Origin of the sequence: Pseudomonas sp. PA-1-3F (assembly GCF_021609665.1) — a bacterium.
GTDB lineage: Bacteria > Pseudomonadota > Gammaproteobacteria > Pseudomonadales > Pseudomonadaceae > Aquipseudomonas > Aquipseudomonas paracarnis.
Genome location: NZ_WJZD01000046.1, coordinates 1 through 40547, shown reverse-complemented (window position 1 = coordinate 40547; position 40547 = coordinate 1). Strand labels below are relative to the sequence as shown.

35 protein-coding genes are annotated in these 40547 nt (G+C 61.3%); 11 read left to right on the top strand and 24 right to left on the bottom strand.

Going from position 1 to position 40547, the window contains the following annotated elements:
* Window positions 1-87 precede the first annotated feature (87 nt).
* The gene (locus tag GIV26_RS24580; RefSeq protein ID WP_014719028.1) at window positions 88-1308 is read left to right on the top strand and encodes a putative DNA modification/repair radical SAM protein; all 1221 of its coding nucleotides are present in this window, start codon (window positions 88-90) and stop codon (window positions 1306-1308) included.
* Window positions 1305-2186, top strand: coding sequence for a TIGR03915 family putative DNA repair protein (locus tag GIV26_RS24575; protein WP_054917426.1), 882 nt, complete (start codon window positions 1305-1307; stop codon window positions 2184-2186). Before GIV26_RS24580 ends, GIV26_RS24575 begins: the two co-directional genes overlap by 4 nt.
* 126 nt (window positions 2187-2312) lie before the next feature.
* On the opposite strand, the gene GIV26_RS24570 is transcribed toward GIV26_RS24575, so the two are convergent.
* The 7 genes from GIV26_RS24570 to ctlX form a co-directional block, all read right to left on the bottom strand.
* Complete coding sequence (locus GIV26_RS24570; RefSeq protein ID WP_014719026.1) at window positions 2313-2810, bottom strand: Lrp/AsnC family transcriptional regulator; 498 nt, start codon at window positions 2808-2810, stop codon at window positions 2313-2315.
* Window positions 2811-2814: 4 nt separating this feature from the next.
* Complete coding sequence (locus tag GIV26_RS24565; protein ID WP_003192318.1) at window positions 2815-3645, bottom strand: ABC transporter ATP-binding protein; 831 nt, start codon at window positions 3643-3645, stop codon at window positions 2815-2817.
* 3 nt (window positions 3646-3648) lie between these two features.
* Window positions 3649-4362 carry an ABC transporter permease gene (locus tag GIV26_RS24560; RefSeq protein WP_014719024.1) on the bottom strand — a complete coding sequence of 238 codons (714 nt, stop codon included), beginning with the start codon at window positions 4360-4362 and terminating at the stop codon, window positions 3649-3651.
* Window positions 4359-5060 carry an ABC transporter permease gene (locus GIV26_RS24555; RefSeq protein WP_014719023.1) on the bottom strand — a complete coding sequence of 234 codons (702 nt, stop codon included), beginning with the start codon at window positions 5058-5060 and terminating at the stop codon, window positions 4359-4361. The genes GIV26_RS24560 and GIV26_RS24555 overlap by 4 nt, the downstream gene beginning before the upstream one ends.
* A 178-nt stretch (window positions 5061-5238) precedes the next feature.
* Window positions 5239-6018, bottom strand: coding sequence for an ABC transporter substrate-binding protein (locus GIV26_RS24550; protein WP_032896457.1), 780 nt, complete (start codon window positions 6016-6018; stop codon window positions 5239-5241).
* 227 nt (window positions 6019-6245) lie between these two features.
* On the bottom strand, window positions 6246-7292 hold the full coding sequence (locus tag GIV26_RS24545; RefSeq protein WP_236282563.1) for an ornithine cyclodeaminase: 1047 nt from the start codon (window positions 7290-7292) through the stop codon (window positions 6246-6248).
* 11 nt (window positions 7293-7303) lie between these two features.
* Window positions 7304-8230: a citrulline utilization hydrolase CtlX gene (gene ctlX, locus GIV26_RS24540; RefSeq protein ID WP_236282561.1), complete on the bottom strand. Its 927-nt coding sequence runs from the start codon at window positions 8228-8230 to the stop codon at window positions 7304-7306.
* Between the two features lie 223 nt (window positions 8231-8453).
* Between ctlX and GIV26_RS24535 the strand changes: the two genes are divergently transcribed.
* Window positions 8454-9347, top strand: coding sequence for a GNAT family acetyltransferase (locus GIV26_RS24535; protein WP_236282559.1), 894 nt, complete (start codon window positions 8454-8456; stop codon window positions 9345-9347).
* Between the two features lie 243 nt (window positions 9348-9590).
* Here the strand turns inward: GIV26_RS24535 and GIV26_RS24530 are convergent, their stop codons facing one another.
* The 5 genes from GIV26_RS24530 to GIV26_RS24505 all read right to left on the bottom strand — a co-directional run bounded on the left by GIV26_RS24530 (window position 9591) and on the right by GIV26_RS24505 (window position 15749).
* Window positions 9591-10610, bottom strand: a complete 1020-nt coding sequence (locus tag GIV26_RS24530; RefSeq protein ID WP_003192309.1) for a branched-chain amino acid aminotransferase — start codon at window positions 10608-10610, stop codon at window positions 9591-9593.
* 193 nt (window positions 10611-10803) lie between these two features.
* The gene (lpdA, locus tag GIV26_RS24520) at window positions 10804-12183 is read right to left on the bottom strand and encodes a dihydrolipoyl dehydrogenase (RefSeq protein WP_181125296.1); all 1380 of its coding nucleotides are present in this window, start codon (window positions 12181-12183) and stop codon (window positions 10804-10806) included.
* A 4-nt stretch (window positions 12184-12187) separates the two neighbouring features.
* The gene (locus GIV26_RS24515; protein WP_054898242.1) at window positions 12188-13453 is read right to left on the bottom strand and encodes a dihydrolipoamide acetyltransferase family protein; all 1266 of its coding nucleotides are present in this window, start codon (window positions 13451-13453) and stop codon (window positions 12188-12190) included.
* Window positions 13454-14512, bottom strand: coding sequence for an alpha-ketoacid dehydrogenase subunit beta (locus GIV26_RS24510; RefSeq protein ID WP_005789444.1), 1059 nt, complete (start codon window positions 14510-14512; stop codon window positions 13454-13456).
* Between the two features lies 1 nt (window position 14513).
* Entirely contained in the window at window positions 14514-15749 is a 1236-nt protein-coding gene (locus tag GIV26_RS24505; RefSeq protein ID WP_054898243.1) for a 3-methyl-2-oxobutanoate dehydrogenase (2-methylpropanoyl-transferring) subunit alpha, read from the bottom strand.
* A gap of 195 nt (window positions 15750-15944) precedes the next feature.
* Between GIV26_RS24505 and bkdR the strand changes: the two genes are divergently transcribed.
* On the top strand, window positions 15945-16433 hold the full coding sequence (gene bkdR, locus GIV26_RS24500; protein WP_003174877.1) for a Bkd operon transcriptional regulator BkdR: 489 nt from the start codon (window positions 15945-15947) through the stop codon (window positions 16431-16433).
* Window positions 16434-16580: 147 nt separating this feature from the next.
* Here bkdR and GIV26_RS24495 read toward each other — a convergent pair whose 3' ends face one another.
* Complete coding sequence (locus GIV26_RS24495; protein WP_034127970.1) at window positions 16581-17444, bottom strand: MBL fold metallo-hydrolase; 864 nt, start codon at window positions 17442-17444, stop codon at window positions 16581-16583.
* A gap of 94 nt (window positions 17445-17538) precedes the next feature.
* On the opposite strand from GIV26_RS24495, the gene GIV26_RS24490 reads away from it, so the two are divergent.
* The 6 genes from GIV26_RS24490 (at window position 17539) to GIV26_RS24465 (ending at window position 28351) form a co-directional block, all read left to right on the top strand.
* Window positions 17539-17874 carry an ArsR/SmtB family transcription factor gene (locus GIV26_RS24490; protein WP_003174875.1) on the top strand — a complete coding sequence of 112 codons (336 nt, stop codon included), beginning with the start codon at window positions 17539-17541 and terminating at the stop codon, window positions 17872-17874.
* Window positions 17875-17925: 51 nt separating this feature from the next.
* Window positions 17926-19170 carry an NAD(P)/FAD-dependent oxidoreductase gene (locus tag GIV26_RS24485; RefSeq protein WP_054898245.1) on the top strand — a complete coding sequence of 415 codons (1245 nt, stop codon included), beginning with the start codon at window positions 17926-17928 and terminating at the stop codon, window positions 19168-19170.
* The gene (locus tag GIV26_RS24480) at window positions 19171-19977 is read left to right on the top strand and encodes a sulfite exporter TauE/SafE family protein (RefSeq protein WP_034127968.1); all 807 of its coding nucleotides are present in this window, start codon (window positions 19171-19173) and stop codon (window positions 19975-19977) included.
* A gap of 137 nt (window positions 19978-20114) precedes the next feature.
* Entirely contained in the window at window positions 20115-25388 is a 5274-nt protein-coding gene (locus GIV26_RS24475) for an SET domain-containing protein-lysine N-methyltransferase (RefSeq protein WP_236282557.1), read from the top strand.
* A 177-nt stretch (window positions 25389-25565) separates the two neighbouring features.
* Window positions 25566-27209, top strand: coding sequence for an MFS transporter (locus GIV26_RS24470; protein ID WP_034127966.1), 1644 nt, complete (start codon window positions 25566-25568; stop codon window positions 27207-27209).
* Window positions 27206-28351, top strand: coding sequence for an HlyD family secretion protein (locus tag GIV26_RS24465; protein WP_034127965.1), 1146 nt, complete (start codon window positions 27206-27208; stop codon window positions 28349-28351). The genes GIV26_RS24470 and GIV26_RS24465 overlap by 4 nt, the downstream gene beginning before the upstream one ends.
* A gap of 121 nt (window positions 28352-28472) precedes the next feature.
* Here the strand turns inward: GIV26_RS24465 and GIV26_RS24460 are convergent, their stop codons facing one another.
* From GIV26_RS24460 to copC, 9 genes are all read right to left on the bottom strand, one after another.
* Complete coding sequence (locus GIV26_RS24460) at window positions 28473-29333, bottom strand: aldose 1-epimerase (protein WP_236282555.1); 861 nt, start codon at window positions 29331-29333, stop codon at window positions 28473-28475.
* A gap of 145 nt (window positions 29334-29478) precedes the next feature.
* A complete protein-coding gene (locus GIV26_RS24455) occupies window positions 29479-30759 on the bottom strand; it encodes a TRAP transporter large permease (protein ID WP_032903436.1) in 1281 nt (426 codons plus the stop codon).
* A 1-nt stretch (window position 30760) separates the two neighbouring features.
* Window positions 30761-31288 carry a TRAP transporter small permease gene (locus tag GIV26_RS24450; protein WP_236282553.1) on the bottom strand — a complete coding sequence of 176 codons (528 nt, stop codon included), beginning with the start codon at window positions 31286-31288 and terminating at the stop codon, window positions 30761-30763.
* Between the two features lie 65 nt (window positions 31289-31353).
* Window positions 31354-32316 (bottom strand): TRAP transporter substrate-binding protein, encoded by a 963-nt coding sequence (locus tag GIV26_RS24445; protein WP_003192291.1) that lies wholly within the window; start codon window positions 32314-32316, stop codon window positions 31354-31356.
* A 45-nt stretch (window positions 32317-32361) separates the two neighbouring features.
* A complete protein-coding gene (locus GIV26_RS24440; protein WP_054917394.1) occupies window positions 32362-33237 on the bottom strand; it encodes an SMP-30/gluconolactonase/LRE family protein in 876 nt (291 codons plus the stop codon).
* A 26-nt stretch (window positions 33238-33263) separates the two neighbouring features.
* Window positions 33264-34082 carry an NAD-dependent epimerase/dehydratase family protein gene (locus GIV26_RS24435; RefSeq protein WP_236282551.1) on the bottom strand — a complete coding sequence of 273 codons (819 nt, stop codon included), beginning with the start codon at window positions 34080-34082 and terminating at the stop codon, window positions 33264-33266.
* Between the two features lie 230 nt (window positions 34083-34312).
* A complete protein-coding gene (locus GIV26_RS24430; protein ID WP_236282549.1) occupies window positions 34313-35575 on the bottom strand; it encodes an OprD family porin in 1263 nt (420 codons plus the stop codon).
* A 276-nt stretch (window positions 35576-35851) separates the two neighbouring features.
* Window positions 35852-36709: a copper homeostasis membrane protein CopD gene (copD, locus tag GIV26_RS24425; protein ID WP_057974956.1), complete on the bottom strand. Its 858-nt coding sequence runs from the start codon at window positions 36707-36709 to the stop codon at window positions 35852-35854.
* Window positions 36710-36712: 3 nt separating this feature from the next.
* Window positions 36713-37078 carry a copper homeostasis periplasmic binding protein CopC gene (gene copC / locus GIV26_RS24420; RefSeq protein ID WP_034127959.1) on the bottom strand — a complete coding sequence of 122 codons (366 nt, stop codon included), beginning with the start codon at window positions 37076-37078 and terminating at the stop codon, window positions 36713-36715.
* A gap of 116 nt (window positions 37079-37194) precedes the next feature.
* On the opposite strand from copC, the gene GIV26_RS24415 reads away from it, so the two are divergent.
* Entirely contained in the window at window positions 37195-37815 is a 621-nt protein-coding gene (locus tag GIV26_RS24415; RefSeq protein ID WP_014719000.1) for a TetR/AcrR family transcriptional regulator, read from the top strand.
* A gap of 124 nt (window positions 37816-37939) precedes the next feature.
* On the opposite strand, the gene preA is transcribed toward GIV26_RS24415, so the two are convergent.
* Together preA and GIV26_RS24405 are read right to left on the bottom strand one after the other, a co-directional pair.
* On the bottom strand, window positions 37940-39214 hold the full coding sequence (gene preA / locus GIV26_RS24410) for an NAD-dependent dihydropyrimidine dehydrogenase subunit PreA (RefSeq protein ID WP_236282547.1): 1275 nt from the start codon (window positions 39212-39214) through the stop codon (window positions 37940-37942).
* A partial coding sequence (locus GIV26_RS24405; RefSeq protein ID WP_236282537.1) for an NAD(P)-dependent oxidoreductase occupies window positions 39214-40547 on the bottom strand: 1334 nt, incomplete at its 5' end. The genes GIV26_RS24405 and preA, both read right to left, overlap by 1 nt.

Genomic DNA, 40547 nt, shown 5'->3' with positions numbered 1-40547 from the left:
CGCCACAAGAGCTCGCTCCTACAGACGGCACTTGTGACAAAGTGTGGCTATTGGTACTGTACAAAAAACCAGTATCGGTAGCCCTCCATGCAGTTGATCGAAAAACTCAGCATCCTCGCCGACGCCGCCAAGTACGACGCGTCCTGCGCCAGCAGTGGCGCGCCCAAGCGCAGTTCCGAGGGCAAGGCGGGGCTGGGTTCCACCAATGGCATGGGCATCTGCCACAGCTACACGCCCGATGGCCGTTGCGTGTCGTTGCTCAAGGTGTTGCTCACCAACTTCTGCCTCTACGACTGCCAATACTGCGTCAACCGCCGCTCCAGCGACGTGCCCCGTGCGCGCTTCAGCCCGGAGGAGGTGGTCACCCTGACCCTGGATTTCTACAAGCGCAATTGCGTCAGTGGGCTGTTCCTCAGTTCCGGCATCATCCGTTCGTCGGACTACACCATGGAGCAACTGGTGCGGGTCGCCAAACTGCTGCGCGAAGAGCATGACTTTCGCGGTTATATCCACCTCAAGACCATCCCCGATGCCGACCCGGCCCTGATCGCCGAGGCTGGCCGTTATGCCGATCGCCTCAGCGTAAATATCGAACTGCCCACCGACGCCAGCCTGCAAACCCTGGCGCCCGAGAAGCAGATCGGCTCGATCAAGCAGGCCATGCAGACCATCTACACCGGCGAACAGACGGTGCTCAACGAACCCCGCGCGCCACGTTTCGCTCCGGCCGGGCAGAGCACGCAGATGATCGTCGGTGCCGACGACACCGACGACAGCACCATCCTGCACGGTGCCGAGGCGTTGTACGGTAATTTCAAGCTGCGCCGCGTGTATTACTCGGCGTTCAGCCCCATCCCCAACAGCCCGAAAAGCGTACCCCTGGCCGCGCCGCCCTTGATGCGCGAGCACCGCTTGTACCAGGCTGATTTCCTGCTGCGCAGCTACGGTTTCAGCGCCAATGAGCTGTTCGCCGGCCCCGGTGACCTGGCACTGGATATCGACCCCAAGCTGGCCTGGGCCCTGGAGCATCGCGAGGTGTTCCCCCTGGACCTGAACCGCGCCGAGCCGACCCTGATCGCACGTATCCCCGGCATCGGCCTGCGCACCACCCAGCGCCTGGTCGACCTGCGCCGTGAACGCAAGATCCGCTTCGAAGACCTGGCGCGCATGCGCTGCGTGCTGGCCAAGGCCAAGCCGTTTTTCATCACCAGCGACTACCACCCGCAGCAGGCCGACAGCACCAGTGTGTTGTTGCGCGAACAATTGCGTGACCGTCCGCAGCCGCAACAGATGGGGCTGTGGGGATGATCAGCCTGGAGTGCGACAACCTGTTCAGCACCTGGCGCGAACAGGCCCGCTGGTTGCTCAGCCATCAGGTCGACCCCAGCCAGGTCAGTTGGGGCGAGGTGCAGGCGGCGGACCTGTTCGCTACCGATGAACTGATCCCACCAGGGATGGGGCCGTTTCAGGCGCGCATACCCAAGGCGTTGTTGCAATTGTTGGAGTCCGCTGCCTGTTATCACGGTGATCAGCGCTGGAGCCTGTTGTATGAAGTGCTGTGGCGGGTCAGCCATGGTGATCGCACGGCCATGCTCGCGGGTGACAAGCTGGGCAGCGAATTGCAGCGGCGCATCAAGCAAGTCAGCCGGGAAGCCCACCACTTGCATGCGTTTGTGCGCTTCATCGCGCTGCCGGACGGGGCCGGGCCGGAACTGCCGGAGTACGTGGCCTGGCATGAGCCGGCCCATGACATTCTCAAGAGCGCCAGCGAGCATTTTATCGGGCGCATGGGCCGCCATCGCTGGATGATCGCCACGCCCCTGGACGGGGTGTATTACGACGGCGAGCAATTGATTCATCAGCGCCAGTGCCCCGAGGCCTGGCAGCAACTGGCGCAGAATGTTGAAGATCCCCACAGTGCGATGTGGTTGACCTACTACAGCCACATCTTCAACCCGGCGCGGCTGAATCCCAAGGTGATGGAAGGGCATTTGCCCAGCCGCTTCTGGAAGAATTTGCCGGAGGGCAAGTTGATCCCGGGGCTGATCAGCGAGGCGCGTACGGGCAAGCAGAAGGATGGGCAGGCGAAGCTGGTGGGTGCCAAGCCAGGCAAAAGAATTGCAAACCCGGTCAATGTGGGAGCTGGCTTGCCTGCGATAGCGGTCGACCCGTCAGATGTGGGGTGACTGATTGATCGTTCCCACGCTCTGCGTGGAATGCCACCCTGGACGCTCCGCGTCTGCTCTTGAAGTTGTGACGCGGAGCGTCATTGGATGCATTCCCACGCAGAGCGTGGGAACGAGCTAGCTGGTTCAGGCCAGTTCGGTCGCGGTGTTCTTGACCACCGCCAACTCCGGATGCGCCACCAGCTTATCAATGTGCAACTCATCATTGTTCAACCAGGTCTCGGTCAGCACCCGGTAATGCTCCATATCCCGGCAGCGCATGCGCAGGCTGTAGTCGAACGGCCCGCTGATCAACTGGCATTCGAATACCTGCGGGCAGGCTTTCACGCAGGCTTCGAAGGCCTTTTGCGCCGAGCGCCCGCTTTGGTTGGACAGGGCCACCAGCACCAGCAGCGACAGCCCCGGTGAGACCATCTGCACATCGATGATCGCCCCATACCCACGGATCACCCCGCGTCGTTCCAGCTTGCGCACCCGTTCCAGGCAGGGCCTGGGGGTGAGGTGCACCAGTGACGAGAGCTTTTCGTAGGTGATACGCCCCTGATGCCTGAGTACGTCGATGATCGCTTCGTCGATGCGATCCAGCGTAGGGGAAGAATGGGGTCCGTGGGCCTTGGTATCCATGAGTTCACTTCAAACGGTTGGAAAGAAATTGCTGCAAGCGTTCGCTGGTGGGATGGTCGAGGATCTCGGCGCCGCCGTGTTCCTCGACTCGGCCCTGATGCAGGAACAGTACTTGGCTGGACACCTGGCGGGCAAAGCCCATTTCGTGGGTGACCATCAGCATGGTACGACCTTCCTCGGCCAACGTCTGTATGACTTTAAGCACTTCTCCTACAAGCTCCGGGTCCAGGGCCGAGGTGGGTTCATCAAACAGGATGATCTCCGGCTCCATCGCCAGCGCTCGCGCAATCGCCACCCGCTGCTGCTGGCCACCGGACAGGAACGCCGGGTATTGGTCCGCCACGCGGCTCGGCAGGCCGACCTTGTCCAGGTACAGCCGCGCACGTTTCTCGGCTTCGGCGGCGCTCACGTTCAGCACCCGGCGCGGGGCCATGGTGATGTTTTCCAGCACGGTCATGTGGCTCCACAGGTTGAAGTGCTGGAACACCATGGCCAGGCGCGTGCGCAGGTTTTGCAGTTGCGCCTGGTGCGGCGCGCGGGTGCCGGCGCGGCCTGGTTGCATTTCGATGCTGATGCCGTCCAGGGTGATCACCCCGGCGTCAGGCTGTTCCAGAAAGTTGATGCACCGCAGCATCGTGCTTTTGCCCGAACCGCTGGCGCCGATCAAGCTGATCACATCGCCCTGGCGTGCGTTGAGGGACACGCCCTTGAGCACTTCGTGTTCGCCGTAGCGTTTATGGATACCTTCGACTTGCAGCTTGATGGCCGCCGTGGCGGTGTTGCCGACGGGTACATCCATTGGATAAGCGGCCAGGGCCTGCGCGGACTGATTCATGGGTTAGCCTCGGGTAGGAACAAGAAAGCGCATCCAGCGACGTTCGGCCAGCCTGAACAGGCCCACCAGTGCAAAGGACAGCAGCATGTAGAGCAGGGCGGCGATGCCGAAGGCCTGGAAGGTCAGGAACGTCTCGGCATTCGCATCGCGGGCGACCTTGAGGATGTCGGCGACGGTGGCGGTGAACGCCAGCGACGTGGCGTGCAGCATCAGGATCATTTCATTGCTGTAGGCCGGCAGGGCGCGACGCAATGCGGCGGGCACGATCACAAACAGGTTCAGCCGCCAGCCGTGCAGGCCATAGGCGCGTGCCGCTTCGATCTCGCCATGGGGAATGTTGCGAATTGCCCCGGCGAAGATTTCCACGGTGTAGGCGCAGGTGTTGAGCACAAACGCCAACAGCGTGCAGTTCAGCGCATTGCGGAAAAACTGGTTGAGCAGGGCGTTGTCCTGCACCACTTCCAGGCTGTACAGCCCGGTGTAGCAAATCAACAGTTGGATATACAGCGGCGTGCCGCGGAACAGGTAGGTGTAGACCTCCACCGGCCAGCGCAGCCAGAAATGCTCTGACACGCGTGCCAGCGCCAGGGGGATCGACAGGCCAAAGCCCAGCACTACCGAAATAATGAACAGCCACAAGGTCATGGCGACACCGGACAGGCCGCTGCCATCGCTGAACAGGTAGGCCAGGCCGTATTGCTGGAACAATTCGATCATCGCGCCATCCCCTTGATGCCCAGGTTATAGCGCCGTTCCAGGCGCTTGAAGATGCGGTTGGAGAGGGTGGTAATCACCAGGTACACCAGGCCCGCGAGGATCAGGAAGTACAGCGGCTCACTCGTGGACTTGCCGGCGTTCTGCGCGGCCTTGACCAGGTCTGACAGGCCGATGATCGACACCAGCGCCGTGGACTTGAGCAGCACCAGCCAGTTATTGCCCAGGCCCGGCAGGGCAAAGCGCATCAGTTGCGGGAACAGCACCAGGTGAAAGCGCTGCCAGCGGCTCAGGCCGTAGGCGGTGGCGGCTTCCAGTTGGCCGGCCGGCACGCTGAGGATCGCACCCCGGAAGTTCTCGGTGAAATACGCGCCGTAGATAAACCCCAGGGTGATCACCCCGGCGGTAAACGGGTCGATTTCAACGTAGTCCCAGCCGAACGCTTCGGTCAGGTCGTTGAGCCATAGTTGCAGGCTGTAGAAGATCAGCAGGATCAGCACCAAGTCCGGCACGCTGCGGATCAACGTGGTGTAGAGCGTGGCCGGCACGCGCAGCCATTTGGCGCTGGAGAGTTTGGCGCCCGCGGCGACCAGGCCAAGGGTAAGGCTCAGGGCCAGGGCGAGGAACGCCAGCTTGAGCGTCATCCAGGCACCCTGGGCCAGCATGGGGCCGTAGCCTTGCAGGTTGAGGAGGTCGTTCATGGGGAAGATCTCGAAGGAGTGCACGGATTTACTGTGGGAGCTGGCTTGTTGTGGCGAGGGAGCTTGCTCCCGTTCGACAGCGCAGCTGGAGCCGGCTTTTTGGGGGCGCTTCGCACCCCAGCGGGAGCAAGCTCCCTCGCCACAACAAGCCCGCTCCCACAGGGGCACGGGTTGCCGGTTACTCGTTGTAGATGTCCTGATCGCCAAAATATTTCTTCTGGATCTGGGCGTAGGTGCCATCGGCCTGGACGGCGGCGATGCCCTTGTTGATCAGCTCACGCAACGCCTGGTCGTTCTTGCGCAGGCCCATGGCGATGTCCAGAGGCAGGGTCGGGTCCTTGAAGGCCGGGCCGGTCTTGAAGTCGGCGCCTTCGGGCTTGGACAGGAAGTTGAGCTGGGCTTCGAGCTTGTCCGTCAGGGTGGCGTCGAGGCGGCCGTTTTGCAGGTCGGCGTAGTTCTGTTCCTGGGACTGGTACGCCTTGATCTGTGCACCGAGCTTGGCCAGGTGCGCGCGGGCATAGGCTTCCTGCAACGAGCCTTGCAGCACGCCAACCTGCTTGCCGTTCAGCGACTCGGGGGTATCACCGAAGGTGGCGTTTTTTCGGGTGATCACCGAGGTGGGGCTGAGGAACAGGCGGTCGGTGAAGTCGATGACTTTCTCGCGGGCCGGGGTCACGGCCATGGAGGACATGATCGCGTCGAACTTGCGCGCACGCAGGGCCGGGATCATGCCGTCGAATTCGTTGTGCACCCAAGTGCATTTCACTTCGAGCTTGGCGCAGATGGCGTTGCCCAGTTCGATATCGAAACCTTGCAAGCTGCCGTCGGCGGCGACGGATTCGAAGGGCGGGTATTCGGGGAACACGCCAAACCGGATTTCTTTCCAGTCCTGGGCGTGGGCAGCAGTGGCGCACAGTGGCAACAGCAACGCAGCGAAGAGTGATCGCAGAGGAGTCATGTGTCGGTCCCTATATTTTGTAATTGATGTCAGGGGCAGTGAATAACTGGGAGCAGAGAATGCTTCATGATGGTGCGTTTTTTGTGTCGTTTACCCCCTGCGCAAAGCGCAAATTGCGCTGTTAAAACAGGCAATGCAGCGGAATCGGCTGTGACACCGGCAAAATCGGCTTTCAACCCACCCGAATCTGGCCTGCCCTGGGCGCAAAGTGGCAAGCCAGAGCGGTTTCAGGCGCGCTTTTTATGCTGTACCACAGGTTGCTGGGCCAGGCGTGCAAACAGGTCTTTCGGGTCGGCCAGGTCTGGCACCAGCTCCAGCTCGCTGCCCACATCCAGGGCCTTGGCCACGTCCAGTACATAGCGCAGGGCCGAGTAGTCTTCGATAGCAAAACCCACCGAGTCGAACAGGGTGATCTGGCGTTCATTCTCGCGGCCCGGCTGTTGGCCGTTGATCACTTGCCACAGCTCGGTGACCGGCGAATCTTCCGGCGTATGCTGGATTTCACCTTCGATGCGGCTTTGCGGTTCGTACTCGACGATCACCCTGGCGCGCTCGACGATGCGGCGGTCCAGCTCGGTCTTGCCCGGGCAGTCACCGCCCACGGCATTGAGGTGCATGCCTGGCTCGATCATCTCGTCAGTCAGGATGGTGGCGTAGGCCTTGTCCGCGGTCACGGTGGTGACGATGTCCGCGCCTTTGACTGCCTCGGCGACGCTGGCGGCCAGGATCACCTTGATCGCCGGAAACGCCTTGAGGTTGGCGGCGAGCTTGGCGGTGGCCTGGGGGTCGATGTCGAACAGGCGGATTTCAGTAATGCCCAGCATGGCGTGGAAGGCCAGTGCCTGGAATTCGCTTTGGCAGCCGTTGCCGATCAGCGCCATGCTGCGGCTGTTGGCGCGGGCCAGGTAGCGGGCGACCAGGGCCGAGGTGGCAGCGGTGCGGATCGCAGTGGTCAGGGTCATTTCCGCCAGCAGCACCGGTTTGCCGGTGTCGACGTCGCCCAAGGCACCGAACGCCATCACGGTGAGCATGCCGGCCAGGGTGTTTTTCGGGTGGCCGTTGACGTACTTGAAGGCGTACAGCGAAGCATCGGACACCGGCATCAGCTCGATCACGCCATCCGGTGAATGGTTGGCCAGGCGCGCGCATTTCTCAAAATCCTGCCAGCGCAGGTAGTCGGCGCGAATGTAGTCGGCCATTTCGGTGATGCAGGTTTGCAGGCCTTTTTGCGAAACCAGGTAGCTGAGGTCGTTGACGTCGATATAACGGGTCATGGCAAGACTCCTTATTGAAATGAGTGGCGGGCCGGCAGATGCACTTCGGCCAGCATGCAACGGGCACTACCGCCGCCGATGCGTTCGATGTTGTCGATATTCACCACCACCGGCCGCGTATGGCGCTCCACATGCTGACGCTGCGCCGGATGCAGGGCGCCCCAGGCACTGGCGGACATCACCAGCAACGGCTGGCCGTCCCGGTCGTGGACTTCCAGCATGTTGCCGGCGAAGGCTTCCAACTGGTCGATGTCCAGGCTGAGGATGTCCTTGCCGGTGTCACGCAGGGAGCGTTCCAGGGCCAGGCGCTCGCTGTCATCGGGCAGGGCCTGCAGGCACACCACCGCGAGGTCGCGGCCAACGCTCATCATCACGTTGCTGTGGTAGATGGGGGCCTGGTGACGGTCCAGGGCGTGGAACACGCAGAGTTGGTAGTCGAGGCGTTCGGCAAACTGGCGTAGGGCCGCGTGGTGGGTGCGCCCCGAATGGCAGGCGTAGCTGATGCGGTGCTGGCGGTCGAGCACCATGCTGCCGGTGCCTTCCAGAAAGATGTTCTGTTGTTCCAGGTGGCTGAGGTCGATGGTGGTGTTGATCGCAAAGCGTTGCTCCAGTACTTGCAGCACGCCCTTGTTGCGCTCCAGTCGGCGGTTCTGGCCTTCCATGGGGTAGAGCACCAGGCTGCCGTCGGCATGGCTGCTCCACCAGTTGTTGGGGAAGATCGAGTCGGGCGTATGAGGCGCCGGCGTGTCCTGCACCACCAGCACCTCCACGCCATGCTGGCGCAGGGTGTCGACATAACCGTCGAACTCCTCCAGCGCTTTGTGCTGTGCACTGAGCGGGTCCAGCGGCGGGCGTTGGAAACGGTTGTTGATCGCGGTATCCGGGTTGAAGGCAAAGCGCGCCGGGCGGATCATCAGGACGGTGTTGGTGGTTTGCATGGGGGCACGGGTCCGTTGGGGATCTTGTGCCGCTATTGTGTGCGTTGCGGGGAAAGGATCCCGGCTGAAACAGCGGGGTGGCTCAGCCAAGAAAGCTGAAAACGGGGGTGGCGCAGCCGAATCGGCTGTCAGATTGAAATACGATCAACCTGTGGGAGCAGGCAAGCCAGCTCCCACATTGATATTGTGGTGATTGTTATCGTTGTGTCAGCCAGGAGGAACCATGTCTACCGCTGTTCGCCTTGCCCAACCTTCAGATGCCGAGGGCATCAGCCAGGTCATCCTGGCTGCGCTGCACAGCAGCAACGCACGTGATTACCCAGCAGATGTGATTGCGCGGGTTGCCAGCAACTTCACCCCCGACGCGGTAATGGCGTTACTCCAGCGGCGTGTGGTGTTGGTGGCGACTCAGGATCAACTGATCGTTGCTACGGCCGCACTGGACGGCAACGTGGTGCGCTCGGTGTTCGTCAACCCGGCGCTGCAAGGGCAGGGCATTGGCCGATTGTTGATGATCGAGATCGAGCTGCGCGCCCGTGAAGCCGGCGTGACGGTGCTGAGCGTGCCGTCCTCGCTGACGGCGCAAGCCTTCTACGCCAAGCTGGGTTTTCACAACGTGCGTGACGTGTACCACGGCAACGAGCGCACGTTGGTGATGGAAAAGGCGCTGTTGTCCCGCCACCCCATCGGGCCGTATCGCGACCGTCAACACCGTGCCCAGGTGATTGAGTTATGGCAGCAGGCGTTTGGCTATGACACCGCGCATAACCTGCCGAGCCTGGCGATTGATAAGAAACTGGCGGTCAATGACTGGTTGTTCTTCGTTGCCACCGACAACAAAGCCGTGATCGGTACCATCCTTGCCGGCTATGACGGGCATCGTGGCTGGTTGTATTCGGTGGCGGTGCATACCGACTATCGGCGCCATGGCCTGGGGTCGTCGCTGGTGCGCTATGCCGAACAGGCGTTGACTGCGCTGGGTTGCATGAAAATCAACCTGCAGATCACCGGCGGCAATGACGTGGTGGTGGGGTTTTATGAGGCGTTGGGGTATGGGGTGGAGCCGAGGATCAGTATGGGCAAGAAGATTGCCGAGAATATTACGCCACGCTCATGAAGGTGCAGAAACCAGTGTGGGAGCTGGCTTGCCTGCGATAGCGATAGGCCTTTGATCGTTCCCACGCTCTGCGTGGGAATGCCGCCTGGGATGCTCCGCGTCCCGCCGGACAACAGGTGACGCGGAGCGTCAGGGGATGCATTGCATTCCCACGCGGAGCGTGGGAACGATCAAGCGGAGCATGGGAACGATCAACCAGCCAGCTCCCACAGGGTTTTGTGGTGTCGCTGGCTTTTGTGGCTGTCAGACCTTGACGATCCAACCCGCTGGCGCTTCCACGTCACCGGTCTGCACACCGGTCAGCTCTTTGTAGAGCTTCTGGGTGATCGGGCCGACTTCGGTCTCGCTGTGGAACACGTGCAGCTTGCCGTTGTACTGGATGCCGCCAATAGGCGAGATCACCGCAGCGGTACCGCAGGCGCCGGCTTCCTTGAATTGGTCCAGCTTGTCGATGAACACTTCGCCTTCTACCACTTCCAGGCCCAGGCGGGTCTGGGCCAGTTCGATCAGCGACAGGCGGGTGATGCCTGGCAATACCGAAGGCGACTTCGGCGTGATGAACTGGTTGTCGTGGGTGATCCCGAAGAAGTTGGCCGAGCCGACTTCTTCGATTTTCGAATGGGTCATCGGGTCCAGGTAGATCGCGTCGGCGAAGCCGGATTTCTTCGCTTCCGAACCCGGCATCAGGCTGGCGGCGTAGTTGCCACCGACCTTGGCGGCACCGGTGCCTTGCGGCGCGGCGCGGTCGTAGCCGGAGATCTGGAAGTTGTGCGGCACCAGGCCGCCCTTGAAGTAGGCACCGACCGGGATGCAGAACACCGAGAAGATGAATTCCGGCGCGGTACGCACGCCGATGTTGTCACCGGTGCCGATCACGAACGGGCGCAGGTACAGCGCGCCGCCACTGCCGTACGGCGGGATGAAGCGCTCGTTGGCCTTGACCACTTGTTTGCAGGCGTCGATGAACGCGTCGGTCGGCACTTGTGGCATCAGCAGGCGGCCACAGCTGCGCTGCATGCGGGCGGCGTTCTGGTCCGGGCGGAACAGGTTGATCGAACCGTCCTTGCAACGGTAGGCCTTCAGACCCTCGAAGCATTGCTGGCCATAATGCAGGGCAGTGGAGCCCTCGCTGATGTGCAGCACATTGTCGTCGGTCAGGGTGCCAGCTTGCCATTCGCCGTTCTTCCAGACCTGGAGAAACCGCTTGTCGGTCTTGATGTAGTCAAAACCCAGCTTGTCCCAATTGATGCTCTCGTTACCCATGACACCCTCTATCTCTGGTCAAGTCGGATTTTTTTCTGGATGGGCGAACAATACTGCATTCACAGGGCTGTTCGCATCCCCTGTAGGAGCGAGCTTGCTCGCGAAGAACGCAAGGACGCCGCGTTTAACTGGGTGGCCCGCGTTATCGTTGGCGATTTTCGCGAGCAAGCTCGCTCCTACAGGGGTTGTGTTTTTACAGGTGCAACGCGTGCCCCAACGCCCGCAACGCCGCTTCCTGCACCGCTTCACCCAGGGTCGGATGGGCATGGATGGTGCCGGCCACATCCTCCAGGCGCGCGCCCATTTCCAGGCTCAGGCCAAACGCAGTGGAGAGTTCCGAAACCCCAGCCCCCACCGCTTGCCAGCCAACAATCAAGTGATTGTCACGCCGCGCCACCACCCGCACGAAGCCGGCTTTGGACTCCAGCGTCATGGCCCGGCCATTGGCGGCAAACGGGAAGCTCGACACAATGCAATCCAGGCCAGCAGCCTTGGCCTCGTCCGGGGTCTTGCCGACCACCACCAGTTCCGGGTCGGTAAAGCACACCGCCGGAATTGCCGCCGGGTTGAATTCGCGGGCCTTGCCGCTGATCAGTTCGGCAACCATTTCGCCCTGGGCCATGGCCCGGTGCGCCAGCATCGGCTCGCCACTGAGGTCGCCAATGGCGTACACGTTGCGCATGCTGGTCTGGCAGCGGCTGTCGATCTTGATCGCCGCGCCGTTCATGTCCAGGTTCAGCGCTTCGAGGTTCCAGCCTTGGGTGTTGGGTTTGCGCCCCACCGCGACCAGCACCTGGTCGGTGTCCAGCGCCAGGGCGTCGCCATTGGGTGCACGTACTTGCAGCTTGTTGTCGGCAAAGCCGGTGACGCTGTGTTCCAGGTACAGCTTCACGCCGAGTTTCTTCAGGGATTCAGCCACCGGCAGGGTCAGCTCGGCGTCGTAGGCCGGCAGGATGTGCGCCTGGGCCTCGACCACACTGACGTCGGCACCAAGCTTGCGGTAGGCAATCCCCAGTTCCAGGCCGATATAACCACCGCCCACCACGATCAAACGTTTGGGTACATGGGTCGGTGCCAGGGCTTCGGTGGACGAGATAATCGGCCCGCCAATCGGCAGCATCGGCAGGTTGACGCTTGTCGAGCCGGTGGCCAACAGCAGGTGTTCGCACTGGATGCGTTGCTCGCCCACCTCGACGGTCTTGCCGTCGATGACTTTGGCCCAGCCATGGATCACCTGCACCTTGTGTTTTTTCAGCAGTGCGGCGACGCCGGTGGTCAGGCGGTCAACGATGCCGTCTTTCCATTCCACGCTCTTGCGGATGTCCAAAGTCGGTACATCCACCTCAATGCCCAACTGCGAGCCCTGGCTATGGTGCACGGTTTGCTGGAACTGCTCGGCCACATGGATCAGCGCCTTGGAGGGAATGCAGCCAATGTTCAGGCAGGTGCCGCCCAGTGCTTGGCCTTCCACCAGAATGGTGGGGATGCCCAGTTGGCCTGCGCGAATCGCCGCGACATAACCGCCGGGGCCGCCGCCGATAATCAGCAGCGTGGTGTGCAATGTCTGAGTCATGCCCTTACTCCAGGAACAGGCTGGCGGGTTGTTCGAGCAGGCCGCGAATGGCCTGGATGAATTGCGCCGCGTCCATGCCATCGACCACGCGGTGATCGAAAGAGCTGGAGAGGTTCATCATCTTGCGCACCACAATCTGGCCCTTGATCACCATCGGCCGCTCAACGATGCGGTTGACGCCGACGATGGCCACTTCCGGCAGGTTCAGCACTGGCGTACTGACGATGCCGCCCAGGGCGCCAAGGCTGGTCAGGGTAATGGTCGAACCGGACAGCTCTTCACGGCTGGCCTTGCCTGTACGTGCGGCGTTGGCCAAACGCGCGATTTCTTCGGCAGTGCCCCATAGGCTGCGGGCTTCGGCGTGGCGCACCACCGGCACCATCAGGCCCACGTCGCTCTGGGTGGCGACGCCCACGTGCACGGCACCAAGGCGAGTGATGACCTGGGCTTCGTCGTCGTAACGCGCATTGATCTGCGGGAAGTCGCGCAAGGCTACCACCATGGCTCGCACGATAAACGGCAGCAGGGTCAGCTTGCCGCGTGTCGCACCGTGCTTCTCGTTGAGGTGCACGCGCAACTCGTCGAGGGCGGTGACGTCGATCTCTTCCACGTAGCTGAAATGCGCGGCGCGGCGGGTGGCGTCCTGCATGCGCTGGGCGATCTTGCGGCGCATGCCGATCACCGGGATCTGGTGTTCGTCAGTGCGCTCGGCATACGGGTTGGCGGCGCTGGCGCCCGTTGTCGGGCCCTGGCGCAAGTAAGCCTCCAGGTCTTCATGCAGAATCCGGCCCGCAGGCCCTGTGCCCTGGACCAGGCGCAGTTGAATCCCGGCATCCAGCGCGTGTTTGCGCACGGCAGGCGAGGCCAACGGGCGTTCGCTGGCTTCACGGGCCACGGGCGCTTGCGGCGCTTTCACTACTGCAGCGGGCTTGCTTTCTACCGGCGCCTGTACCGGTTTGGCTTCGGCCACAGGTGGCGCGGCCTTCGCCGGCTCGGCAACCTCCGGCATATCCTTGGTATTGCCTGCGCCTTCCACTTCAATGCTGATCAAAATGCTGCCCACTGCCATGACCTCACCCGGCTCGCCGCCGAGGGAAATCACCTTGCCGTGGACCGGCGAGGGAATATCCACCATCGCCTTGTCGGTCATCACATCCGCCAGCACCTGGTCTTCAACCACCAGGTCGCCGACCTTTACATGCCATACCGATAATTCAACTTCCGCGATGCCTTCGCCAATGTCCGGCATCTTGATAACGTGCGTGCCCATTCAGACCTCCATGACCCGTTTCAACGCCGCGCCCACTCGGGACGGCCCTGGGAAATACGCCCACTCCTGCGCGTGCGGGTAGGGAGTGTCCCAACCAGTGACGCGTTCGATCGGCGCTTCCAGGTGGTGGAAGCAATGCTCTTGCACCAGCGAGACCAACTCGGCACCAAAGCCGCAGGTGCGCGTGGCCTCATGCACCACCACGCAACGGCCGGTCTTTTTCACCGACTTGACGATGGTCTCCAGGTCCAGCGGCCACAGGCTGCGCAGGTCAATGACCTCGGCGTCGATGCCGGTTTCTTCAGCGGCGACTTGCGACACATACACGGTGGTGCCGTAGGTCAGCACCGTCACAGCCGAACCTGGGCGCACGATGGCCGCCACGTCCAGGGGCACGGTGTAGTAACCGTCCGGCACCTGGGCTTGGGGGTGTTTGGACCACGGCGTTACCGGGCGGTCGTGGTGGCCATCGAAAGGGCCGTTATACAGGCGCTTGGGTTCGAGGAAGATCACCGGGTCATCGTTTTCGATGGAGGCGATCAGCAGGCCCTTGGCGTCATAGGGGTTGGACGGCATCACCGTGCGCAGGCCGCAGACCTGGGTGAACACCGCTTCGATACTCTGGCTGTGGGTCTGGCCGCCATAGATGCCGCCGCCGCAGGGCATGCGCATGGTCAAGGGCGCAGTGAACTGGCCGGCCGAGCGATAACGCAGGCGTGCCGCTTCGGAAATGATCTGGTCGGTGGCGGGGTAGACGTAGTCGGCGAACTGGATTTCCGCTACCGGGCGCAGGCCGTAAGCGCCCATGCCCACGGCCACGCCGACGATGCCGCTTTCCGAGATGGGGGCGTCAAACACCCGCGAGCTGCCGTACTTGGTCTGCAAGCCTTCGGTGCAACGGAACACGCCGCCGAAGTAGCCGACGTCCTGGCCGAACACCACCACGTTGTCGTCACGCTCAAGCATCACATCCATGGCCGAGCGCAGGGCCTGGATCATGGTCATGGTGGTGGTGGTCATGGCGGTTTCCAGTTCGATACTGTTGTTGTGGTCGTTCATGTCACACCCCCAGCTCTTGACGCTGGCGCTTCAAGTGCTCCGGCATCTCTTTATAGACATCCTCGAACATGGTCGCGGCGCTTGGAATCTGGCCGCCGGCGAGGGTGCCGTACTGTTCGGCTTCTTTCTGCGCCTTGACCACTTCGGCTTCAAGTTCTGCACTGACCGCCGCGTGTTCCTCTTCGGACCACTGGCCAATCTTGATCAGGTGCTGCTTGAGGCGGGCAATCGGGTCGCCCAGGGGGAAGTGGCTCCAGTCGTCGGCGGGACGGTACTTGGATGGGTCATCGGAGGTGGAATGCGGGCCGGCGCGGTAGGTGACCCACTCGATCAGGGTGGGCCCCAGGTTACGGCGCGCACGTTCGGCGGCCCAGGCCGAGGCGGCGTACACGGCGATAAAGTCGTTGCCGTCCACGCGCAGGGAAGCGATGCCGCAACCCACACCGCGTCCGGCGAAGGTGGTGGCTTCACCGCCAGCGATGGCCTGGAAGGTGGAAATCGCCCACTGGTTGTTGACCACGTTGAGGATCACTGGCGCGCGGTACACGTGGGCGAAGGTGAGGGCGGTGTGGAAGTCCGATTCAGCAGTGGCGCCGTCGCCGATCCAGGCCGAGGCGATCTTGGTATCGCCCTTGATCGCCGAGGCCATGCCCCAACCCACGCCCTGCACGAATTGGGTGGCAAGGTTGCCGGAAATAGTGAAGAAGCCCGCCTCCTTGACCGAATACATGATCGGCAATTGGCGGCCCTTGAGCGGGTCGCGCTCGTTGGACAGCAGTTGGCAGATCAGGTCCACCAGCGGCACCTCGCGGGCCATCAGGATGCTTTGCTGGCGATAGGTGGGGAAGCACATGTCGTCGATATTCAAGGCCAGGGCCTGGGCGCTGCCGATGGCTTCTTCGCCAAGGCTTTGCATGTAGAACGACATTTTTTTCTGACGCTGGGCGACCACCATGCGGTTGTCGAAAATGCGCGTCTTGAGCATGGCGCGCATGCCTTTGCGCATGATCTCGGTGGAGACACCTTCGGCCCACGGGCCCAGGGCCTGGCCCTGATCGTCGAGCACACGGATCAGGCCCTTGGCCAGGTCGGCGGTGTCGGCGGGCTCTACGTCGATGGCGGGTTTGCGTACCAGGCCGGCGTCGGTCAAACGCAGGTAGGTGAAGTCGGTCTTGCAGCCTGGGCGGCCCGAGGGTTCGGGAACGTGCAGGCGCAGCGGTGCATACGGCTGGGTCATGGCTTTCTACGCTCTATCTTGTGAATTTCTTGTAGTGGGCGCGCTAGCTGACAGTCAGTCTTCGGATAGAAGAAATCTTGTCCTACAACAATCATAGGCGTGGCGTAGAAGAATATTTATCTCTGTTTCATTGCGTCGCCGGCCATTTGCGGATAAAAAAACTGCATAAACATAATAAACAGGTGATTTTGTCTCATGCGCAAACTGGACCGTACCGATATCGGCATTCTCAACGCCCTGCAGGAGAATGCCCGGATCACCAATGCCGACCTGGCCCGCTCGGTCAACCTGTCGCCCACTCCGTGTTTCAACCGCGTCAAGGCGATGGAAGAACTGGGGCTGATTCGTGAGCAGGTCACGCTGCTGGATGCTGATTTGCTGGGGCTGCACGTCAATGTGTTCATCCATGTGAGCCTGGAAAAACAGAACGAGCTGGCGCTGCAGCAATTCGAAGGGGCGATCTCGGATCGGCCTGAGGTGATGGAGTGCTACCTGATGGCCGGCGACCCGGACTATTTGATCCGCGTGTTGGTGCCCACGATCCAGTCCCTGGAGCGCTTTATGATGGACTTTTTGACCAAGGTGCCGGGGGTGGCGAACATTCGCTCCAGTTTTGCCTTGAAGCAAGTGCGCTACAAAACCGCGCTGCCGTTGCCGGCCAACGGCATCAGCCTCGGTTCCTGATTCTCTGTAGGAGCGAGCTTGCTCGCGAAGAACTCACAGTCGCCACATGCTTTCAGGCAGCCCGCGTTATCGTTAACGTTCTTCGCGAGCAAGCTCGCTCCTACAGGAGATCGTGGGCGTTTAAATGACTGGCAGGTCCCCTCCGTTTCAAAGTTGGTTTAGGGGGATCTTCAGGTAGGTCACGCCATTCTCTTCCGCTGGCGGCATGTTGCCCGCCCGCACATTCACCTGAATCGCCGGTAACAACAGCGTCGGCATCCCCAATCCGGCATCACGGGTGGTGCGCATCGCTACAAACGCCGCTTCATCCACGCCATCATGCACATGAATGTTCCCCGCTCGTTGTTCCGCCACGGTGGTCTGGCACTTGGCCTCTCGACCCTCGGGCGGGTAGTCATGACACACGTACAACTTGGTGTCCGAAGGGAACGCCAACAGCTTGCGCATCGATGCGTACAACTGCCGCGCATCGCCGCCGGGGAAGTCGCAGCGGGCGGTGCCGACGTCGGGCATGAACAGGGTGTCGCCCACCAGGATCAAGCGGCCGTCGATCAAATAGGCCATGTCGGCGGGGGTGTGTCCAGGCACGTGCAACGCCTGGGCCTTCAAGTTGCCGATATGAAAGACTTCATCCGGCGCAAACAGGTGATCGAACTGCGAGCCGTCCACGCGAAATTCCGGCTCGAGGTTGAACAGGTTCTTGAACACGCCCTGCACCTTGCTGATCGACTCGCCTATCGCGATCTTGCCGCCCAAGGTGCGGCGCAGGTAGGGCGCGGCGGACAGGTGGTCGGCATGGGCGTGGGTTTCCAGCAGCCACTGCACGTGCAGGCCATGCTCGCGCACAAAGGCAATCACCTTGTCGGCTTGTGCCGTATCGGTGCGCCCCGAAGCCGGGTCGTAATTGAGCACCGAGTCGACGATGGCGCAGGGGCCGCCATCGGCTTCATAGACGATATAGGTGTAGGTCGACGATGCGTCATCCAGAAAGGCTTGAATCAACGCTGGCATGGCGGCTGTCTCTGCTGAAGAAAAAAGTGGTTACAATCAGTTTACATTTACACATAATGTTTTGAGCTTAAGTGACTTAAAGGACCCGAGGCAAATGGAATCTACGTTGAGTGAGGGCGAGGTCGCCCAGTTGCGTGCATCGGCGTCCAAGGCCTGTGCCTTGCTCAAGGCCCTGGCCAACGAAGATCGCTTGTTGATCCTGTGCCAGTTGACCCAGGGCGAGCGCAACGTCGGCGAGCTGGAAGCCCTGACCGGCGTACGCCAGCCCACCCTGTCACAACAGTTGGGCATCCTGCGCGATGAAGGGCTGGTCGCCACCCGTCGGGAAGGCAAATACATTTTCTACGGGTTGGCCAGCCACGAAGTGATTCAAGTGATGAAAACCCTGTCCGGGCTGTATTGCGGCGCGGTCATCAAAAGCTGGGCGTGACGCCATCCGGCAGCGACCCTTGTGTGCATTGACTCAAAAAGGCAGTAGACAATGACCGAACAACACTGGGGACCCACCATCAGTGGCGATATCGTAGTCATCGGCGGCGGCTCGGCAGGCATCGGCCTGCTGGCCAGCCTGCTCAAGCGCGACCCGCAGCTGAACATCACCCTCATCGAACCTAACGACTACCACTGCTACCAACCGGCCTGGACCCTGGTCGGCGGCGGCGCTTACGACCTGCACAAGACCCGCCGGCCCCTGGCCGATGTGCTGCCCAATGGCGTCAGCTGGGTGCAGGCCGCCGTCAGCGAACTGTTGCCCGATGAAAACACCCTGGTGCTCGACAGCGGCCAGCGCGTCACCTGGAAGAACCTTATCGTCTGCCCTGGCCTGCGCCTGGCCTGGGAAAAAATCGAAGGCCTGCAAGACACCCTTGGCCAGCACGGTGTCACGTCCAACTACAGCTACGAGCATGCCGCGTACACCTGGCAGTTGGTGCAGCAGCTCAAGGGTGGCAAGGCGTTGTTCACCCAGCCGGCGATGCCGATCAAATGTGCCGGCGCGCCGCAAAAAGCCCTGTACCTGTCTTGCGACCACTGGCTCAAGCAGGGCGACCTCAAACACATCGACGTCGAGTTCAACCTGGCCGGTGCGGCGTTGTTCGGTGTGCCAACCTTTGTGCCGCCGCTGATGAAGTACGTCGAAAAATACAACGCTCGCCTGGCGTTCAACTCCAACCTGGTGAAAGTCGACGGCCCGGCGCGCAAAGCCTGGTTTGAAGTCAAAGACGCCGAAGGCAACGCGACGGTCGAAGAGAAAACCTTCGACATGCTCCACGTCGTACCGCCGCAGTTGTCCCCGGACTTTATCCGCCAGAGCCCGCTGGCCGACGCCGCCGGCTGGTGCGAAGTGAACCCCCACAGCCTGCAACACCTGCGCTACCCGCATATCTTCGGCCTGGGCGATGTGTGCGGCACCACCAACGCCAAGACTGCTGCGGCGGTGCGCAAGCAAATCGTGGTGGTGGCCGAAAACCTGCTGGCCCTGCGCAAGCAGGCACCTTTGCCGCTCAAATATGACGGCTATGGTTCCTGCCCACTGACGGTGGAGAAGGGCAAGGTGGTGCTTGCCGAGTTTGGCTACGGCGGCACGTTGCTGCCGACCTTTCCCCTCGATCCCACGCAAGCACGCCGTTCGATGTGGTTCCTCAAGGCCACGCTGCTGCCTTGGTTCTACTGGAATGGCATGCTCAAGGGCCGCGAGTGGCTGACCCGTCTGAGCAAGGTGGACTGAATGCTGCTGGCCAGTGTGTTGGGTGTATTGATGGGCCTGGTCATGGGCCTGACTGGCGCGGGCGGCGGCATCCTTGGGGTGCCGGCGCTGGTGCTGGGGCTGGGCTTGACCATGACCCAGGCCGCGCCGGTGTCGTTGCTGGCGGTGGGCGCAGCGGCAGCGGTTGGTGCCATTGATGGCTTGCGTCATGGCTTGGTGCGTTACCGTGCGGCGTTACTGATCGCCTTGCTTGGCGCGCTGTTTTCGCCGTTGGGCGTGTTTGTCGCCCACCAACTGTCGGAACCGGTGCTGATGGGGCTGTTCAGTGCGCTGATGGTGCTGGTGGCCTGGCGCATGCTGCAACGGGAAAAGCGCGAGGCCGGGCCGAGTGACCATGGTGCGGCGTCGTGGGGCCAGAAAAACTGCATGCTCAACCAGCAGACCGGTCGCCTGGCCTGGACCGCCAAATGCAGCGCCACCCTGGCGGCGTTGGGAGCGGTGACCGGCGCCGTTTCAGGTTTGCTGGGCGTGGGCGGCGGCTTCCTGATCGTGCCGGCGTTCAAGCAACTGACCGACGTGCAGATGCGCGGGATCGTCGCCACGTCGTTAATGGTGGTCAGCCTGCTGTCGCTGATCGGCGTGGCCGGTGCGTTTCATGCAGGCGTGAGCATCGAGCCGGTGGGCTGGGTGTTTATTGGTGCGAGCGTCGTCGGCATGTTGGCGGGAAGGCGGTTGTGTTCGGTGATCCCCGCGCGGGTGTTGCAAGTGGGGTTCGCCAGCCTGTGTGGGGTGGTGGCGATTGGGATGCTAGCCAGCGCGTTGCTCTGACGCTGTACCTGTGCACTGTCACGAAATCTTGTACTTGGTCAGGAACCTCCTCATTGAGCGCTGACACTCAGTGAACGGCCGCAAGCGCCGAAACGCGCTTTTGCCTGGATGATTCTTCGACTATGCACAGGCGCTTTATGACAATTACCGCAGCACATACGCATTTTTCGCTTCCCTTGGCAGCAGCTGAAAAACGGCCACCGCTTGTGGCCGATGACCTTGAACCGTCGTTGACGCCCCAGCGTCCCAGCCAGAACTTGCCATTACCCAACAGTCCTGTCTTCTCACTGGGCCATTTGGGCGGGGCATTATCCTGGCCAAATCCCTTGAGTGCAGACGAGCAGCGGCGCTTGCGCCTTGCGACGATGAATTACGCACACCCTTTGGGCGACCAGCCGCTGGTGATGCAAACCAAGGGTGGCGTACTGGAGTTCCTGCGGTATCGCCAGCCGCTGCCGGCAGAAGTGGGGAGCGACCCGGCCAAAATACTCGAAGCGCTGGTCAATTCCCCGCAAGGGCAACGGATGGGCAACGCGCTGCAGCAAACAATGCAGGGCATTGACAGCGAAAGCAGCGCGAGCGATTACCTACTGGCCGCTGTCGCACTGCAGATGGACCCTGAGTCGATCACCGCGCCCGATTGCAACAGCGTCGCCGGGTTTGATCTGGGCGGTGACACGCATGGGGGACACCACGCAGCCACGGTGGTGGCTGGCTTGGCCGAACATTTGAGTCGTACTGGCAAAACCAGCGCTGCACTGGCAAGTGTCGGCGCGTACCTGTTGCTGGCCAAGTCGGCGCCGCAGTTTCTGATCAAAGACATTCCTGCGACGGTGAAAGTCGGCAGCCAGGCATGGGCCAGCCTGGCGATTGCTGCGATGACGATTGAGGCGCAGACGCCGGGCAAAGTCCCCGGCATGACGTTTGCCCAGGTCATGAGCGAGGCGCAAGAAGCACGGCGGGTTGACCCAGGAGTTACCCAAGCGGCAGAGACGGTGGCATTGCTGGACTGGGCCGTGGCCAGTGGCGTTCTCACAAAAAGAGAGAATGGCGACTATCCACCCGCGCAACTTGAATCGGCAAGGGCCGCATTCAACGCGCAGCTGGACACCCGGCTCACTGCCTCCCATGCACTGGATAAGGCATTGCCCACGCGAATAGAGATCGCCCTGACCAAGCTCAAGGAGCGATTTGGCGACCTTGGCGCGTTTTTCGAGGAGAAAGTATTTGCTGTCGATCAGCACTACGTGAAGATTGAAGGGGGAGGTATTTCGCTCTTGGATGTCGCAATGGACGACTGGCTGGAGTCCCGGCCTTTCAAGGCGCACGAACCCAGCAGCTCACTCAAGGGCAACGACCTGCAAAGGGTACTAACGAGTTTGAACGCCAATCGGAAATTTGGCGTGCCGGCAGAATTCGAACGGCAGTTCAGCCGTGCAATGGAGGAAAAAAAGGCCGCCGTCAATACAACGGTCAGGCACATGATCTCGCAACTGCCCTTACAGGATCGCAAGCATTTCGAGTTTGGAAAGGTCAGTTTTTTCCAGGAAGGCTCATACGTCATGGATGGGCATTTCAATAATACGTATGCTCAAAATGAACCGGGGCTGCTGGTCAAAACCGAGCTGCAAGGCACGTCGCACGCCTACGTCATCGACTTCAACAAAGGCACGATTGAAAAGACGAGCCTTTACAGTACAAAGGTTAAGGAAGACAGGGATGGCAACAAGGTTTCGACGACCAAAGTATTCACGCCCAGCCATAAAGCCGATGATCTGGGACGTGAGCGACCGCTGAATAACGCGCCTTGGGATAGCTTTACCAGCGCTCGATCCCATGGAATTGCCACGGCGTTTGTCGAACACTTGGACCTCGACGATCCCGCTATCAAACAGCAGGCCCGTGGGCAAACCGCCTTGGACAAGGCGAACGCACAGCTGAGCGAGTTTTTGTTGAACCTGATCCCGTTCAGGTCCGCCATTGTCAATTTTCAGAACGGGCAGTATGGCGCGGGTGCTTTTGACCTCTTGCTGGATGTATTCGGTTTTCTTACCGCCGGCACCTCCACCGCAGGAAAGTTGCTCAAGGTCGGCCGTTCTGCGCTGTCTGCCGGGGCCAAGGCATTGCGGGCGGTCAAGGTCATCGGCGTGGCGGCCATTGACGTACTCAACCCCGTCGGCGGGGTGGGCGATTTGCCCAGGTTGGTGGGTAGCGCTGGTCTCTATGTATTGTCCAAAGGCGTCAAGGCCGTCAACAAACTCAGGGGCGCCACCGGCAGTTATGACGTGTTAAAGGCGATCAGCAAACAGTACGAAGCCGCCGCAACGGGCACCGTGAAGGTGGCAGGCCAGACGGTGGAGGGGGCCGCGGTGCTCAAGGGTGGCAAGTGGTATGCATTCGATGCCGACGCGATGCGGCCTTATGGCGGCCCGCTCGATGAGTTCAAGGCCGCAACCCAGGCTGTCGACGGTGAGGTGGACACTGCGAGCTTCGATGGGCCAAGTGAGCTGAGCCATGAGCTGTTCGGGCACTTCAAAGTGCCTGAATCCAAAATCGCAGGGCTCACACGCAACAGCCAGGGCGTATATATGGCAGCCGATGGGCACTCCTCGCACATACGCCATACCGACAGCAACGGTGACACAGCGGTGTATGAGGTGCGCCAGGTGTCGCGCACGGAAGACGGCACCGTGCAGGCCCGTATTTATCACAACAACCGGCAAACCGAGTTGTTGGTCCAGCATGTACAGGGCGACGAATGGCAACGCCTGGGGGCACCCGGCGGCGGGCAGATCACTGCTGAGCACTTGAAGGCCTGGGAGGCCTTGTCGCCGCAGGAGCAGATAAGGCTGACCCGAAAGGGCTTTGCCAAGCAGAATAAACTCACACAGAAAACCTTTGAGTTTTTCGTAAAGCCAGACGGTCAGTTAACCGATAGCGGCGTGCTCGTGCGTGATCGCCCTGCCAACGCATTCACCGCAAAGGTGACCGAAACGCATGTGCGTGATTGGAAAAACATGACCCAGGCGCAGCGTGACGAAATGACCCAGGAGGGGTTTGCTGTTCTTCATAACCTTCGGCCGGGTACGTTCAAAACGTATGCGCGCAAGGACGGTACCCTGATGACCCGCGGGGAAACGCTGATCAACTCCTCTGGTCCCGCCAAAAGTAACCAGATTACCGATGATCATTTACGCCAGTGGGATGAGCTTTTCAGGCAACCAGGCAACTCATTGACGTCAGCGCAGTTCGTGAGCCAGCACGGGCTCAGCCAACGTAGCTGGACGCAGTACGTCAACGCGGATGGCTCATTGAAGGGAGCGGGCGCGCAGCGTCTGGAACGCGCACTGCAAAGCGCCGCACGGGCGTCCGCTGTTCAGGCCCAGACCCCCATGGCCGATCATTTGCGCGCTTGGCAGGCGTTATCATTGGAGCAGCAGCAAAGCCTTACCCCCGCAGGCTTCGCCCGGCAGCAACATCTGCACCCGAAAGTGTTCAATCGCTATGTAAAACCAGATGGTCAGTTGACCGCTATCGGCGTGGCGGTGCGCGACCGTGCACCCAATACGCCATTTTATACCGTGACTGAAACCCATATCCGTGATTGGCAAGACATGCCACAGACGGAGCGTGACGAAATGACGCTCGAGGGGTTTGCCGAGCTTTATCACGTTAATCCAGGCTCGTTCAAAACCCATGTGCGGCGAGACGGTACATTGGGGCCGGTCGGTAGAGAACTGATGGACAGGGTGGTCGGTATTGCCCCTAACAAGATTACCGACGACCACCTTCGCCAGTGGAAAGCCTATTTCGAGGACCCGAATAATGCGATCACGCAAGCGCAGTTCACAAGCGAGAACGGGCTCCATCCAGCCACTTGGAGAGACTGGGTCAACGCTGATGGTTCCTTGAAAAAGACCGCCAGCGAACGCCTTGAGCGCGCCGCACTGGGCCCGCTCACCCATGTTCCCAGGGCGCGCATGGAGTTGATCACGGCTGGGCATTTGCGCGAGTGGGAGGCGTTGCCGCCCGCGCAGCAACGAAGCCTTACACGCAGGGGCTTTGCTCGCCAGAAACATCTATCCCCGAGAACCTTTGAGTATTACGTACAGCCTGACGGCAAACTGAGCCCTGCCGGTGTGACGGTGCGCGACCGCTCTGCCAACATGGCGGCGGGCAGGGTGACCGAAACGCATATCGATAGGTGGCAAAAGCTGACGCAGCAGGCGCGTGAGACCATGACCATGGAGGGGTTCGCCGTTCAGCATAACCTGAGTGTGCATTCGTTCAGAGCGTATGTCCGTCCTGATGGTGGCCTGTCGGCGGCCGGCGAAGCCCTGATGAAGAATGTAACCGATGGCGCCTATCGCAGGATTACCGGTGACCTTTTGCGCCAGTGGCAAGCGCTTGCCGAGAGCGCAGACAACTCCGTCACGCAGGCGCAGTTTGTGCAACAGCACAGGCTTAGTCCAGACCTCTGGAGTAAGTACGTGAGAGCGGACGGCTCGTTTACAGCGAACGCCTCGCAACGTCTGGGACGGTTACAGCAAGGCACTGGGCCGCGCCCCGTTCCTGGGCAATCGGTTACGGATACCCCTCGAAAACGCCCCGCATCAGAGCCCTTGGACCCGCCACCATCAAAGGTCGGCGCCGGCACAACGCAAGGCCTGGAGGCCCCAGCCCCCGCTTCGACAGTCCCGCCCGTGGTGATCAAGGTTGAACCCAGCGATTTCCCGACATTGCCTCGTCATCAGATCGACAACACGCTGCCGATTCTGCAGGACCCGGTGAACCCCAGAATCAGCTTGACCCAATCACTCGAAGGCCCGATTGATGACATCCGCATCTCCCACTGGAATGGCGTGCTCGATGGGCTTGATAGCCCGACTAAGGCGAGGGTTTCAGCACAGATCAAGGCGTCGATCAAAGACTGGCTGCGCACCGAAGGCCAGCATCAGACCCGATTTGACGATGCCCTGGAGGTGGTCACGCCGTTGGACGATGGGGGGCCTGCTCGCGGCGCTTCGGTATGGGCGCGGCGCGATATCCCCCAATTTGAAGTGCTTGGCCCTTATGCAGGCAAATACCATGCAGACGAAGCGTCACTGTTCGAGGAGCAGCGCAAGCAAGGTTCGCGGGCTGTAATGACTTACCTGTTCGGTACGCGCTCGGGTACCCGGACGGTGAGCGGCCTGCACACTGGCAACACCCTGAGCCTGATCAATACCTCGCAACTGGGCGAGGGGCCTGCGTGGATGTCCAACAATGTCGTGTCCATCGCGGTCGGGAAAAACCTGACGTTCTATGTGGCGCTCAAGGACATCAAGAGAGGCGAGGAGCTACTGCTGGACTATGGACCGTTCTATAAGCCGGTGCCTGATATAGCGATCAAGCCGGACCCTGATCGCTGAGTTCAAGCGCTGGGCGAAGGGGCAAGACAAACGATGCCGGGCAGTGGGCGCCATTTGACTGTGCCCCATTGACGATCAATTGCGTCCTCAAGATGGCAACATGAACGCCTCTCAGGTTACTGTTCCTCTGTGTAACGGATTCACCGGCCTTGCACCCCGGCTTACCAAGGTCACCGAATGGATAAATACACCCCCCACACCTGGCAACCCCACGAGCGGCCGAGCCTGCCTGGCTCGCCGTCGACGCCGCTGCATCCTACGCGTAAGCGCTGGCTTTTCGCGCTGGTAGGCGTGCTGGTGGCAATCACCGGCGGCTTGGGTAACGCCCTGGTCATCGCCAACCTGCAATACCTGCAAGGCGCCCTGGGCGCGACCACCGCGGAAATGGCCTGGCTGCCCGCCGCCTATGTAATGACCAACGTGTGCATGAACCTGCTGCTGGTGAAGTTTCGCCAACAGTTCGGCCTGCGCGCGTTTACCGAGGTGTTCCTGGTGCTCTACGCGCTGGTGACCTTCGGCCACTTGTTCGTCAATGACCTCAGTTCGGCGATTGCGGTACGGGCCGCCCATGGCATGGTGGGTGCGGCGCTGAGTTCGTTGGGCTTGTACTACATGATCCAGGCATTCCCGGCCAAGTGGCGGTTGAAAGCTTTGGTGTTGGGGCTGGGTACCGCACAATTGGCGCTGCCCCTGGCGCGGCTGTTCTCCGAAGACTTGCTGCAAATCGCTGAATGGCGTGGGCTGTATTTGTTCGAACTGGGCCTGGCGCTGATCTGCCTGGGCTGCGTGTTCCTGCTCAAGCTGCCGCCGGGCGATCGCTTCAAGACCTTTGAAAAACTCGACTTCCTCACCTTCGCCATCCTCGCCAGCGGCGTGGCGTTGCTCTGTGCGGTGCTGTCCCTTGGGCGCATCGATTGGTGGCTGGAAGCGCCGTGGATCGGCGTGGCCTCCGCCTGTTCCCTGGTGCTGATCATGGCGGGGCTCGCCATCGAGCATAACCGCAGCAACCCGATGCTGATGACGCGCTGGCTGGGCAGCGGCGTGATGATCCGCCTGGCGTTGGCGGTGGTGCTGATTCGCATGGTGCTGTCCGAGCAATCCACCGGTGCGGTGGGGTTCATGCAGATGTTGAACATGAGCTACCAGCAGATGCACACCCTGTACGTGGTGATGCTGGCCGGGGCGATTGCCGGGCTGGTGGTCAGCGCGCTGACGATCAACCCGGCGCATTTGCTGATGCCGCTGATCATTTCCCTGGCGCTGATGGCGACCGGTTCGGTGATGGACAGTTTTTCCAGCAACCTGACCCGCCCGCAGAACCTCTATATCAGCCAGTTCCTGCTAGGCTTCGGCGGTACGTTCTTCCTGGGGCCGACCATGGTGCTGGGCACCAAAAACGTACTGACCAACCCGCGCAACCTGGTGAGCTTCTCGGTGATGTTCGGGATCTGCCAGAACCTCGGCGGCCTGATCGGTGCGGCGTTGCTGGGCACCTTCCAGATTGTGCGCGAGAAGTATCATTCGAGCATGATCGTCGAGCACCTGACCCTGATCGACCCGCTTGTGGCGGCGCGTGTGCAGAGTGGTGGCGCGGCCTATGGCAAGATCGTCGCTGACCCGGAACTGCGTAACCTCATGGGCATCCGCAGCCTGGCCACGGCGGCCACCCGCGAGGCGAACGTCATGGCTTACAACGATGTCTTCATGCTGATCGCGATTATCGCGATCCTGACCATGCTGTGGATCTTCACCCGTAGCCTGTGGTTGATGAGCACCACCAAGGCAATTCCTCCTGTTCAACCCAGCGGCGCAACTTCATGACTGAACCTTCAACCACCACCACGACCGCCATCGCCGCCACGCCGGAGGGCAGCACGCCACCGGGCGCGGTGCCTACCCAATTGCGGCCCTTGCGCGTGCGTATCGTCTCGTCCCTGGGCTTTGCCGCCATCGCCATCATCGGTGTGCTGATCGTGCTGTACGCCTGGCAACTGCCGCCGTTCAGCAGTGCGGTGGAAACCACCGAGAACGCTTTGGTGCGTGGGCAGGTGACGATTATCGGCCCGCAGCTCAGCGGCTATGTGTTCGAAGTGCCGGTGCAGGACTTCCAGTACGTCAAGACCGGCGACCTGCTGGTGCGCCTGGATGACCGTATCTACAAGCAACGCCTCGACCAGGCCCTGGCGCAACTGGCGGTGCAGAAGGCCTCGTTGGCCAACGTGGTGCAGCAACGCAACAGCGCCGAAGCGACCATCAAGCTGCGCCAGGCCGCGCTGGTCGACAGTCAGGCCCAGGCACGCAAGAGCACTGCGGATTTGCGCCGCAATGAAGAACTGATCAGCGATGGCTCGGTGTCCAAACGCGAACTGGACGTGACCCGTGCCGCCAACGCACAGACCATCGCTGCCGTGGCCCAGGCCCAGGCCAGCCTGGAAATCGCCCGCCAGGATTTGCAGACGGTAATCGTCAACCGCGGCTCCCTGGAGGCAGCTGTCGCGAGTGCCGAGGCGGCGGTGGAGTTGGCGCGCATTGACCTGTCCAATACACGCATCACGGCACCACGGGATGGTCAGCTCGGGCAGATCGGCGTGCGCCTGGGCGCCTACGTCAATTCCGGCGCGCAACTGATGGCGCTGGTGCCCAAGCAGTTGTGGGTGATTGCCAATATGAAAGAAACCCAGATGGACAATGTGCAGGTCGGCCAGCCGGTGACGTTCACCGTGGATGCGCTGAACCACCGCAAATTCCATGGCACGGTGCAGCATATTTCCCCGGCCACTGGTTCCGAGTTCAGCCTGTTGCAGGCGGACAACGCCACCGGCAACTTCGTCAAGATCGCCCAGCGGGTGCCGGTGCGCATCATCGTGGACCCGGACCAGGCCGAGAGTGAGCGCTTGCGGCCGGGGTTGTCGGTGGTGGTGAGTATCGATACGGCAGGGCGCCTGAAAAACAGCCCACCCTGACGTTGACGCATCCTCTGACTGTAGGAGCGAGCTTGCTCGCGAAAAACGTCAACGATAACGCGTGTTTTCTGAATGAACGCGGCGCCTGTGAGTTTTTCGCGAGCAAGCTCGCTCCTACAGTTCAGGCATTTGGAGTGCATTTCAGGTTGAATGCCAGGTGGGTTGACTGGCCTTGCTCCAGCAGCTTAAGGCCAGGCTTGCCCGCCAGGTGATGGGCATTCACCGGATGGCTCACCGGTTCGATGCAGAAAAACTCCAACCCTGGCGGGCAGTACAGCAGGAAGTAATCGGCGCCGCTGGCCTGGCATTCGAGGCGGTAGCCAAGCTCTGGTTGTTCGATCACGCAGCGCCCATCCCAGCCGCAAAAGCCGTTGTCCACCAGCCCCTCTGGCAATCCTTTGAGTTGCCGGAAATCCCAGGCTTCGGGAACAGGTTCCAGCCTCGTGGGCAGCTTGGCTGCATCACTCATCCACACTTGCCTAGCCTTGGCCTGCAGCCGCGTACCCGGCCGGCGCGGCAAGTACGGATGCAAGCCCAGCCCATGCCAGGCGGGTTGCTCGGCCAGGTGAGTCACACACAATTGGATATTCAACTCACCGTTGTTCAAGCGAAACCGCTGGCGGGCGTGATAGGCGAAGGGCGTTTCGCAGCGCAGCTCCAACACCACTTCATGTTCTGACTGGCTTGTCACCTGCCATGCCTGCTGCCAGGCCGAACCGTGAATCGGAAAAGGGTCAGTGAGGCTATTGGGTGCCAGTGCCTGCCAGCCATCGGGGTTGTCGAAGCCGCCGTGGGCGATGCGGTTGGACCAGGGCGCTAATGGATAGCAGCCCAGCTTGCCCGGCAGCCCGGTATTGATCGCGTGCTCGTCGCTGTGCCGCAATAGCGGTTGCCCGGTGTCGCGTACCGTCCAGTTGACCAGGCTGCCGCCGATGGCGGGGGCGAGCACCAGATGGGTGAATTGATCAGTAAGCTCAATCACGATTGACCTGCCTAGTGAAGTCAAAACAAACACTGAGGATCCAAGTGTGGGAGCTGGCTTGCCTGCGATAGCGGTGTATCAGTCATGAATGCGTTGACTGACAGATCGCTATCGCAGGCAAGCCAGCTCCCACATTGGTTTGCCTTTACAGCACCAAGTGGGGCAACCACAGCGACAACGCCGGAACGTAGGTCACCGCAATCAGCACCAAGAACAACACCGCATAAAACGGCAGCAGGGCCTTTACGGTTTTCTCGATACTGGTCTTGCCCACCGCCGCGCCGACGAACAGCACCGCGCCCACCGGCGGGGTAATCAGGCCGATACCCAGGTTCACCAGCATGATCATGCCGAAGTGGACCGGGTCGACGCCGATGCCCAGGATCACCGGCATCAGGATAGGCGTGAGGATCAGAATCAGCGGTGCCATGTCCATCACCGTGCCGAGCAACAACAGCATGACATTGATGCACATCAGGATCACGTAGCGGTTGTCCGACAGGGTCAGGAACAGCGTGGTGATCTTCGCCGGGATCTGCATCAGGGTCATGATGTAGCCGAAGCTGGCGGCGAAAGCGATCAGGATCATCACGATGGAAATGGTGCGCACCGTGCGATGCATTAGCTTGGGCAGCTCGCGCCATTTGTAGTCGCGGTAGATGAACATGGTCACGAAGAATGCCCACAACACCGCAATCGCCGCCGACTCGGTGGCGGTGAAGATGCCCGAGAGGATGCCGCCGAGGATGATCACCATGGCCATCAGGCCCCAGAGCGCATCGGCGGCGATCTTCAGCGCCTGCTTCAAGGGGATGACTTCGCCTTTGGGGTAGTCGCGCTTTTTCGCGAAGATCAGGCAGAGCACCATCAGGCACGCGCTCATTAACAGGCCCGGCACCACACCGGCCATGAACAGCGAGGCGATGGAGACGGTGCCGCCTGCCGCCAGGGAGTACAGCACCGAGTTATGGCTGGGCGGCGTCAGCAGCGCCTGCACCGAACCGCTGACGGTCACGGCGGTGGCGAATTCGCGCGGATAACCCCGCCGTTCCATTTCCGGAATCAGCACCGAGCCGACCGAGGCGGTATCGGCCACGGATGAGCCGGAAATCGCGCCAAAAAACGTCGAAGCCATGATGTTGACCAGGGACAACCCGCCACGCACAAAGCCCACCAGCACCCCGGCAAAGGCCACCAGGCGCCGCGACATACCGCCCTCGGCCATGATCGCCCCGGCCAGCACGAAGAACGGAATCGCCATCAGCGAAAACTTGTTCACCCCACCGGCAATCTGAATCATCAGGGCCTGGAACGGGATGTCGATCCACCACGCGCCAATCAGCGCCGACAGCCCCAATGCATAGGCCACCGGCATGCCGATCAGAATCAATACAACAAAGCTGCCCAACAGAATCAATGCGTCCATATCAGGCGGCCCCTTCGTTTTCTTCAACCAGATCGAAACGCACCACCTTGCGGTTGCCCTGATCACCGAGCAGCAGCTTTTCGACCACGAACACCAGGGTCAGCACGCCGCCAATCGGGATCGGCATATAGGTGATGCCTACGCGCAGGGTAGGGATGGCGCTCATGAATTGGTTCCAGGTGGACAGGCACAGCTTGGTGCCCCAAATCGTCATGAACACGCAGATGGTGCCCATCAGCAGTTGCGAGAGGATGCCGACGAGGCGGCGTTGGACAGGCGGCAAGCGGTCAGTGATCATCGCTACCGACATGTGCGCACCGGCACGATAACTGGCAGCGGCGCCGATAAAGGTGAACACCAGCATCAGCAGGATGGCGGTGGGCTCCGGCCAGCTGGAACCGGTGCCGAGGGCGTAGCGGGTGAAGATACCCCAGGGAATGATCAAGGCGACCCCCAGGACGGAAAGACCGGCTACCCAGATGCAGGTCATGTAAAGGCGGTCATTGAAGCGCAGCAGTAAAGTCTTCATGGCGTTCACCGTGACCGGGCGCGTCGATGCCGACCGCGCCGGGCCTTATGCAGGGGCAGGGGAGGTTATTGAACCGCGTCGATGCGCTTGATCATGTCCGCATACGGCGCACCGTATTTGGCACGCACCGCCGCAGTGGCCTCATAGAAGGGCTTTTTGTCGACAGTGATGAACTCCACGCCGGCCTTCTTGAGTTTCTCTTCACTGCTGGCGGACTTGGCGTCCCAGAGCACGCGCTCATCAGCCTGGGCGGCCTTGGCGGCGGCCTTGACCATGTCCTGCTGGGCGGGGTCGAGCTTGTTCCAGGTGATTTTCGACATCACGATGGGTTCAGGCAGGATCAGGTGTTCGGTGAGGGTGTAGTACTTGGCGTTCTGGAAGTGGTTGTGTTCCAGCAAGGTCGGCGGGTTGTTTTCCGCGCCGTCGATGACCCCGGTCTGCAGGGCGCTGAAGATCTCGCCGGTGTCCATGGCAATGCCGTTGGCGCCCATGGCGTTGAAGGCTTCGATGAAAATCGGGTTGCCTTGCACGCGGATCTTCATGCCCTTGAGGTCTTCGATCTTGCGCACCGGTTTCTTGGTATAGAGATTGCGCGTGCCGCCATCCATCCAGGCCAGGGCCACCAGGCCGAACTCGGAGTTGGTGATCTTGGCGAGGATCTCGTCGCCAATCTCGCCATCGATGACCTTGCGCATATGCGCCTGGTCGCGGAATACGAACGGCAGGTTGAACACGTTCACGTCCGGCACCACCGGGCCGACGATGCCGAGGCTGACGCGGGTCATTTGCACGGCGCCGACCTGGGCCTGTTCGACCACTTCCTTCTCGGAGCCCAGCACACCGCCGGGGAAATACTTGAAGGTCAGCTCGCCGTTGCTCGCCTTGGTCAGGGCCTTGCCCATGTTTTCTTCTGCGACAACGGTGGGGTAGCCAGCGGGGTGGATGTCGGCGAACTTGATTTCCAGCGCGTGGGCTGCGCTGCTGAGGGTGAAGATTGCAGCGGCGAGCAAGGTGCGTTTGAAGTCCATGGAAGTCACTCCTGTCTTGTTATTGTTGTATTCAAGGCACAGCGATTAAACGATGAAGCGGGGTTCGGGCAGTCCTTGGACGCCGGGGTTGAGGGCGAACACGCCACCAGACAGCGACTGTTCACTCGGGTCGTCGCGGATGGAGGTGACGTACAGAGTGTCTAGGCGGCTGCCACCGAAGGCGCACATGGTGGGTTTTTTCACGGGCACGCTCAGGGAGCGGTCCAGGCGACCGTCCGGGGTGAAACGGTGAACCAACCCGGCGTCGTTGGCGCAGATCCAGTAGCCGCCCTCGGCGTCCACCGCTGCACCGTCGGGACGCCCGGGGAAGTCGTTCATATCAATGAACAGGCGGCGATTGGACGGCGTGCCGGTCTCGATGTCGTAGTCGAACGCCCAGACCTTTTGTACCTTCGGGTGCGAATCGGAAGCGTACATCGTGCGGCCATCGGGGCTGAAGGCCAGGCCGTTGAGGGTGATGAACCCCTCCAGTAGCGCGTGGGGCGCAGCCCCGGACCCATAGCGATAAAGGACGCCCTCGGCGGCGTTCAAGCCCATGTCCAGCACCATGCTGCCGGCCCAGAAACGGCCCTGGCGATCGCAGCGGCCATCGTTCAAACGCATGTCCTTGCGTGAATGCTCGATGCTGGCCAGCGGCACGGTGTCGAGGCTGCCGTCGTTGTGGGGCGTGAGTTGGAAGAAGCCGGTTTGCATGCCAGCGACCCAATTGCCTGCCTGGGTGCGCGCAATACAGGCGAGCATCTCTGGGGCTTTCCACGCCGCCAGATGGCCGGTGGCGGCGTTCCAGCGTTGCAGGCCGCCGTTGGGGATATCTACCCAATACAGGGCGTTTTCTTCGGGCACCCACACCGGGCATTCGCCCACCGCATTGCGGGCATCGACAATCAGTTCAGCAGTCATGGTCATTCCCTTGGGTTGCGGGGCACTCAGTCACCGAACGGCCCCGCCGCGCAGAACGCACCGCCCTGGTAGACCTTGGCCGGGTCATCGGCGGCCACGGGCGGTTGGGCTTCGACCTGGGCGCGGAACACTTCGGAGCTGTCTTTGGGGGCAAAACCCAGGTGCGCGGCGTAGCGGTTGTCCCACCAGGTGTCGAGGTTGGCCGACATGCCGTACACCACGGTATGGCCGACGTTGGGCGTGTACAGCGCGCGTTCGAGCAGTTGTGTCAGGTCGTCGAAACTCAGCCAGGTGTGCATCATCCGGCGGTTCTGCGGTTGCGGGAACGAGGAGCCGATACGGATGCTCACGGTCTCGATGCCATAACGGTCGAAGTAGAAACTGGCCATGTCTTCGCCGTAGGACTTGGACAGGCCGTAGTAACTGTCCGGGCGGCGCGGGGAATGGGCGTCGAGTTGCACGCCCTGTTTGTAGAAACCAATCACGTGATTGGAACTGGCGAAGATCACCCGCTTGACCCCGTGGCGGCGGGCGGCTTCGTAGATATGGAAAATGCCACTGATGTTCGCGCCCAGCACCTCTTCGAACGAGCGCTCCACCGAAACGCCGCCAAAGTGCAGGATGGCGTCGACGCCCTCTACCAACTGATGCACGGCGTGTTTGTCGGCCAGGTCGCAGGTGTGTACCTCTTCGCGAGCGTCGGTGGCGGGGGCCATTTCAGCGATATCCGAAAGGCGCAGCACCTGGGCATAAGGACGCATGCGTTCACGCAGGACTTTGCCCAGGCCGCCGGCGGCACCAGTGAGCAACAGACGGTTGAAGGGAGCGGGGGTGGTGGTGGTCATGGGCCTTCCAGATTTTTGTTGTAGGTTGTCGTATGACTATGGGGAAATAGTGTTAGGGATTCCTGTTGTTGTCAACGTCCTTCCAGGCACATGAGATCAAAGGTGGGAGCTGGCTTGCCTGCGATAGCGGTGAGTCTGAAAAGGATGTGGTAACTGACCCACCGCTATCGCAGGCAAGCCAGCTCCCACATGGATAGGTGGCACCTTAGAGATCGGATTTGCCTTTGGAACTACAACAACGAAATCGGATAGCTGATAAAAATCCGGTTCTCATCGAACTCGTTATTGCTGAAATCCCGACGCATGGTCGAGTTGCGCCACTTCACATTGAGGTTCTTCAGCGCACCGCTCTGCACCGTGTAGGCCAACTCCGACTCACGCCCCCACTCCTTGCCGTCGGTGATCGCCCCGGTGTGTACATTGCTGCCGCTGATATAGCGGTTCATCAGGGTCAGCCCCGGAACGCCGAGCACCACAAAGTTGAAGTCGTGGCGCACCTGCCAGGACTTTTCCTTGGCGTTGTCGTAGCTGGCGTTGTAGCTGTCGTTGGCCAGAGTGCCGCCGCTGGTGCCGTTGATGCGCATCCAGGCGCTGTCGCCGCTGAGTTTTTGCAGGCCAACATAGAAGGTATGGCCGTTGTATCTGGCCGAGAGCAGGGCGAACAGGGTCTTGTTATCGAGGTCGCCGGCCAGGGCGCTGCCGTCTTCCTTGCCGTTGAAGAACCCGAGGTTGGCGCCCAGGGTCCAGTCTCCCAGCGGCTGGCTGTGGGTGAGGTTGAGGTACTGCTGTTGGTAGATATCAGTCAGTTCGGCGTACCACACGCCGACCTGGGTACGTTTGTCGTTGAAAGTGTATTCGCCGCCGCCGAAGTTGAAACGGTCCGAAGTGAACGCGGCTTTGCCGTTCATGAACATGTCTTCCATGCTCGCGTCGTTGCGTGGGCTGTTGCCGCGAAACTGGCCACCGTAGAGCGTCAGGCCGGCGATTTCATTGGAGGTGACCTGGCCGCCACGAAAGGTCTGGGGCAGGGAGCGACCATCATCGGAACGCAAGATCGGCAGCACTGGCATCCATTCGCCAACCTTCAACTCGGTCTTCGACAGCCTGGTTTTCAGCGCGACACCCAGACGCCCGAAATTGTCGGCGGGGCGGCCATCGTCATGCACCGGCAACAGTTGGGTGCCGGCGGTGCCTTTGCCGCCATCAAGCTTTTGCGAATACAGGCCCAGCACGTCAATCCCGAAACCGACCGTGCCCTGGGTAAAGCCGGACTTGGCATCAAGGATAAAATTCTGCGTCCACTCTTCGGCCTTGCCCTGGGGGTTGGTCGGGTTGGTGAAGTTGCGATTGAAGTAGGCATTACGCAGGTTGAGCGTGGCCTTGGCGTCGTCGATAAAGCCTTCGGCGTTGGCACCCAGCGGCAGGGTGACGGCCAGGCTGCCGAGACCGAGAAGGCCCAGGCGAGTGCAGGAATGACGGGCGGATTGACTCACAGTGAGGCTCCCTTTGTTTTGTTGTTTTTATTATTTGTCATACGTTGTCGTACAACATTGAGCGCGATATTTGCGAGGTTTTGAGGGCGTGTCAAGCAGAAGTTATACGATGACTTGGGTGAAACGATTCAACGCAGCGGCACGGTCGCCCCCTGTAGGAGCGAGCTTGCTCGCGAAAAACGTCAACGATAACGCGTGCTTCCTGAGTGAACGCGGCGCCTGTGAGTTTTTCGCGAGCAAGCTCGCTCCTACATGGATTGCATTGCAACGCAGGTTTCAGCCAGCCATGACCATCGGCGGCAGGGTGCCGAGCAGGGAAACCGCAGCCACTGCCGCAATGCCCAACAGCCACTCCATCATCACACTGGCTCTCAAACTGCCCAGGCGTTGTTCGCAGCGCTTGATACGCAACCGGTTCAACAGCGCCAACCCCAGCATGCCCAGCACCAGCCCCACCTTGATCAGCAGGATCAAGGCGAAGCCCTCGAACAGCGGCGTGGGCCACAGTTGCCCGGTGAGCACGCGCACGTTGATCAGACCGGTTACCAGCAGGCCGCCGACCAAGCCATATCCCACACCACTGAAGCGACGCAGAATCGGCTCCAGGTGGTGGTCTTGCGCCTGCCGGAGGATCAGCACCAACACCAGCAACCCACCGAGCCAGGCCCCAACGCACAGCAGGTGCACTACCTGGTTAAGGATCAGCAACCGCCCACTCAGCCCATCGAGCATGGCGCCATGGCCTACGGGGGCCAGGGTCGCCAGCAACAGGGCGAGCAGCGGCAAGCGCAAGGCCGGCCAGGGCTTGATCAGCACGATCACCAGCAGCAGGTTCAGCAGCAGATGCCAGGCCCATACCTGGCCAAAAAAGGTCTTGCCCAGCACCAACTGCACCGTGGCCGGTTGCAGCGCCGACTCCCAACTGCCGGCCATGCTGGCGGTGATCAACAGCAACCACACAACCCCGGTGAGCAGCCCCAAGCCGGCCAGGCCACGGGTGATGCGCAGCAATTGCCGGTCCAGTGTCGGCTGCACATGAGCGCCGAGCAGCCAGGGCCTGAATACCCACGCCCCGAACATTAGCAACACGACGCAAAAGTGCAGGAAGCGGCACAGCACCAGCAGGGTTGCCATGGGTTATTGGCCGACCTTGAAGCTGTAAGTGCCTTCGCTTTTGTGAGTGTCGACGGACACTGCATGCCATTCGACTTTATAGGTGCCGTTTGCCAGCGCAGCGGCAGGCGTGACCACCAGGGTCTTCTTGTCGGCGTCCGGAGTTTCCAGGCCCTTGATGGCGATTTCGGTGCCGTCCTTGCTCAGGGACACCTTGGTGAAGGTGGCTTCGACGCCTTCGCTGAAGGTCAGGCGCAGGTCTTTGGGTGCGGCGACTTTGCTGTCAGCCGCAGGCTCCGCGCTCTTGAGGTGGGCGTGGGCAAACGCCGTGGAGGCGCCCAGCAGGGCAGTGAACAGGACAGCAGCGGTCAGGGACTTCTTGAGCAACATTGTTCAATACCGATCAGAGGATAGGAGCCGGCAGTGTACGAAGTTTCGGCTTGGCCTGTCGCCCCGATCTAGAGCCGGTGGTAGTCTTTAGGCCGTGTTGTTGTCAGGGAGCCCTTATGGGCAATCACAAGATTGGAATTCGTCGGGTCAACGTCGAGAAAATCCTGCTGGCGGCGGAGAAGGTCTTCGCCAACAAAGGCTATGGCAGCACCGCCATGGCCGACATCGCCGAAGAAGCGCAACTGCCGCGCTCCAACCTGCATTACTACTTCACCACCAAAAGCGAGCTGTACAGCGCGGTGCTGTTCGACCTGCTGGAGTTGTGGAAGCAGGACGCCCTGAGCTTTGAAACCTTCGACGACCCTCGCGTGGTGCTCAGCAGCTACATCCGCGCCAAGATGCAGCGCTCGCGCACGCGCCCGTATGGCTCCAAGGTCTGGGCCAATGAAATCATCCACGGCGCGCCCACACTCGGCGAGGCCCTGGATGAAAGCCTGTACGACTGGGCCAAGATGAAGGAAGCGAAGATTCGCCAATGGGTGCAAGACAAACGCATCCTGCCGGTGGAGCCCTCGAGCTTGCTGTACATGATCTGGGCCTCGACCCAGCACTATGCCGACTTCGACCACCAGGTGAAGATTCTGAATGATCACCAGCCGTTGTCGGACAGGCAGTTCGAGAAGGCCATTCAGACCGTGACCGGTGTGATTTTGCGCGGGATTGGGTTGGAGCCTTGAGCTGATCGTTCCCACGCTCCGCGTGGGAATGCCACCCTGGACGCTCCGCGTCCGCTCTTGCCAGCGTGACGCGGAGCGTCACAGGATGCGTTCCCACGCGGAGCGTGGGAACGAGGGGCTAGGGTTACACCGCCTCCCGGTAAGGATTGCGCGGGTCCTGCGTCCAGTTCAAAAACGGCTTGCCGGTATCGATCGGCACCATCTCGATGCAGTCGGCCACTGGGCAGGTGATCTGGCACAGGTTGCAGCCCACGCACTCATCGTCGATCACCTCATACAGATGCGTGCCATCGGCCTGCTTCAAGCTGGCAATGGCCTGGTGCGAGGTGTCCTCGCAGGCAATATGGCAACGCCCACAGCCAATGCACGCCTCTTGGTCTATCTTGGCGATGACCTGGTAGTTGATGTCCAGGTACTTCCAATCCGTGGTGTTGCCCACCGCCCGCCCGGAAAACGCCTGCAGGTTGGCATGGCCTTGGCTGTCCATCCAGCGCGACAAGCCATCCTTCATTTCTTCAACGATGCGAAACCCATGCAGCATCGCCGCCGTGCACACCTGCACCGCGCCGCAGCCCAGGGCGACGAATTCCGCGGCGTCGCGCCAGGTGCCGATACCGCCGATGCCGCAGATCGGCAGGCCGTTGGTCTGTGGGTCACGGGCGATTTCGGCGACCATGTTCAACGCAATCGGCTTGACCGCCGAGCCGCAGTAACCGCCATGGGTGCTCTGGGTACCGACCACTGGCAGGGCGACCATGCGCTCCAGGTCCACGCTGGTGATGGAGTTGATGGTGTTGATCAGCGACACCGCATCGGCGCCGCCGCGATAGGCCGCCCGCGCCGCCACGCGGATGTCGGTGATGTTCGGCGTGAGCTTGACGATCACCGGCAGCGAACAATACGTCTTGCACCAGCGCGTCACTTGCTCCACGTACTCCGGCACCTGGCCGACGGCAGCGCCCATGCCCCGTTCGGGCATGCCATGAGGGCAGCCGAAGTTCAGCTCGATGCCGTCGCAGCCGGTCGCCTCCACCAAGGGCAGGATGTTTTTCCAGGACGCTTCGACACAAGGCACCATGAGCGAGACGATCAGTGCGCGGTCCGGCCAGTCCTTTTTCACCTGGGTGATTTCCTGCAGGTTGATCTCCAGGGAACGGTCGGTGATCAGTTCGATATTGTTGATGCCCAGCACTTCGCGGTTGGCGCCATAATGCGCGGAGTAACGCGACGACACGTTCACCGCCGCCGGGTCTTCCCCCAGGGTTTTCCACACGACGCCACCCCAGCCGGCCTCGAAGGCGCGCACCACGTTGTAGGCTTTGTCGGTGGGCGGCGCGGAGGCCAGCCAGAATGGATTAGGCGCTTTGATACCGGCGAATACAATCGAGAGATCGGCCATTACGCAGCCTCCACAGTCAGCATGAGTTGGGCATGCATGGCTTCGGCGGCCCGCTTGCCATGTTGTACCGCCTGAACGGTGAGGTCCTGGCCGAGGCTGACGCAATCGCCGCCGGCATACACCCCTGGGATGCTGGTGCGCAGTTGCTCATCGACGAAGATGCGCTCGCCAACGCGATGCAGTTGCTGGGCCAGCGGATCGTGCAGGGCGTCGTTGTCGAAGCCTTGCCCGATCGCCTTGAAGATCGCGTCGGCGGCCAGTTCGAAGGTTTCCCCGGTAGGCAGCAGGCGACCGTTTTCCAGGCAGGTGCGGGCAAAGCGCATGCCGCGTACGCGGCCTTGGTCATCGAGCAGGACCTCGTCGGGTTGGGCCCAGGTCAACAGCCGTACTTGATTGGCCTTGGCGATGTCCTGTTCGTGGTGGGTTGCGCCCATGTCGGCCAGGCCACGGCGGTATACCAGGTTGACATCGCGGGCACCGAGGCGGGCCATCTGCACGGCCATGTCGATGGCGGTGTTGCCGGCGCCGAGCACGATGCAGCGGTCGGCCAGGGGCAGTTGGCTGAGGTCATCGGCCTGGCGCAGTTCGCGGATATAGTCGGTGGCGGCGAGCAGGCCGGGGGCGTCCTCAAAGGGCAGGCCCAGCTGTTTGCTGGCAGCGAGACCCAGGCCGAGGAACACCGAATCGAATTGCTGGTGCAGTTCGCTCAAGGTCAGGTTGTCGCCCAGGCGTTGGCCGTGGCGAACCTCGATGCCGCCAATCTGCAGGAGGAAATCCAGTTCCTTCTGGGCGAAGTCGTCCACCAGTTTGTATTTGGCGATTCCGTATTCATTCAGGCCGCCGGCTTTTTCCCGCGCTTCGAAAATCACCACGTCATGACCGTGCAAGGCGGCGCGGTGAGCGCAGGCCAAACCGGCAGGCCCGGCACCGACCACGGCGATGCGCTTGCCGGTGGGCGCGGCGCGTTGGAACGGGTGTTCGCTGAAGTGCGCGTTGTCGATGGCGTAGCGTTGCAACAGGCCGATCAGCACGGGGGCGCATTCTTCGGCGTTATTGCGTACGCACGCTTGCTGGCAGAGGATTTCCGTCGGGCACACCCGTGCGCAACTGCCACCGAGGATGTTGGCCGAGAGGATTTTCTGCGCGGCCCCTTGCACGTTCTCGGTGTGGATATTGCGGATGAATGAAGGGATGTCGATCTCGCTGGGGCACGCATTCACACAAGGCGCGTCGTAGCAGTACAGGCAGCGCGAGGCTTCCAGTTGGGCCTGGCGGGCGTTGAGGGGCGGTGCCAGGTCGGTGAACTGGCTGGCGAGGGTGGCCCCATCTTCGC

What these genes read in the sequence shown, in the direction of transcription:
- bkdR (WP_003174877.1), top strand. Translation starts at nt 15,945, where the DNA reads ATGCGCAAACTGGACCGTACCGATATCGGCATTCTCAACGCCCTGCAG.
- GIV26_RS24445 (WP_003192291.1), bottom strand. Translation starts at nt 32,316, where the DNA reads ATGGACTTCAAACGCACCTTGCTCGCCGCTGCAATCTTCACCCTCAGC.
- GIV26_RS24550 (WP_032896457.1), bottom strand. Translation starts at nt 6,018, where the DNA reads ATGACTCCTCTGCGATCACTCTTCGCTGCGTTGCTGTTGCCACTGTGC.
- GIV26_RS24575 (WP_054917426.1), top strand. Translation starts at nt 1,305, where the DNA reads ATGATCAGCCTGGAGTGCGACAACCTGTTCAGCACCTGGCGCGAACAG.
- GIV26_RS24530 (WP_003192309.1), bottom strand. Translation starts at nt 10,610, where the DNA reads ATGGGTAACGAGAGCATCAATTGGGACAAGCTGGGTTTTGACTACATC.
- copC (WP_034127959.1), bottom strand. Translation starts at nt 37,078, where the DNA reads ATGTTGCTCAAGAAGTCCCTGACCGCTGCTGTCCTGTTCACTGCCCTG.
- GIV26_RS24510 (WP_005789444.1), bottom strand. Translation starts at nt 14,512, where the DNA reads ATGAACGACCACAACAACAGTATCGAACTGGAAACCGCCATGACCACC.
- copD (WP_057974956.1), bottom strand. Translation starts at nt 36,709, where the DNA reads ATGGCAACCCTGCTGGTGCTGTGCCGCTTCCTGCACTTTTGCGTCGTG.
- GIV26_RS24415 (WP_014719000.1), top strand. Translation starts at nt 37,195, where the DNA reads ATGGGCAATCACAAGATTGGAATTCGTCGGGTCAACGTCGAGAAAATC.
- ctlX (WP_236282561.1), bottom strand. Translation starts at nt 8,230, where the DNA reads ATGCAAACCACCAACACCGTCCTGATGATCCGCCCGGCGCGCTTTGCC.
- GIV26_RS24495 (WP_034127970.1), bottom strand. Translation starts at nt 17,444, where the DNA reads ATGCCAGCGTTGATTCAAGCCTTTCTGGATGACGCATCGTCGACCTAC.
- GIV26_RS24465 (WP_034127965.1), top strand. Translation starts at nt 27,206, where the DNA reads ATGACTGAACCTTCAACCACCACCACGACCGCCATCGCCGCCACGCCG.
- GIV26_RS24535 (WP_236282559.1), top strand. Translation starts at nt 8,454, where the DNA reads ATGTCTACCGCTGTTCGCCTTGCCCAACCTTCAGATGCCGAGGGCATC.
- GIV26_RS24485 (WP_054898245.1), top strand. Translation starts at nt 17,926, where the DNA reads ATGACCGAACAACACTGGGGACCCACCATCAGTGGCGATATCGTAGTC.
- GIV26_RS24565 (WP_003192318.1), bottom strand. Translation starts at nt 3,645, where the DNA reads ATGAATCAGTCCGCGCAGGCCCTGGCCGCTTATCCAATGGATGTACCC.
- GIV26_RS24555 (WP_014719023.1), bottom strand. Translation starts at nt 5,060, where the DNA reads ATGAACGACCTCCTCAACCTGCAAGGCTACGGCCCCATGCTGGCCCAG.
- GIV26_RS24515 (WP_054898242.1), bottom strand. Translation starts at nt 13,453, where the DNA reads ATGGGCACGCACGTTATCAAGATGCCGGACATTGGCGAAGGCATCGCG.
- GIV26_RS24505 (WP_054898243.1), bottom strand. Translation starts at nt 15,749, where the DNA reads ATGACCCAGCCGTATGCACCGCTGCGCCTGCACGTTCCCGAACCCTCG.
- preA (WP_236282547.1), bottom strand. Translation starts at nt 39,214, where the DNA reads ATGGCCGATCTCTCGATTGTATTCGCCGGTATCAAAGCGCCTAATCCA.
- GIV26_RS24570 (WP_014719026.1), bottom strand. Translation starts at nt 2,810, where the DNA reads ATGGATACCAAGGCCCACGGACCCCATTCTTCCCCTACGCTGGATCGC.
- GIV26_RS24475 (WP_236282557.1), top strand. Translation starts at nt 20,115, where the DNA reads ATGACAATTACCGCAGCACATACGCATTTTTCGCTTCCCTTGGCAGCA.
- GIV26_RS24490 (WP_003174875.1), top strand. Translation starts at nt 17,539, where the DNA reads ATGGAATCTACGTTGAGTGAGGGCGAGGTCGCCCAGTTGCGTGCATCG.
- GIV26_RS24480 (WP_034127968.1), top strand. Translation starts at nt 19,171, where the DNA reads ATGCTGCTGGCCAGTGTGTTGGGTGTATTGATGGGCCTGGTCATGGGC.
- GIV26_RS24580 (WP_014719028.1), top strand. Translation starts at nt 88, where the DNA reads ATGCAGTTGATCGAAAAACTCAGCATCCTCGCCGACGCCGCCAAGTAC.
- GIV26_RS24560 (WP_014719024.1), bottom strand. Translation starts at nt 4,362, where the DNA reads ATGATCGAATTGTTCCAGCAATACGGCCTGGCCTACCTGTTCAGCGAT.
- lpdA (WP_181125296.1), bottom strand. Translation starts at nt 12,183, where the DNA reads ATGACTCAGACATTGCACACCACGCTGCTGATTATCGGCGGCGGCCCC.
- GIV26_RS24470 (WP_034127966.1), top strand. Translation starts at nt 25,566, where the DNA reads ATGGATAAATACACCCCCCACACCTGGCAACCCCACGAGCGGCCGAGC.
- GIV26_RS24435 (WP_236282551.1), bottom strand. Translation starts at nt 34,082, where the DNA reads ATGACCACCACCACCCCCGCTCCCTTCAACCGTCTGTTGCTCACTGGT.
- GIV26_RS24440 (WP_054917394.1), bottom strand. Translation starts at nt 33,237, where the DNA reads ATGACTGCTGAACTGATTGTCGATGCCCGCAATGCGGTGGGCGAATGC.
- GIV26_RS24545 (WP_236282563.1), bottom strand. Translation starts at nt 7,292, where the DNA reads ATGACCCGTTATATCGACGTCAACGACCTCAGCTACCTGGTTTCGCAA.
- GIV26_RS24455 (WP_032903436.1), bottom strand. Translation starts at nt 30,759, where the DNA reads ATGGACGCATTGATTCTGTTGGGCAGCTTTGTTGTATTGATTCTGATC.
- GIV26_RS24450 (WP_236282553.1), bottom strand. Translation starts at nt 31,288, where the DNA reads ATGAAGACTTTACTGCTGCGCTTCAATGACCGCCTTTACATGACCTGC.